This window comes from Stenotrophomonas maltophilia group sp. Smal13, from assembly GCF_030236855.1.
In the GTDB taxonomy this organism is placed as follows: Bacteria; Pseudomonadota; Gammaproteobacteria; order Xanthomonadales; family Xanthomonadaceae; genus Stenotrophomonas; species Stenotrophomonas maltophilia_A.
This window is the reverse complement of the sequence record NZ_JASJSQ010000004.1, coordinates 1-55,699: the sequence shown is the minus strand read 5'-3', so window position 1 is coordinate 55,699 and position 55,699 is coordinate 1. Positions and strand designations below refer to the sequence as shown.

Below are 55,699 nucleotides of genomic sequence, written 5' to 3'. Positions count from 1 at the left end.
GAACGCCCTGCGCGGGCATTCCAACATCCAGGGCCTGACCGACATCGGCCTGATGTCCGACCTGCTGCCCGGCTACCTGACGCTGCCGAAACAGGACGAGCAGGACTACGACGCCTACATCGCCAAGCGCACGCAGAAGCCGCTGCGCGCCAACCAGATGTCGTTCTGGCAGAACTACCCGAAGTTCCACGTCAGCCTGATGAAGTCGTGGTGGGGCGACGCCGCTACCGCCGACAACAACTGGTGCTTCGACCATCTGCCCAAGCTCGACAAGCCGTACGACATGCTGCAGGCGTACGAGCTGATGAACGAGGGCAAGATCCACGGCTACATCTGCCAGGGCTTCAACCCCCTGGCCTCGGCGCCGAACAAGGGCAAGCTGATCAGCGCGTTCTCCAAGCTGAAGTTCATGGTCAGCATGGACCCGCTGGAAACCGAGACCATCGCGTTCTGGCAGAACCACGGCGCACTGAACGATGTTGATCCCAGTGCGATCCAGACCGAAGTATTCCGCTTGCCGACCACCTCCTTCGCAGAGGAGAACGGTGCAGTGGTGAACTCCTCGCGCTGGCTGCAGTGGCACTGGAAGGGTGCCAATCCGCCGGGCGAAGCGCGCAGCGACATCGAGATCATGTCCGAGCTGTTCCATCGCATCAAAGCGATGTACGAGAAGGACGGCGGTGCGTGGTGGGAGCCGGTGCGCGACCTGGCCTGGAAGTACTCCAACCCGGAACTGCCGACGCCGGAAGAACTGGCGATGGAATACAACGGCAAGGCACTGGCCGACGTGTTCGATCCGAAGGACCCGACCAAGCTGGTGCGCAAGGCCGGCGAGCAGCTGGCGGCATTCGGCGACCTGCGCGACGACGGCAGCACCTCCTCCGGCTGCTGGATCTACATCGGCGCCTGGGGCCCGACCGGCAACATGATGGCGCGACGTGACAACAGCGACCCCACCGGCATCGGCAACACGCTGGGCTGGGCCTGGGCGTGGCCGGCCAATCGCCGGGTGATGTACAACCGCGCCTCGTGCGACGTGGCCGGCCAGCCGTTCGATCCGCGGCGCACGCTGCTGGCCTGGAACGGCAAGAACTGGGGCAGCGTGGACGTGCCGGACTTCAAGGCCGATGAAGATCCCGCCGGGGGCATGGGCCCGTTCATCATGAATCCGGAAGGCATCGCCCGCTTCTTCGCCAAGGCCGGCATGGCCGAGGGTCCGTTCCCGGAGCACTACGAACCGTTCGATACCCCGCTGCGCAGCAACCCGCTCAGCCCCGGTCAGGCACTGACGTTGAACAACCCGGCGGCGCGCGTGTTCGCCAGCGACCGCGCACAGATCGGTTCGCCGGACGAGTTCCCGCATGTAGCCACCACCTACCGCCTGACCGAGCATTTCCACTTCTGGACCAAGCACGGCAAGTTGAACGCCATCATCCAGCCCGAGCAGTTCGTCGAGATCGGCGCGGCGTTGGCCGATGAGCTGGGCATCAACAACGGCAGCCGCGTGCGGGTCAGTTCCAAGCGCGGGCACATCGAAGCGGTGGCGATGGTGACCAAGCGCATCAAGGCCCTGCAGATTGATGGCAGAACCGTGCACCAGGTGGGCGTGCCGATCCACTGGGGCTTCCTCGGTGCGGCCAAGCCCGGATACATCGCCAATACGCTGACCAACGCCATCGGTGACGGCAACTCGCAGACGCCCGAATCGAAGTGCATCCTGGTCAAGGTCGAGAAGGTGTAGGAGACACGCCATGTCACTGCAATCCCTGGACATCATCCGCCGCTCGGCCACCACCACGCCCTCGCCGGAGGCGCGTGGCGCGCACACCGGCCAGGTCGCCAAGCTGATCGATGTGAGCAAGTGCATCGGCTGCAAGGCCTGCCAGGTCGCCTGCATGGAGTGGAATGATCTGCGCGACGAGGTCGGCAGCTGCGTTGGCAGCTACGACAACCCGCCCGACCTGAGCGAACAGTCGTGGACGGTGATGAAGTTCCGCGAGTACGAGGACGAGAAGGGCAAGCTGGAGTGGCTGATCCGCAAGGAAGGCTGCATGCACTGCAGCGATCCGGGCTGCCTGAAGGCCTGCCCGTCGCCGGGCGCGATCATCCAGTACGCCAACGGCATCGTCGACTTCCAGGAAGAGAACTGCATCGGCTGCGGCTACTGCGTGACCGGTTGCCCGTTCGACGTGCCGCGCATCTCCAAGAAGGACCACAAGGCCTACAAGTGCACGCTGTGCTCGGACCGGGTGGCGGTGGGCCAGGAACCGGCCTGCGTGAAGACCTGCCCGACCGGCGCGATCACCTTCGGCAGCAAGCAGGCGATGACCGAGCACGCGGCGGGACGCGTGGAAGACCTGAAATCGCGCGGCTACGAGAACGCCGGCCTGTACGACCCGCAGGGTGTGGGCGGCACCCATGTGATGTACGTGCTGCAGCACGTGGACAAGCCGGAACTGTATGCCGACCTGCCGAAGGACCCGCGCATCAGCCCGATGGTGGAGGTGTGGAAGGGCGTGGCCAAGCCGCTGGGCGTGCTGGCGATTGCCGCTACCGCCTTCGCCGGCTTCCTGCATTACATCGGCATCGGCCGCAACACGGTCAATGACGAGGAAGAAGAGGAAGCCGAGCACGAGGCGAAGAAGATCGAAGAGGAGCAGCGGCCATGAAGTACGCCCCGCACCCGCGGCAGATCATCCGCTACCGCGCGCCGACCCGCATCAATCACTGGATTGTGGCGATCTGCTTCGTGTTGACCGCGCTGTCCGGGCTGGCGTTGTTCCACCCTGCCCTGTTCCCGCTGACCCAGTTGTTTGGCGGTGGGCCATGGACGCGCATCCTGCACCCGTTCATCGGCCTGGCCATGGTCGTCGGCTTTGCGCTGCTGGCGTTCCGCATGTGGCGCGACAATCTGCCGACCGCCGACGATGGCAAGTGGATGCGCGGCATGCGCGATGTACTGCGCAACGAGGATGAGAAGCTGCCACCGGTGGGTCGCTTCAATGCCGGCCAGAAGCTGCTGTTCTGGGCGATCATCGGTTGCCTGTCGGCGCTGCTGCTGACCGGCTTCGTGATCTGGCGGCAGTACTTCAGCCACTTCTTCCCGATCGGGGTGATCCGCTTCTCGGTGCTGGCCCACGCGCTGTTCGGCTGGGTGCTGGTGTGCGCGATCGTGGTGCACATCTATGCAGCGATCTGGATCAAGGGCTCGGTGCGGGCGATGACCCAGGGCAAGGTGACCTACGGGTGGGCGTACAAGCATCACCGGCAGTGGTTCCGGGACATCCTGCGCGGACGGCGGGAAGAGGGGTAGCGGCAGGGCCTGCGGCCCTGCACCCGCTGGATCAACGTCAACGTCAAAAGCGGGTTTCCTGAGGGATGGCGCGGTGGGTCCGGTCGCCCTCGACAGGTCCCCGGTGCTTTTGGTGGGTGTCGACCTTGGTCGACACGATGAACATGGCAATGATCGAAACCGGCTTTTGTAGAGTCGAGCGATGCTCGACTGCTTTGCCTCGACACGCTGGACGCCAGCGTCGACAACGGCGAGGATGGAGCCTGGTTCTTCTGGCTGGCCCTGCATGGCGCAACGCATCCTTGAACCCGGTGAGATCGAGACGCTGGCCTCGCGCGATGTTCCGCGCATCATCCTGCCCGATACCGCGTCGCTGTTTGCCGGACGTGCGGACCGCCTGCGCAGTCTGGCTGCACACAGTGCCATCGGTGGTTACCTGCAGCTGCTGGCGGCGTTGGCCGATGCGCAGCAGGCGTTGCTGGAGGATCTGACACCGCAGCAACGCGAGGAACTTCAGGCACAGGCGCGTGCACAGCAGTCGAGTGCGGCGGCCGGCGCCGGCATGCCGTTGCGGCCCGCCAACACACTTCAGCTGGATGGCCGTTGGCGCGACTGGCTGCGCACGCTGTGCCAGCACTGTGCCGACGAGGCCGGGCTGCCGATGGAAACCCGTCAGGAGCTGCAGCGCGTCGCCGCGGCCGACGACGCCTGGCTGGATGCGCAGGCGCATGCGGTGCTGGAGCGTGATGACGCGCCGTCGGTGGATGCGGTGGCTGCGCTGCTGGTGATGAACGCGCTGCAGGTCTACTGGGCGGTGCTGGCGGACAGCTTCCGCCCCACCGACCTGAAACCGCTGGCCGATGCACCGGGGCTGTGCCCGCTGTGCGGCACCCTGCCGGTGGTCAGCGTGGTGCAGGCGCGGCCGCCCTATGCCTCCTACCGCTACCTGTCGTGCTCGCTGTGTGCCTGCCAGTGGCACTACGTACGCGTGCAGTGCAGCCAGTGTGGTGCCGCCGGCAAGGACATCGCCTATCGCGCCCTGGCCGATGTGGACGGCGACAGCGGCGAGGCGGTGCGCGAGAGCGCGGTCCGTGCCGAGACCTGCGACCACTGCCACAGCTACCGCAAGATCCTGTATCTGGAAAAAGACCCGTCGCTGGAGCCGGTGGCCGACGACCTCGGCACGCTGGCGCTGGACCTGCTGCTGGGCGAGGAAGGGTATGCGCGCGCCAGCCAGAATCCGCTGCTGTGGCAATCCGACGGCGAGTGAGGCGATGACAGCCACGCCCCCCACCCCGGCATCGGTTTCCGCCCTGCCCTCGCTGGACCGGTTGCTGCGTCTGCCTGCCTTGGCAGCACTGATCGAGGGCCACGGCCGCAGCCGTATCACCCAGCTGCTGCGTTCGCACCTGCAGGCGCTGCGCGACCGTATCAGCGCCGGTCAGCTCTCGGCCACGCAGCTGCAGGAAGCGGTTGACGGCCCGGCGCTGGTGGCAGCAGTCGAGGCCGCACTGGCTGCTGACGCACGGCAGGATCTGCAGCCGATGTTCAATCTGACCGGCACCGTGCTGCACACCAATCTCGGCCGCGCCTTGCTGCCGGATGCCGCCGTGCACGCGGTCACCCGCGCGATGACCGCACCGGTGGATCTGGAGTTCGACATCAGCCGCGGCCGTCGCGGCGACCGCGATGCACGGGTGCAGGCATTGATCTGCGAACTGACCGGCGCAGAAGCCGCCACCGTGGTCAACAACAATGCGGCGGCGGTCCTGCTGCTGCTCAACAGCCTGGCCAACCGCCGCGACGTGGTGGTGTCACGCGGCGAGCTGGTGGAGATCGGTGGCGCCTTCCGCATTCCCGATGTGATGCGCAGTGCCGGCGCGCGGCTGCTGGAAGTCGGCACCACCAACCGCACTCACCCGGCCGACTTCGCCAATGTCATCGGCACGCGCACCGCGCTGCTGATGGAGGTACACGCCAGCAACTATGCGATCACCGGCTTCACCGCCAAGGTCGACACCGCGGCGATGGCAGCCATCGCGCACGAGCACGGCCTGCCGCTTGTGGTGGATCTGGGCAGTGGCAGCCTGTGCGATCTGGCGGCCTTCGGCCTGCCGCACGAGCCCACCGTGCAGGAAACGCTGGCGGCCGGCGCCGACCTGGTGTCGTTCAGTGGCGACAAGCTGCTGGGCGGGCCGCAGGCCGGCATCATCGCTGGCCGCGCCGACCTGATCGCGCGGATCAACCGCAACCCGCTGAAGCGGGCACTGCGCATGGACAAGATGGGCCTGGCTGCACTGGAAGCGGTGCTGGCCCTGTACCGCGAGCCGGAGCTGTTGGCGCAACGGTTGCCGACCCTGCGCACCCTGTCGCGCACGCAGGACGACATTGATGCGCAGGCCCATCGCCTGCTGCAGCCGATGCGTTCCGTGCTCGCGGCCGACTACGATCTTGAACGGTCACCAATGCAGAGCCAGATCGGCAGCGGCGCCCAGCCACAGGCGCAGCTGGCCAGCGCCGGACTGCGCATTACCAGCGCGCGCCGTGGCGGACTGGATCGCCTGGCCAAGCGTTTGCGTCAGCTGCCGCGACCCGTGCTGGGCCGCATTGCCGATGACGCGCTGTGGCTGGACCTGCGTTGCCTGGAACCGGCCGACGAAGCCGACTTCCTCGCCCAGTGGAGCACGCTGCAGGCATGATCGTCGGCACCGCCGGGCATATCGACCATGGCAAAACCAGCCTGGTACGCGCACTGACCGGCATCGAAACCGATCGCCTGCAGGAAGAGCGAACGCGCGGTATATCGATCGAACTGGGCTATGCCTATGTCCCGGTGGAACGCAGGGACGCCGAAGGCCCGGCTGCGACGCTGGGTTTCGTCGACGTGCCAGGCCATGAGCGCTTCGTGCACACGATGGTGGCCGGCGCCACGGGTATCGATGTCGCCCTGCTGGTGATCGCTGCCGACGACGGCGTGATGCCACAGACCCGCGAGCATCTGGCCATCCTGCAGCTGCTGGGCGTGGATCGCGGCGCGGTGGCGCTGACCAAGATCGACCGTGTGGATGCGGCACGCCTCGCCCGGGTCGAGATCGAGATTGCCGCGCTGCTGGCCGCGACACCGCTGCAGGATTCTCCTCTGTTCGCCTGCAACAGCACCGCACCCGACGATGCCGGCATCAGCGCACTGCGTACCCAGCTGCACGCATGGGCGGCGGACGATGCCAGCACACGCCAGGCCGAACTGCGCAGCGAACTGTTCCGCATGCCGGTGGATCGCGTGTTCTCGCTGGCCGGCCACGGCACACTGGTAACCGGCGCGGTGCATGGCGGCATCGCCGCGGTGGGTGAGCATCTGCAGCTGATGCCAGCCGCCACCGACGTGCGCGTACGCAGCATCCATGCGCAGAACCAGGCCAGCGAGCACGCGATGGCTGGGCAACGCTGCGCACTGAACCTGGCCGCCATCGCCCGCGACGACATCCGCCGTGGCGACTGGATTGCCGATCCACGCGCGCTGCTGGCCACTACCCGCGTCGACGTGCGCCTGCGACTTTCCGCACTGGCGCCGCCACTGCGCGACTGGTCACCGCTGCACATCCACTGGGGCACGATGCACCGGCAGGCCCATGTGGTGCTGCTGGAAGACCACGACCACGGCGATGGTCAGTTGGTGCAGCTGGTGTTCGATGCACCAGTCTGCGCGATGTGTGGCGATCGTTTCATCGCCCGTGATTCAGCAGCCACCCACACACTGGGCGGTGGCGTCGTGCTCGATCCGGATCCTCCGCAGCGGCGTCGGCGCAGTCCTGCGCGGCTGGCCTGGCTAGGGGCACTGGAGCAGCTGGCGGCCGGTGCCGGTGTTGTCCCGCTGCTGCAGCAGGCACCTGCCGGCATTCCCCTCACCGCGTTGCAACGCTATTGCCGACGCGCTGCCGACCGCATCGACCTGCCCGAGGACGCGCGACGCATCGCTACCCGCGATGACACGGTGATCATCCTCGCACCGCACTGGCAAGCACTGCGCGAGCAGGTGATCACCTCGCTGCGCGGCTGGCACGAGCGACGCCCCGACGAACCCGGCGTCGACAGCGGGCGCCTGCAGCGCAGTACCCTGCCCTCGCTTGCAGCGAGCCTCTGGAATGCGCTGCTGCAGGACCTGCTGGCCGATGGCACGCTGCAGCGTGTGGGCGCGTGGTGGCGCCTGCCCGGCCATGACCATGCGCCACCGGAACGCGAACGTCTCCTGCTGGAACGCGTGCTGCCGCAACTGCACGCCGGTGGCTTCGATCCACCGTGGGTGCGCACCCTGGCCGCCGACATCGGACTGGCCGAAGACGAGGTCCGCGCCGCCCTGCGTCGCGCCGCCGCGCGTGGCGATCTGTTCCAGGTGGTGCCCGACCTGTTCTATGCGCCGGCCCGCATCGCCGAGTTGGCCACGATCGTCGCGCAGCTGTCACAGGCCAGCGGCACGGTGGATGCGGCGGCGTTCCGCGATGCCATCGGCCTGGGCCGCAAACGCAGCATCCAGATCTTGGAGTTCTTCAATCGCGTTGGCTACACTCGACGCGTCGGTGACCAGCATCGGCCGCGCTGCGACCTGCAGTGGAACGCGGCCCGCGACTGAGCCCACCGGTACCGCCGTACTTTCGGAAGGCATGCGCATCCGGGCATGCGGCTGGGCTTCAAACCCAGTAGGGGGCGTCGATCGTTCCCTGGTAGGTTCGACTCCTGCTGCCTTCCGCCATTCGTGTTTCCGCAGGAGATGTCGGCATGGCCACGCACGCGCAGTCCCCCGCCCCCTCAACGGCCGATGCCCCGCAACGACTGACGTCTCTCGCGCATGGCGGTGGCTGCGGCTGCAAGATCGCGCCGGGTGTGCTGACCGAACTGCTGCGTGGGGTGCCGGCACTTCCCGCACCGGTCGAACTGCTGGTCGGCCGCGAGACCAGCGACGACGCCGCGGTGTACCGCCTCGATGACCACCAGGCGATCGTCGCCACCACCGATTTCTTCATGCCGATTGTCGACGACCCGTTCGACTTCGGCCGCATCGCCGCCACCAATGCGCTGTCGGACCTGTATGCGATGGGCGCGCGCCCGCTGTTCGCGCTGGCCATCGTCGGCATGCCGATCAACAGCCTGCCCCAGGACACCATCCGCGGCATCCTGCAGGGTGGCGAACGCGCCTGCGCCGATGCCGGCATCGTGGTGGCCGGTGGCCACAGCATCGATTCGGTGGAACCCATCTACGGCCTGGCCGCGATCGGCGTGCTCGATCCGCAACGGCTCAAGCGCAATGCCGATGCCCGCGCCGGCGATGTGCTGGTGCTGGGCAAGCCGTTGGGCGTGGGTGTGTATTCGTCGGCGCTGAAGAAAGAAGTGCTGGATGCCGAGGGCTACCGGCAGATGGTCGAGTCGACCACCCGCCTGAACAGCGTGGGCATGTCCCTTGCCGCGCTGGATGGCGTGCACGCGATGACCGACGTCACCGGTTTCGGCCTGCTCGGCCACCTGCTGGAAGTGTGCCGCGCCAGTGGCGTGGCCGCCGAGGTGGACAGTGCACAGGTGCCGCTGCTGCCGCAGACCTTGGACCTGCTGCAACGCGGCTGCGTAACCGGCGCCTCCAACCGCAACTGGGCCTCGTATGGCGCCGAGGTGCGCTTCGCCGAGGGCTTGGCCGCCCACTGGCAGCCACTGCTGACCGACCCGCAGACCAGCGGCGGCCTGCTGGTGTCGTGCGCCCCGGAAGCGGTGGATGCGGTGCTGGCCTGCTTCAACGATGCGGGGTTCGGCCAGGCGGCCGTGCTGGGGCGCTTGAGCGAGGGAGCGGCGGGCGTCAGGGTGGTTTGAGACGTGAAGGTTTGCCAACGTGCCGCTTCCGGGCACTTGAAGTATGTCCAAAATATTGGACACTCAGGCCATGAACCTGATCGACATCGGCAAGGCGGTTCGTGCCCGCCGTGAGGAACTTGGCCTGTCGCAAGGCCAATTGGCTCATCTCAGCGGTCTTTCCCGGCAGACCGTGGTCGGCCTGGAAGGGGGCACCCTGAGCGACCTGGGCGTCAATCGTGTCGGCCAGTTGTTGTCCGTGCTCGGCCTGGATGTTCCGGCACCCACCACCGAAAACCGGCAGCGCAAACAAGGCCTGAAAATGGCCGCACGAACCGCGAACGTGAGCTACGCGAGCGAACTGACGGCTGGCGAGTTGGCCCGCGTGCTGGTCAGCGGGGAAGTTCCTGCCACCTACGCAGCGCAGATGGCGCACCTGCTGGATGAAGCCCCTCCCTCCATGATGGTGATGGCAGTCGAGGAAGCTGCAATCGGCGCGCAGCTACCGCCACGGCGCATCTGGCGCAACGTGGCGAAGATGGCCAACACACTTTCTGCCCATCGCAAGGACCTGTGGTTGTGAACCGCAAACTGCCGGCCGGCGCCTGGCAGGCGCTGCTGCCTCGGGCGCTTGTCCTCATCGGGGAGATCCGGCGCCACGGTGGTATCACCGATCCGTTCTGGACGTTGGGCGGCGGAACGGTACTGATGTTTCGACATCGGCATCGGCTCAGCAAGGATATCGACATCTTCGTGCCGAATCCTCAGTACCTGGGGTTCGTTACTCCCCGCTTGAGCGATGTGGCCGCGAGCCTTACCGGCGACTACAGCGAAGATCCCAGCGCCTGGGTGAAGCTGCAGTTCGAGGAAGGCGAGGTGGATTTCGTCGCGGCCCCCAATCTTCTCGATGATGCCTGGGAGGAATGGACGATCGATGGGCAGCGCATACGGGTGGAAACGTCGGCGGAAATCATCGCCAAGAAAATGTTCCATCGCGGGCATCGAACAACCGCCCGAGACCTGTTCGATCTTGCGCTGGTCATCGAACGCGAGCCGGACGCGCTGGCGGCCGCCGCGCACGCGCTGGTGCGCCATCGATCAACGTTTCTTGATCAGATCCGCAATCCCCACCCGACATTGAAGATTGCGTTCAACGCCATCGACACGCTGGACTACACGCCAGGCTTCGATCACTGCGTCGCGATAGCCGGGGACTGCCTGGAAGGACTGTGATCCTCCCAGGCGATTGCGCAGAACATCACTCGATGTTCTGCACCTGCTCGCGGATCTGGTCGATCAGCACCTTCAGTTCCACTGCCGCATTGGACGTACGGCTGTCCACCGACTTCGAGCCCAGCGTGTTGGCTTCGCGGTTGAACTCCTGCAGCAGGAAGTCCAGGCGGCGGCCAACCGGCTCACGCTGCTTGAGCACGCGGCGGATCTCGACGATGTGGCTGCCGAGGCGGTCCAGCTCTTCATCCACGTCCAGCTTCTGCAGCCACAGCACCAGCTCCTGCTCGGCGCGGCCGGGGTCGACCGGGTGCGGCAGGTCAGCCAGGCGTGCGGCCAGCTTGGCGCGCTGGCCGTCGCGAATGGCCGGAATCAAGGTGCGCACTTCGGTAGCGATGCGTTCGATACCGTCCACGCGTTCGCTGATGGCGGCCGACAACTTGCCGCCTTCGCGCTCACGGGCCTCGACGAATCCGTCCAGCACCTGGTCCAGCAGGGCCAGTGCCTCGACCTGCAGGGCGGCGGCATCGGTGGCCTCGCCGCGGGTGACGCCCGGCAGCTGCAGCAGGTCGGTGAAGCTGACCTGCAGGTTGGGGAAATCGGAGGTCAGGCGGTGCGCCAGGCGGCCCAGCTGGCCCAGCAGGGCCTCGTCCACCTGCAGGTTGGCGGCCGCTTCCGGCGCGCGCAGGCGCATCACCAGATCCAGCTTGCCGCGGCTCAGGCGCGCGGCGATGCGCTCGCGCAGCTGCGGCTCGAGCGCCCGCAGTTCCTCGGGCAGGCGGGTGCCGACCTCCAGGAAGCGGTGGTTGACCGAGCGCAGCTCGCAGCCCAGCGTGCCCCACGGGGTGACCCGCTCGCCGCCGGCATAGGCGGTCATGCTTCGAATCATGGATTGTGTCCGGTGCGTGCAAAGGGGGAATGGTACCCTAGCGCCCTCACCAGAGCCCCCTTGCCCGCCCCGTGAAGGCCGCGGGCGTGGCGGCGTACTCCCTCGCCATTACGGAACCCGCACCATGTCCGATTCCCGCCCCAGCGGCCGCCAGCCCGACCAGCTCCGCCCGGTCGTCATCCAACGCGGCTTCACCCGCCACGCCGAAGGTTCGGTGCTGGTGTGCTTCGGTGAAACCCGTGTGCTGTGCACCGCCAGCGTCGAGAACCGCGTGCCGGGCTTCCTGCGCGGCAAGGGCGAAGGCTGGGTGACCGCCGAATACGGCATGCTGCCGCGCGCTACCCACACCCGCAGCGACCGCGAAGCGGCCCGTGGCAAGCAAGGCGGCCGCACGCTGGAGATCCAGCGCCTGATCGGCCGCAGCCTGCGTGCCTGCGTGGACCGCAACGCGCTGGGCGAACGCACCATCACCCTCGACTGCGACGTGCTGCAGGCCGACGGCGGCACCCGCACCGCCGCCATCACCGGCGCCTACGTGGCCCTGGTCGATGCGGTGAATGTGCTGATGAAGCGCGGCGACATCAAGCGCAACCCGATCCTGGGCGCGGTGGCAGCGGTGTCGGTCGGCGTCTACCGCGGCACCCCGGTGCTGGACCTGGACTACGCCGAAGACAGCGACTGCGACACCGACATGAACGTGGTGATGAACGACGGCGGTGGCTTCATCGAGCTGCAGGGCACCGCCGAAGGCCATGCCTTCCGCCGCGATGAACTGGACGCGCTGCTGGGCCTGGCCGAGAAGGGCGTGCGCGAGCTGCTGGACGCACAGCAGGCGGCGCTGTCGGCATGAACCGGCGCATCGCCCTGACCACCCTGGTGGTGGCCGACTACGACGAAGCCATTGCCTGGTACACCGGCAAGCTCGGCTTCGCACTGCTGGAGGACATCGACCAGGGCCACAAGCGCTGGGTGGTGGTGGGGCCGACCGACGGCAGCGCTGCCGCCCTGCTGCTGGCCCGTGCCAGCGACGAGGAACAGCGCAGCCGCATCGGCAACCAGACCGGTGGCCGCGTCGCCTTCTTCCTCAACACCGACGACTTCCACCGCGACCACACGGCGATGCTGGCCGCCGGGGTCGAATTCCTGGAAGCGCCGCGCGAAGAACCCTATGCAACGGTCGCGGTGTTCCGCGATCTGTATGGCAACACCTGGGACCTGCTGGAGCCCCGTCAATGAAGAAACTGGTACTGGCCAGCCACAACGCCGGCAAGCTGGTGGAGATGCAGGAGATCCTCGCCGACCTGCCGCTGCAGATCACCTCGGCCGCCGAGCTGGGCCTGGGCGACGTGGAAGAAACCGGCCTGACCTTCGTCGAGAACGCGCTGCTGAAGGCGCGCGCGGCCTGCGAAGCGACCGGCCTGCCCGCGCTGGCCGATGATTCCGGCCTGATCGTCGATGCCCTCGGCGGTGCGCCGGGCCTGTACAGCGCGCGCTATGCCGGCCACCCGACCAATGCCGCGGCCAACAACGCCAAGCTGCTGGAGGCGATGGCCGACGTTCCCGATGGCCAGCGCGGCGCCCGCTTCTATGCGGTGATCGTGCTGCTGCGCCACGCCACCGATCCGCAGCCGCTGATCTGCGAAGGTCGCTGGGAGGGCCAGATCATCCGTGAACTGCGCGGCACGAATGGTTTCGGCTACAACCCGGTGTTCCTGGACACCACCCACGGCCTGACCGCCGCGGAGATGGAGCCGGCCCTGAAGAACGCCATCAGCCACCGTGCCATTGCCCTGCAGCAGCTCAAGCAGCAGCTGGCGACGCTGTACTGACGCCACCCGATCGAACCAGGGAAGCCGGCCAGCGGCCGGCACTACCGAAGAAGCCCATGCCGCACGCCCACGACCACTGCAACCACCTGCCCGGCGAAGCCTGTTCGGCGGACCACGACACTTCGGTACGACTGGTGCCGCCGCCGCTGTCGCTGTACGTGCACCTGCCGTGGTGCGTGCGCAAATGCCCGTACTGCGATTTCAATTCGCACCAGGCCAAGGGCGAGCTGCCGTTCGATGCCTACATCGATGCGCTGCTGCGCGACCTCGACCAGGACCTGCCGCTGGTCTGGGGCCGGGTGGTGCACAGCGTGTTCTTCGGTGGCGGCACGCCCAGCCTGTTCCCGCCGGAAGCGATCGACCGCTTCCTGCAGCAGGCCAGCGCGCGCCTGCGTTTCGCGCCCAATGCCGAAATCACCCTGGAAACCAACCCGGGCACCGCCGAGCATGGCCGCTTCGACCGCTATCGCGCGGCCGGCGTCAATCGCCTCAGCTTCGGCATCCAGAGTTTCGACGATGCGATGCTCAAGCGCCTGGGCCGCATCCACGACAGTGGCGAAGCCGAGCGCGCGGTGAAGATGGCGCAGGACGCGGGTTACGACAACTTCAACATCGACCTGATGTACGCGCTGCCGGAACAGACCCTGGCCGGTGCCGAGGCTGATCTGGAACGCGCGTTCGCGCTGCAGCCGGCACACATCTCGCACTACCAGCTGACCCTGGAACCGAACACGGTGTTCTTCGCGCGGCCGCCGCAGGGCATTCCCGATGAAGACAACGCCTGGGACATGCAGGAACACTGCCAGGCGCTGCTGGCGCAGGCCGGTTTCGGCCAGTACGAGGTGAGCGCCTACGCACGCCCTGGCCGGCAGAGCGCGCACAACCTGAACTACTGGCGCTTCGGCGATTACCTGGGCATCGGTGCCGGCGCGCACGGCAAGATCAGCTCGGGCGCCGAGGAACACGTGCTGCGACGCTGGAAGCTGAAGCATCCGCAGGCTTATCTGGACAGCGCGGGCAGCCCGGCCTCGTTCGGGGGTGACGATGTGATCGCGCCTGAGCGCCTGCCCTTCGAGTACATGCTGAATCTGCTGCGCCTGCACGAAGGCTTCGGCCTGCGCGATTTCGAGTCGCGTACCGGGCTGTCGCGCAGCGTGCTGGATGCACCGCTGGCCGAGGCCGTGCAGCGCGGCTGGCTGGACGTGACCGATGGCCATGTGCAGCCGACCGAACTGGGCCGTCGTTTCACCAACGATGTGGTGAGCCTGTTCCTGGAGGAGTGATCCTCGCCTGACAGGGGTAGTGCCGGCCGCTGGCCGGCAGCTCGATCGGCGCGGATTGCCGGCCAGCGGCCGGCACTACCGTTCATCGGTCGGGCCATGCCTGGCGAATGGGATGCACATTCGCCCTAAAGTAGCGCCGACAGCGGCCGACACGGTAGATTCACCAGATCGATCCGCGGGAATCCGGATACCGCCTGCCGATGTCAGCTGTTTTTTCCATCACTCCTGCCGACAAGAACCGCCTGGCCGCCAGCGACCTGCCACCGCGGGTACGTGAGCTGCTGGGCGCGCTGATCGGCCTGTGCCGGCAGACGCTGGCCGCGCCCCTGATCCTGACTGTCGAAGCGCTGGAGCAGGCCCTGCTGCACGACGCCGATCGCGCACGCAATCCGCAGCAGCAGGCCGAGCTGATGGCCCAGCGTGGACAGCTGCACGCCTTCGCCGGCCACTTCGCCGACCGCATGCTCGATGCCGTTGCCGACGCCCTCGCACGGTTGCGCGAACCGGCCAACGGTGTCAGCACCAGTGCTACGCCGCCAGCGCTGCCGGGCATGCTCGGGCTGTCGCTGGTTGATGAGCACGAAGTGGATCGCGACCTGCTGCTGACCGAGATGGTGCGGCGCGAGACCCTGCGTTCAACCAACACACTGAACCTGCTGGGCCAACGCCTGGGGGTACTGGCGGCGGCGCCGGCCTTCGAGGCCGACACCCTGCCGCTGGCGCCGCAGGCACTGTGCGCGATGGTGCGCCGGATTGCCGAACAGGACGCGCTGAGCGTCGAGGTACAGCTGGCGCTGTATCGCAGTTTCGAACGACAGGTGCTGGAACGGCTGGGCGATATCCTTGACCGTGCCAATGCGCTGCTGGCCCAGTCCGGCGTACTGCCGGGGCTGGTCTACACCCCCTACCTGGCACGCTCGTCGAGCACGCGTCGGATCATCACCCAGTCGGTGGGTGGTGGCCGCACCACGCAGCCGGCCAAGCGCAGCGCGGCCCCCCTGACCGGCTGGAACGGTTCGGCACCGGCCGGCTCCTGGTCCAGCCTGGTACAGGACGCCTTCCACGAGGGTGGCGCAGCCGGCCCCGCCACGCCGGGCGTGACCACATCCACCGGCAGTGCTTTGCATGAGCTGCTGCAGCAGGCCCGGCACGCCAACCCTGCCCCGGCGGACCGCGGCGCAGTGCCCAGTGCGGCAGTCGACGCGGTACTCGCGCGTCTGCAGGCTCAGTCCAGCGCGGCAACCGGCGTGGCCGACCTGCAGGCCGCCGTGGTCGCGCAGCTGCGCAGCGAGCATGGTGCGCAGGCCCAGCTGGGCAGTCACGACCGGGACAACCTGGACCTGCTGCGCATGCTGATGCAGCAGGTGCAACAGCAGCAGCGTCCCGATCCGGTGCCGGCCGCCCTGCTGGCCCGCCTGCAGGTGCCCCTGGCACGCGCGGCCATGGCCGACCCGGGCTTCTTCGTGCGCGACGAACATCCCGCGCGTGAGCTGCTCAACCAGATCGCCGAAGTCGGTGCCAACTGGCTGGGCGACGATGATGTCGACCCGCAGCTGCTGCAGCGCATGGCGCAGAGCGTGCAGGGCCTGCTCGGCCAGGATGCACGCGCGCCGGAAGCCTTCGCCGCTGCCAACGAAGACGTGCAGCAGCACCAGCGCGCGGCGGCCCATCGTGCCGAACTGGCCGAGCGCCGCCACGTGGAAGCCGCGCGCGGCAAGGAACGATTGGAACTGGCCCGTCGCCAGGCCACCGCACAGATCGACCAGTGCTGCGACACGCAGTCGCCACCGCGCTTCGTGCAGACCCTGTTGCGCCAGGCCTGGGCCGATGCACTGACCCTCACCCGCCTGCGCCATGGCGATGATTCGCCACAGTGGCAGGAACGCCTGCAACAGACCGAGCGCATCGCTGCCATCACCGCACAGGCCATCGACGCCCCCGGCGGCACCGATACCGCGTTGGCAGCGGACGTGGAGGCCGCACTGCTGCAGGTCGGCTACCACGCCGAGGAAGCCGCCGCCGTCGCGCGCAGGCTGGCCACGCCCGGCGGCGAGGATGAAAGCACCTCGCGTACCGAACTCAGTGCTCGCCTGAAGGCACGTGCGCGCCTGGGCGAACACGCCGGCGCGCCCACCGGCACGGCGCCTGCAACGCCCCGCAGCAGTGCCGAAGAAGCCGCCTACCAGCAGCTGTCCACGCTGCCGTTCGGCAGCTGGTTCGACATCGATACCGGTGATGGCACGCTGCGCCGCCAGCGCCTGTCCTGGTACAGCCTGCTGACCGGCCACGCCCTGTTCGTCAATCCACGCGGGCAGAAGATCACCGATACCGACCTGGATACGCTGGCACGGCAGATCAGTGCCGGGCGCGCGCAACTGGTCACCGAAGACAAGGGCCGGCTGGTCGACCGTGCCTGGGAAGCCAGCCTCGGTGCGCTGCGCGCACTGGCCACGGGCCGCGCACAGGAGACCCCCGCATGAAAGCCGTACCGCCGCAGGACACCCGCCGCGCGCCGCGCCGCCAGGTCTCGGACCTGGTGCCGGTCACCGACCAGATGCGCGAGTGCGTGGTCGGACGCCTCGGCAATGTCTCCGAAACCGGCATGCTGATGCTGGCCAGCGTGCCGCTGCGCGAGGATGCGTTGTACCAGCTGCGCTTCCCGTTGCCACTGGGTGATGGCCGCCAGCAGGCCATCGACGTGGGCGTGCACCTGCTGTGGAGCGAGCCCGCACACGTTCCCGGCCAGAGCTGGACCGGCTTCCGCTTCCTGACCCTGTCACGCGAACATCGGCAGCTGCTGCGCCAGTGGGTGGGCGAGGACAGCGACGAGGGACCGGTTTCGACGGTCTGAGTGCCGGTTCCGGCACAGCGGTTTTTCGCGGTATGCGGCAGAATCTAGGGCCGTTTTCCGTGTCGAGCCACCGCAATGATCCAGCAAGACCCCGGCGCCCTGTATTCCGACCACCTGGCCGTGCTGTGCCGACGCGCCGAACAGGCGCTGGCCCGCGGCGGCTTCGATCACCTGGTGGTGCCCAGCGGCACCCTGCACTACCAGGTGTTCGACGACCGCGACTACCCGTATGCGGTGAATCCGCAGTTCAAGGCCTGGCTGCCGCTGACCCGCGTGCCCAACAGCTGGATCGTGTTCACCCCCGGCAAGCGCCCGGCGGTGATCTTCCACCAGCCGTTCGATTACTGGCACGTGGTACCGGACGCACCGAGTGGCTGGTGGGTGGAGCACTTCGACATCCACATCATCCGCAAGCCCGAAGAGGCGCTGGCGCTGCTGCCGGCCGACCCGTCGCGCTGCGCGATCCTCGGCGAGCCGCAGAGCACGCTGGGCAACTACGCGCCGAACAACCCGGCACCGGTGGTGAACTACCTGGAATGGCACCGCGGCAGCAAGACGCCGTATGAAATCGCGCTGATGCGCCAGGCGCAGGTGCTGGGCGTGCGCGGCCACCGTGCCGCCGAAGCCGCGTTCCGCAACGGCGCCGACGAGTTCAGCATCCACATGGCGTACTGCCAGGCCGTCGGCCAGGACGCCAACGAGCTGCCCTACGGCAACATCGTGGCGTTGAACGAACATGCCGCCGTGCTGCATTACACCGAGCTGGGCCGCAAGGCGCCGCAGCCGCTGCGCAGCTTCCTGATCGATGCCGGTGCCAGCGCGCACGGCTACGCCAGCGACATCACCCGCACCTACGCCGCGCAGGGCCACGACGAGTTCGCCGCGATGATCGCCGCCGTCGATGCGGCCCAGCAGCAGATGTGCGCAGCGGTGCGCCCGGGCTTTGACTACAAGCAGCTGCACGTGGATGCACATCTTTCGCTGATGGGCGTGCTGAAGGACTTCGGCGTGATCAAGGTCTCGCCGCAGACCGCAGTGGAAACCGGCGTCAGCGCCGCGTTCTTCCCGCATGGCATCGGTCACCTGATCGGCCTGCAGGTGCACGACGTGGCCGGTTTCGCGGCCAGCGACGAGGGTGGCCGCATCGAGCGCCCGGCGGGCCACCCGTACCTGCGCCTGACCCGCGTGCTGGAGCCCGGCATGGTGGTGACCATCGAACCGGGCCTGTACTTCATCGACATGCTGTTGAATGAAGTGAAGGATGCCGGCCATGGCGATGCGATCAACTGGGACCGCGTGAATTTCTTCCGTCCGTATGGCGGCATCCGCATTGAAGACGAAGTGCTGTGCACTGAGGGCGAGGCGGACAACCTGACGCGGCCGGAGTTTGCGGCGGCGAACGGCTGAGCCCCTCGTGGTTGGTCGCAGAAGTCAAAAGCCCTGCCTCTGACAGTTTCCTGCCGCGTTCAACCACGGAAAAGAAAAAGAAAAGCAGAAGCGGGTCGCTCGCTACGCTCGCCCTGTGTCGACCAAGGTCGACACCTACCAACAGCCGCGCGCTCCAACGGCCGCAGTGGCCAGTAGATCCACGCCATGCGTGGATGATTCATTCGATATCTGACAGATGTGCCGACCAACGGTCGGCACCCACCAACAGCCGCGTGAACCTGTCGAAGGCGGGGCACGGTGGGTTTGCGGGGTGTGAGCCGCATGGATGCGGCGACCAAGCCTCCAGGGATGGATTCACGGCGTCCCCGCAAACCCACCGTGCCCCGCCATCCCACGGATAGCCCGCTTTGGCCTTGGCTTTGGCTGTTGCCTCTGCGGGTGCAGGGCTGCAAGCCCTGCCGAAACCCCTTACCCCGCCATCACCGCTTCAATCTCGTCGGCGCTGCGCGCCAGGCCTTCGGTCAGCACGCGATGCCCGTCATCGGTGATCAGCACGTCATCCTCGGTACGGATGCCGATACCGCGCCAGCGCGGTTCCACCGTCGTATCGTCCACGCCGATATACAGCCCCGGCTCGATGGTGAACGCCATGCCCGGCTCCAGCAGCCGCGAATCGCCGGCCAGGCGATAGTCACCCACGTCGTGCACGTCCATGCCGATCCAGTGCCCGGTCTTGTGCCGGTAGAAACGCTGGTACAGGCCCTCGGACAGGTTCTTTTCCAGCGTGCCCTTCAGCAGGCCCAGCCGCAGCAGGCCTTCGGTCAGGGTCTGCACCGCCGCCAGGTGACCCATCTCGTAGGCCACGCCCGGCTTGGCCTGGGCCAGTGCCGCGGCCTGCGCGTCACCGACCAGGTCGTGCAGCGCGCGCTGCTCGGCGCTGAAGCGGCCGTTCACCGGGAACGTGCGGGTGATGTCGCTGGCATAGCCGCGGTATTCGGCACCGGCGTCGATCAGCACCAGCTCACCATCGCGCGAACGTGCGTTGTTGTCGCGGTAGTGCAGGATGCAGCCGTTGCGACCTGCACCGACGATGCTGCAATAGGCCGGCACCGCGTCGTTGGCGCGGAACACGCGTTCCAGTTCGGCCTGCAGTTCGTATTCGTGGATGCCGGCCTTCGCCGCTTTCATCGCCGCCAGATGTGCACGCACGCTGATCTGCGCGGCGTGGTGCATCAGCGCCACTTCAGCACCGGACTTGAACAGGCGCTGCTCATGCAGCAGGTGGCCCAGCTCCAGGAACTCATGCGGCGGCTGCGCGCCGTGGCGCACCTGCGAACGCACGCGGTTGACCCAGCCGATCAGCTTCAGGTCGAAATCGGCGTCGCGACCGAAGTGGTAATAGACGCGCGAACGCCCTTCCAGCAGGCCCGGCAGGATGTCGTCCAGATCGTCGATCGGGTACGCATCGTCCATGCCGTACTGCGCCACCGCACCTTCCTGGCCGGCGCGGCTGCCGTCCCAGGCCTCGCGCTCGGCGTCGCGCTCACGGCAGAACAGGATGGCCTCGCCGTGACGGCGGCCCGGGATCAACACCAGCACCGCTTCCGGCTCCGGGAAGCCGCTCAAGTACTGGAAGTCCGAATCCTGCCGGAACGGGTAATGGGTATCGAGGCTGCGCACCTTCTCGGCGGCGGCGGGAAGCACCAGGATCGCATCCTCGCCGGCCATGTCCATCAGCTGGCGGCGGCGACGCTTGTATTCGCCGGCCGCGATGCCGGTGCGCTGCTTGATGTCCATCAGTTCAGGCGCTGCCGATGGCGCGAGGCCAGCACCACGTCACCGTGCAGCAGCAGTACCGCCACGCGGATGAATTCCTCGATCTCGGACAGGGCTTCGTCATCGTCATCGCCACCGGCCTCGAAATCCTCGCTGGAGGCACGCGCCAGGCTGGCCATGTCGGTCAGCGCTTCTTCGCCCTCTTCGGACAGGATCGGGCGGCGGCCGCCGCTGCCCAGGCCAAAGCCGCCCAGGAAGGAACGGGTCCAGCTGAACATGGCATCAGCCTGCGCGGACACGTCGTCGCCATCGGTCAGCAGCAGTTCGAAGGCGAAATCGCGGTCTTCCAGTTGCTTGATGGTGACCTGCAGCAGCTGCCCCAGCACGCTGTCGGCGGCCACCGGCGGCAGGTTGTCGTCGGCCAGCACACGCGCCGGCCAATCATTGCCGGGGGCACCACCGGCGGCCAGCCAGCCGCACAGTGCGCCGTGTAGCTCGGCAGCGGTGGCGCCCAGGCCCAGTTCCTGGCTGGCGCGGGTAACGTCGTCGACGGAGGGAAGTTCGGTCATCGTGCGGCTCGTTCGGAAAGGAAACCCGGGGCGCGCACGCGCGCGCCCGTGAGACCCCGTAGTGTAGCAACCCGACGGCATCCTCTCTGCGACCGTCAGGCCTTGCTGCGACAACGCTTGACCGCCCTTACCCGGCTTGCCTATCGTGCCCGTATGGAACCCGCCGATCCCCTTGCCCAGCTGCAGGACTTCGCTGCCCGCGTGGAAGCGTTGCTTGAACGCAACCAGCGCCTGGCCGAGGAGAACCGCAGCCTGCGCCACCAGCAGGAACAGCTGGTGGCCGAGCGTTCCACGCTGCTGGCCAAGAACGAGCAGGCACGCTCGCGGGTGGAAGCAATGATCAGCCGGCTCAAATCCCTGGAGCAGCACACATGAGCGCCGAACCGGTCAGTGTCCGCATCCTCGATCGTGAATACACCGTGGGTGTCGGCGGCGATGAACGCGACAGCCTGATGGCCGCCGCCCGCCTGCTCGATGCGCGCATGCGCGAAATCCGCGGCAGCAACCGCATGGCCGCGGTCGACCGCGTCGCCGTGCTGGCGGCGTTGAACCTGGCCCATGAACTGCAACTGCTGCGCGACGAGAACGCCCGCCAGGCAGTCGCCCTGCAGCAGACGCTGGCCGACCTGAACCGGCGCCTGGACCGCGCGATCGACGGCACCCCATAGAAGAGGGGACGGAGGGGATCAAGGCGCATTCACCCCTTCTGCGCTGGAAACGTCTTAATCCCCTCCGTCCCCTTTTCTCATATCTGAATTGGCACGGACTGTTGCCGACGAACGGCCTATCCAGATCCTGCGTGCTGGCTATAATGGCCACGCGTTCTCTGCGGTACTCGACGGCATGTGCAAACATTCGCCTTGTCCCTTAAGAACGACACCGGGAGCGCGACAGCGCCGGGAGTGCAGGTCCGCCTTGTAGCGGGAAGCCCGATGGTTCTCCAGCGTTCCCACTTGAGCCCCCGGGTTCAAGGTCGTTTCGCATGCATCGACATTGCGGAGAATGCAATATTCCAGCAAGGGCGGCGTCTTCGGGCGTCGCCCTTGTTCTTTCCGGCACAATGACGGCTGATCCTTGCCGCACGCTGCCATGACCGACCCGCGCCAGGCCCTGCGCCACGACCTGCGGCAACGCCGCCGCGACCTTTCCGCCGCTGAGCGCATTGCCGCCGCCGAATCCCTCGCCGATGCCCTGCTGGCCCTGCCGTTCGCCCCGCGCGAAGGCGCCGTGGCCGGCTACTGGGCGCTGGATGGCGAAATCGCCCTGCACCGGTGGCAGGTGCAGTTACCCGACACACTGACCTACTGCCTGCCGATTCTGGCCGGCGACACGCTGCGCTTCGCGCCATGGCGGCCCGGGCAAGCATTGACCAGCAACCGTTACGGCATCCCCGAGCCGGATGTGGCCGTGGAAGACACCCTGGAACCGGCGCAGATGGCGCTGGTGGTGACCCCGCTGGTGGGCTTCGACACACAGTGCCGGCGGCTGGGCATGGGGGGCGGCTGGTATGATCGCAGCTTCGCCTTCCGCCACGATCGGCCGGCGCCGCCCTGGCTGGTCGGCGCTGCGTTCGCGGTGCAGCAGGTCGAGTCCTTGCCGGTGGCGTCGTGGGACGTACCGGTGGATGCGATCTGCACCGAAGACGGCCCCCTGTTCCCCTCCGCTGCCCCCGTGAACGCATGACCGCCCGCAAGCGCTACTGGCTGATGAAGTCCGAACCGGACGCCTTCTCCATCGATGACCTGGCCAAGGTCAAGGTCGAACCCTGGAACGGGGTGCGCAACTACCAGGCGCGCAATTTCATGCGCGATGGCATGCAGGTGGGCGACGGCATCCTGTTCTACCACTCCAATACCAAGGTGCCCGGCATCGTCGGCCTGGCCACGGTGGCCAGCCCGGCCTACCCGGACGACACCCAGTTCGACCCCAAATCCGACTACCACGACCCCAAGAGCACGCGCGAGAACCCGCGCTGGATGCTGGTGGACGTGGCCTTCGACCGCAAGCTCAAGCAGGTGATCGCGCTGGACGAGATCAAGCTGCACGCCGAAGAACTCGGCGAGGGCTTCCCGTTGGTTGCCAAGGGCAACCGCCTGTCGGTGTTCCCGGTGACCGCCGCGCAGTGGAAGCTGCTGCTGTCGCTGGAAAAGAAATCCTGATTCCCTGCCTGAGAGTTCTCCCATGTCCGAAGCCAAGCGCCTGGCCGCCGAGAAAGCCATCGAGTACGTTGAAGACGGCATGATCGTCGGTGTCGGCACCGGTTCCACCGTGGCCTATTTCATCGATGCCCTGGCCCGTATCCAGCACCGCATCAAGGGTGCCGTGTCCAGCTCCGAGCAGAGCACCGCGCGCCTGAAGCAGCACGGCATCGAGGTGATCGAGCTGAACCACAGCGGCAACCTGTCGCTGTACGTGGACGGCGCCGATGAGTGCGATGCCAACAAGTGCCTGATCAAGGGCGGCGGCGCCGCACTGACCCGCGAGAAGATCATCGCCGAGGCCAGCGAGCGCTTCATCTGCATCGTCGACCCGAGCAAGCAGGTGCCGGTGCTGGGCAAGTTCCCGCTGCCGGTGGAAGTGATCCCGATGGCGCGCAGCCTGGTCGCCCGCCAGATCCGCGACATGACCGGCGGCCAGCCGACCTGGCGCGAAGGCGTGGTCACCGACAACGGCAACCAGATCCTGGACATCCACAACCTGCAGATCACCGATCCGGAAAAGCTGGAGCGCGAGCTCAACCAGCTGCCCGGCGTGGTCTGCGTCGGCCTGTTCGCGCGCCGTCGCGCCGATGTGGTGATCGTCGGTGGTGAGCCGCCGGTCGTGCTCTGACCCTTTCGAAGGATCCTGACGATGTCGCTGTTGCGTTCGCTGCTGATGCTTCCGCTGCTGGCCCTGGCCGGCTGTGCTACCGACGCGGCCCGCCATTGGGTCGAGCTGGATGGCGCCCGCTACCAGGTGGAGCTGGCCACCAACGATGAAACCCGCGCGCGCGGGTTGATGTTCCGCGACCAGATGGCCGCCGATCACGGCATGCTGTTCATCCACGACCGCGAGGAAATGCAGGCGTACTGGATGAAGAACACCAAGCTTGCGCTGGACATCCTGTACTTCGACAGCCAGCGCAAGCTGGTCAGCCAGCAGCGCGACGTGCCGCCGTGCTCGGCAGGCGACATGTGCCCGCCCTACCCCAGCGGTGGACCGGCGCGCTATGTGCTGGAGCTCAACGCCGGTCAGGCCGAGAAGCTCAAGCTGAAGGACGGGACCCAGCTGACCTTCGGCCCGGGCATCGAAAAGTAAACGATGCGGCCGGCCAGCGGCCGGCACCCGCCGAATCAACATCAAAGGCAAAAGCTGGGTTACCGAGGGATGGCGGGGCGGTGTGGACTTGCAGGACAGCCGTAAACCCGTCCCTGGGGGCTCGTAGGCGCCATCCATGTCGCCTGCGGTCCTGCAAGCCCACACCGCCCCACCTCTGACAGTTGGCCGGCGGCTGTTGGTAGGTGTCGACCTTGGTCGACACGACATTTCCAAGACGATGTTCTTTTCACGCGACACCGCTTGAAACCGCCTGCAATTGCCGCCAGTCTGTGGTCATGCAGGACCGGATCTCACTCCCCGACTGGGATGCACTGGCCGACCTCGAAGACGAGGCGCTGCCACTGTTGCCGACCGCGCTGCTGATCGCGCGCGATGAATACCCCGATCTGCAGCCGTCCACCTACGACGCGCTGATTCAGAGCCATGTCGACCACCTCCGTTCGGAAGTGGACAGCATCGACAACAGCCCATTGAAGATGGCAGCGATCAATCGCCATCTGTTCGACGAGCTGGGCTACAGCGGCGACCACGACGAGTACTACGACCCGCGCAACAGCTACCTCAACCAGGTATTCGAGCGCCGCCTGGGCAACCCGATCTCGCTGGCGCTGGTGCAGATGGAAGTCGCGCGCCGGCTGGGAATCCCGCTCGACGGCGTGTCCTTCCCCGGCCACTTCCTGGTGCGCCTGCCGGTGGACGACGGCGTGCTGGTGATGGATCCGTTCAATGGCGGCCGCCCGCTGGACGTGGACGAACTGCGCGAGCGGGCCAAGTCACACCTGGGCGGGCAGATGCCCGACGACCAGGTGCTGGCGCAGATCCTCGACCCGGCGCCAGCGCGCGCGATCCTGATGCGCATGCTGCGCAACCTGCACGGTGTGTATGCCGAAGCCGGCGAATGGGACCGCGCCGCGCGCAGTGCCGACCGCCTGCTGAAGCTGGCCCCGGAGCAGGATGATGCGCTGCGTGACCGCGGCCTGGCCTACCTGCAGCTGGAGTACCTGGCCGGTGCCCGCCACGATCTGGGGCAGTACCTGAAGCGCAATCCCGAGGCCAGTGATGCGCAGTGGCTGCGCGAGAAGCTGATCGACCTCGGCGGGCCGATGCCGCGGCTGCATTGAGGTTGTCCGGTGTGCGGACCAACGGTCCGCACCCACAGAAGGGCCTGCAGGCCCCGCCATCAATCGACCTCGACCATCTCGAAATCGGCCTTGGTCACCCCGCAATCCGGGCAGGTCCAGGTCTCGGGAATGTCCTCCCAGCGCGTCCCTGGCGCGATGCCTTCCTCCGGCAAGCCTTCTGCTTCGCTGTACAGGTAGCCGCAGACCACGCACATCCAGGTGCGCAAGGTGGTGGGGGTGGCATCGCTCATCGGATAATCAAGGCTGGATTCACGGGCCGCCATTGTCCCATCGCGGTCCACTCACCGGTAGCCATCGATGACTTCTGCTTCCCCGGCGCCCCGCGGCGTCTACCTGATCACCCCGGACGAGCCCGATACCGCACGCCTGCTGGCCCGTACCGCGCCGCTGCTGGCCGCGGGCGCCACCTGGCTGCAGTACCGCAACAAGACCGCCAGCGACGCGCTGCGGCGGGAGCAGGCCACCGCCCTGCAGGCGCTGTGCGCGGAACACGGCGTGCCGCTGATCGTCAACGACGACCCGGCGCTGGCCAAGGCGGTCGGCGCCGCCGGCGTGCATCTGGGCGGCACCGATGGCGATATCCCCAGCGCGCGTGCCCTGCTCGGCGCGGACGCCATCATCGGCGCCTCCTGCTACGACCAGCTCGCCAACGCCGAGCAGGCCGTGGTGGCCGGCGCCAGCTACGTGGCCTTCGGCGCGTTCTTCCCGACCACCACCAAGATCACCAGCAGCCGCGCCCATACCGACCTGCTGCGGCAAAGCGCCGCACTGGGCGTGCCGCGGGTGGCGATCGGCGGCCTGACGCCGGACAATGTCGGTCCCATCATCGACGCCGGCGCCGATCTGGTCGCCGTGGTCAGCAGCGTGTTCGCCGCCGAAGACCCGGTCGCGACCCAGCGCGCCTACCTCGCCCAGTTCGCGTAATGCCCAGGAAAGCCCCATGAACCACGACCAGTCCCACGCCCTGTTCTCCCGCGCCCAGCAGCTGTTGCCGGGCGGCGTCAATTCGCCGGTGCGCGCGTTCAAGTCGGTCGGCGGCGAGCCGTTCTTCGTTGAACGCGCCGACGGTGCCTACCTGTACGACGTCGATGGCAACCGCTACATCGACTACGTCGGCTCCTGGGGCCCGATGATCGTCGGCCACAACCATCCGGCGGTACGCCAGGCGGTGAAGAAGGCGATCGACAACGGCCTGTCGTTCGGCGCGCCATGCGCGGCCGAAGTGACCATGGCCGAGACCATCACCCGCCTGGTGCCGTCGTGCGAGATGGTGCGCATGGTCAACTCCGGCACCGAGGCCACCCTGTCGGCGATCCGGCTGGCGCGTGGCGCCACCGGCCGCAACCGCATCGTCAAGTTCGAAGGCTGCTACCACGGCCACGGCGACTCGTTCCTGGTCAAGGCCGGCAGCGGCATGTTGACCCTGGGCGTGCCGACCTCGCCGGGCGTCCCGGCCGGGCTGAGCGAACTGACCCTGACCCTGCCCTACAACGACTTCGAAGCGGCCACTGCGCTGTTCGAGCAGCAGGGCGATGACATCGCCGGCCTGATCATCGAACCGGTGGTCGGCAACGCCAACTGCATCCCGCCGCGCGAGGGCTACCTGCAGCACCTGCGCGAACTGTGCACGAAACACGGCGCGCTGCTGATCTTCGACGAAGTGATGACCGGCTTCCGCGTTGCCCTTGGCGGTGCGCAGGGGCACTACGGCATCACCCCGGACCTGACCACCTTCGGCAAGATAATCGGCGGCGGCATGCCGGTGGGCGCCTACGGCGGTCGCCGCGAGCTCATGCAGCAGATCGCCCCGGCCGGCCCGATCTACCAGGCCGGCACGCTGAGCGGCAACCCGGTGGCGATGGCCGCTGGCCTGGCGATGCTGGAGCTGATCCAGCAGCCGGGCTTCCACGCCGACCTGGCCGAGCGCACCGCACGCCTGTGCGCCGGCCTGGAAGCGGCCGCCGCCGACGCCGGCGTGGCGGTGACCACCACCCGCGTGGGCGCGATGTTCGGGCTGTTCTTCACCAGTGAAAAAGTGGAGACCTATGCGCAGGCCACTGCCTGTGACATCCCGGCGTTCAACCGCTTCTTCCACGCGATGCTGGACCAGGGCGTGTTCCTGGCACCGTCGGCGTACGAGGCCGGCTTCCTGTCCAGCGCGCACGACGATGCGGTGATCGAGGCCACCCGCGCCGCTGCACGCGTGGCGTTCAAGGCCGCCAAGGGCTGAGCCCGCTCTGCACGAAAAAGGGGACGGAGGGGATTAAGTCGTTTGTGCACAAACGACTTAATCCCCTCCGTCCCCTTTTTTTCCTGGTAGAGCCACGCCATGCGTGGCTGCTCAACCGAAGACGAACTTGCCCTTCATCATCGCGAAGTGGCCGGGGAACGAGCAGAAGAAGGTGTAGTCACCGCCCTTCTGCAGGCCCTGGGTAGAGAAGCGCACGCGCGCGGTTTCACCACCGCCGATCACCTTGGTGTGCGCCAGCACGCGCTTGTCGGCCTTCGGCAGGTAGCTGTCGGCCAGGGTCATACGCATGCCAGCCATCGCCACCGGCTGGTAATCCGCGCTGCGGGTCAGCACCCAGTTGTGGCCCATCGCGGTAGCAGCCAGCTTGCCGGTGTGGCGCAGGGTCAGATCCACGGCGGTGCAATCAGCGGCCACCTTGATCTCGCGGCTGCTGAAGCTCATCTGGTCGGTGCTGTCGATGCTCACCGCACACACCCGCGCCATCGCTGACGGCGCCAGCATCAGCGCGCCCAGTCCCACTGCCACCATCCAAGCCTTCATCGTTGCATCTCCTGCGGATTCAAGCGCCATTCTAGGCAGGCCCCTGCGGCCGCGTCTGCGACCGTCTGTCGCATGGCTGCTCCAGGGTTTCCCGCGTGTTCACTGCAATGGCATGCTCGACCAATGCGGATCGACCTGTTGCTGCTGGATGTGGATGGCGTGCTGGTGCACTACCAGCGCGCGCAGCGCGTGCTGTACCTTGCGCAGGCGCTGGATGTCGTGCCGGAAACCGTGCAGGCCGCGCTGTACGACAGCGGGCTGGAAGCGGCACATGACAATGGCACGCTGGATGGCCCGGCCTATCTGGCGCAGCTGGGAGAGCTTCTAGGCACGACGGTCGATGTGACTGCTTGGACCGCGGCGCGGCGGGCCGCCAGCCATCCGCAGGCTGCCGTGTTGCAGCGGCTGCAGGCCCTGCAGTTGCCGATGGCAGTGCTGACCAACAACGGCGCGCTGATGCAACAGGCCTTGCCCACCCTGCTACCGGAACTGTTCCCTGCCCTGCAGGACCGCGTGTTCTGCAGCGCCGATTTCGGCCTGCGCAAACCGGCGCCTGCGGTATTCCTGCGCACGCTTGAGGTACTCGGCGTGGCACCTGCGCGCACGCTGTTCGTCGATGACCTGTTCGCCAATGTGCGCGGCGCACGCGCCGCCGGCCTGCACGCGGAAACCGTGCGTGATGGCCGTGGGCTGGGCAAGGTGTTGAAACGTTACGCGGTGAGCTGATCGGGGTCAGAGCCCTCTCCGCAGGAGAGGGATCCGACCCCAGCGCCGCGGCGTCAGCGCGCGGCGATGAACGCAGCAATCGCTGCGCGCAGGCGCTTCAGGCCTTCGGCCACTTCTTCGTCAGTGATGTTCAGCGACGGCACGAAGCGCAGCACGTCCAGGCCGGCCTGCAGGGTCAGCAGGCCCTGCTCGGCGGCGTGGTCGAGGATCGCACCGGCCTGGCCGGCGAAGTCCTTGCTCAGCACCGCGCCCAGCATCAGGCCACGGCCACGCACGTCGCTGAACACACCGAACTCGTCGTTGATGCGGGCGAAGCCATCGCGCAGCGCCTTCGACTGGCGGCTGACGTTGGCGGCGATCTCCGCCGAGGCCAACTTGCGCAGCGCCACGCGCGCGACTGCGGCCGCCAGCGGGTTGCCACCGAAGGTAGTGCCGTGCGCGCCGAACTGCATGGTTTCGGCCACCTTCGGGCCGGCCAGCATCGCGCCGATCGGGAAGCCACCGCCGAGCGCCTTGGCCAGGGTGACCATGTCCGGTACCACATCGTCCTGCCAGTGCGCGAACAGCGTGCCGGTGCGGCCCATGCCGGCCTGGATCTCGTCCAGCACCAGTAGCGCGTTGTGCTGGTCGCACAGTTCGCGCACGCGCTTGAGGAAACCGGACTTGGCCGGCATCACGCCGCCCTCGCCCTGGATCGGCTCCAGCATCACTGCGGCCACGTCGCCGGCGGCCATCGCGGTTTCCAGCTGCACCTCATCGTTGAAATCGATGTAGCGGAAGCCACCGGGCAGCGGCTCGTAGCCTTCCTGGTACTTCGGCTGGGCGGTGGCGGTCACCGCGCCCATGGTGCGGCCGTGGAAGCTGCCACGGAAGGTGATGATCACCCGCTTGTCGGCCGGGCGGCCCTGGCTGGAGGCCCACTTGCGGACCATCTTGATCGCCACTTCGTTGGCTTCGGCGCCGGAGTTGCACAGGAACACGCGCTCGGCGAAGCGGCTGGCCTTCACCAGCTCCTCGGCCAGGTGCAATGGCGGCGCGCTGTAGAACACGTTGCTGGTGTGCCAGAGCTTGCCGGCCTGCTCGACCAGCGCGGCGACCAGGTCCGGGTCGTTGTGGCCCAGGCCACACACGGCGATGCCGGCGGCCAGGTCGATGAACTCACGGCCCTGGCTGTCCCACACGCGGGCGCCCTGGCCTCGTTCCAGTACCACCTGGCGGGGCTTGTAGACCGGCAGGTAATAGTGCGAAAGGGAGATCAGCGGATCGGTAGCGGCGGTCATGGCAGTCGGCAGGGTTCAGGAATCCCCATTCTCGCGCCGGAACCCCTGCGGCACAATGCGCCCATGCGACCGTTTTCCGCCCCCCAGCTGAACCCCGCCACCGAGACCGGCTGGCGCCGTCGGTGGTTCGACATCATCTACCGCCACGACACCCGCCCCTCGCGCAATTTCGACCTGATCCTGGTGGTGGCGATCATCGCCAGCATCCTGGTGGTGATGATCGACAGCGTGCAGCACCTGCATGCCGAATGGTCCACCGGCCTGTACATCCTGGAATGGGGCTTCACGATCATCTTCACCGCCGAGTACCTGCTGCGGCTGGCGGTGGTCAAGCGCCCGCTGCGCTACGCGGTGAGCATCTGGGGCATCATCGACCTGCTGTCGATCCTGCCCGCCTACCTGTCGATGTTCATCCCCGGCGCGCAGAGCCTGCTGGTGGTGCGCGCGCTGCGCATCCTGCGCGTGTTCCGCATCCTCAAGCTGACCCGCTACATCGAGGAAAGCGGCGTATTGATGACGTCACTGTGGCGCAGCCGGCGCAAAGTGCTGGTGTTCCTGTTCACGGTGATCACCATCACCATCATCGCCGGTGCGCTGATGTACGTGATCGAGGGCCCCGAACACGGCTTCACCAACATCCCGGCCAGCATGTACTGGGCGGTGGTGACCATGGCCACGGTCGGTTTCGGCGACATCGTGCCGCAGACCGTGCTCGGCCGCTTCGTCACCTCGGTGCTGATCCTGATCGGCTACAGCATCATCGCCGTGCCCACCGGCATCTATACCGCCGAACTGGCCAGCACCATGCGTGAAGCCGAGCAGGCCGCGCGCCGCGATGCGCGCGGCTGCCCGGACTGTGGGCTGGAAGGCCATGAACCGGATGCACTGCACTGCCGCAAGTGCGGCGGCAAGCTGCCGGATGCGTTCAACCATTGAGGCACATGCCGGCCAGCGGCCGGCACTACCTCTCGGCGGTTACGCATGGATGCGTGTGCCGTTGCTCACCGCATGCGGTTGCTGGTGGTCACCAGATCATTGTATGCGGCGAGGATCGTTGACTGCGCTCCTTCCGGGTCGGTGGTGAGCCAACTGCCCGACGCCTTCCGCTCTGCCGCCAGCGCTTCGGCGGTGATCGGCTTGTGCTGCTCCAGGCGCTCGACGCCACGTCCCGCAGTACGCACCAGCTTGTCCGCCGAACGCTGCACGTGGCCCCACATCGGGTCGTCCTTGCCGACACCGCCGTTCTGGATTTCCGTCACCAGTGCCTGATAGTCAGCCAGCTGCACGCGCAGCGCCGCAACATCCGGTGCGTCGTCCTGGAACGCCGTGGCCAGTAGCTTGCCGTCGCCCAGCAGGCGAAGGTGATAGTAGGCCAGCGAGCGCCCTTCGCTCTCCTCGATCTGCTTCAGCTGCGCGGCACGGCGATCGTTCTCGTTCTTTTCCAGCGCCACATCCATCGCTTCGCTGGCCTTGAAGAAATCAGCATAGGCCTGCATCAGCGGGGCATGCTGGCTGCGCATCCCTTCACCGCCATCACGACGATAATCCTCGCGGGTGAAGTAACCATCGGCGCGCTCGACCAGGGTGTTCAATGCCTGGAAGGCCTGCTGATAGTCACGCGCGGGGCCATCCATCGGCAAGGCCGGGGTCTTCGCCAGCGCGTCGGTCAGTGGCTGGCCGCAGTACTCGACGCGGTGCGACAGCACCTTCCCGGGCGAACGCGGTTGCGCTTCATTGCCGGTCGGGCCGGCTTCAGGGTCCTTCATCCAGCTGGTGTAGGTCTGGAAACCCTCGTGAATGGGTTGTTCAACGCCGTTGTAGCACTCGATGTAGGCGTTCACCTTCTCCAGGCTGGGGTCGGCCAGCGACAACCCTGCCGGTCTGTTGCAGCCGCTCAGGCCAGCCACAGCGCCGATCAGCAGCAGCGGCGCGATACGCAGACAGGAAGTCGTCATGGTCCCTCGCATGGGTGCTGGCGCGCCGGTCACTGGCGGTTGCTCTGGAAAACGAGCGTGTTGTATTCCTGCATGAGCTTGCCGGCAGAGCCACGCGGCGCCATCGACGGCGAATCAAGCATGCGTCGTTCGAAATCGGTGTAAGGCTTTTTCTCGCTGACGCGCTGCAGCCGCTCCTTGCCTTCGCGCCGGAAATTCTCGGCCCCACGCTCGAAGCCTTCCCAGTCCGACTTGCCCGGCTCCTGGTCGGCAACCTTGGCGTGCGCTTCATCGGAAATGCGGTTGAAGGCATCCAGGCGTTCGCGGGCCTTGGCCTGATCGAAATCATCCTCGCTCATCAGATCCATGATGGCCTTGGCTTCCAGCATCATCGCCAGACGGTAGTACTCGCGCGTGCGCCCCTCGGCCTGTTCCAGCGCCTTGAGCTGCTCGCGCTGGGCGGCGTCGTTCTGGCGCTCCAGCTCGGCATTGAACGTTTCGCTGGCAGCCACGAAATCCTTGAAGGCAGCCATCAAGGGCGCGTGCAGCTGCTTGCCCTTGGCGAACTGGTCGTCTTCGTAGTCCTGGCGATCGTAGTAGTCATGCGCGTCCTTGCTGACCGGCACCAGCGCCTTCAGCGCCTGCTGGTAGTGACCTGCAGCCGCATCGAGTTCGGCCAGCGCAGGCTTGGCAGCGATCGCCTCGGTCACCGGGGCGTCGCACTGCTTCATGTCGTAGTCGCTGATCTCGAACGGGCCGTACACGTGCGTCTCGCGTCCGGTCGGGCCAGCGTCGACATCCTTGATCCAGCGCGTGTAGGACTGGATGCTGCCGTGGGTTTTCGAATCCAGCGCGTTGAAGCAGCCGATGTAGGCGTTGAGCTTGGCGGTCAGCTGCTGCTGTGTATCGGACGGGGCCGTGCTGGCGTCCGGCGTGCCGGAGGCAGCGGCGCCGCCCGCAGCTACGGGTGCCTTGCCACCGCAGGCGGTCAGGATCAACGACAGCGAAGCGGCCAGCGCCGCCACGGAAAGAGTGCGTGACATGTGCTCACATCCTTGTTGAAAACGATTACAGCCACGCATTCTAGCGCAGCAGGCCGAGGGTCGCAGCCCTCGGCCTCTTCCAGCGACGCGCGGTCAATCCAGGAACAGATCCGGCAGCAACGGCCGCGACGGATCCACCGCGTATCCGGAAAGATCGGTGATACCGGCCTGTGCCAGCACTTCATCGTCGATCAGGAACTGGCCGTGGAAGCCGGCCGCTTCACGCACCAGCACCGCGTGTGCGGCATCGGCCATGATCTGCGGCGTGCGGCAGCCAGCCGCATCCACGCCCGGAATCATGTTGATCGCATCGGTGGCGATCACCGTGCGCGGCCATAGCGCATTCACCGCCACGCCCTGCGGACCGAATTCGGCGGCCAGGCCCAGAGTGACGAAGCTCATGCCCATCTTCGCCAGCGTGTAGCCGGTGTGCGGTGCCCACCACTTCGGCTCCAGGCTCGGCGGCGGCGCCAGGGTGAGGATGTGCGGGTTCGGCGCCTGCTGCAGGTACGGCAGGCAGGCCTGCGCACACAGGAAGCTGCCACGCGAATTGACCTGCTGCATCAGGTCGAAGCGCTTCATCGGCGTATCCAGCGTGCCGCGCAACAAGATCGCGCTGGCGTTGTTGATCAGGATGTCGATGCCACCGAAGGTATCGACCGTGGCCGCCACCGCCGCCTGCACCTGCTCTTCCTCGCGGATGTCGCACTTCAGGGCCAGGCCCTGGCCGCCAGCCGCCGTTACCGCTTCGGCCGCGGTATGGATGGTGCCCGGCAGCTTCGGGTTCGGCACCGACGACTTGGCCGCAATGGCCACATTGGCGCCGTCGCGCGCAGCGCGCAGTGCGATGGCCAGGCCGATGCCGCGCGAGGCACCGGTGATGAAAAGCGTTTTGCCCTGCAGACTGCCCACGTTCCACACTCCAGCGTATGCAATGAGCCGCTAGTATGCCGCGCCGACGCGGAGTTCACCCGCCCTTGACGATACTTGGGCCTCCAGACAACGCACGAGGTCCACGCCATGCGCCGTTCCCGCCTGTTGCTGCCTGCCCTGGGGCTTGTCCTGCTGACCGCCTGCCAGGGCCGTTCGCCGGAACCCGGCAAGGAGCCGCCCGCCGGTGACGCGCCCAGTGCGGAGAAGGCTGCCGCCGACGGCAGGATGCGCTGGAGCGAGGCAGTGGTCTGGGATGGCGACCTCAACGCCTGCCGCCAGGGCGAGAATGCTGCGACCCGTGATTGCCTGCGTGATGCGATGCGCGCCGGTGGCGCCAGTGCCGATGCCGTTACCGCCGCCGAGCAGTTGTCCAGTGGCGGTGAGCTGGCCTATGTGACCGCCTGGCACGAGAACGAAGGACTGGGCATTGCCACGGTCGAGTACCCGTTCCGCGCCAACACCAATGAAGGCACCCGCCTGGTCGATGCCAGCGGCAAGCGCATCGATGTGGATGCCGTGCAGTTGGACGACACCCTGCGTGCCGACCCCACTGTGCAGGAGCTGCTGAAGGCCAACCCGCAGGCCACGCCGTTCGCGCCGGCACAGTCGGCCGGCGCTTCGCCATTGGACAACGGCGGCATCCGCCTGCTGTACCGCACGCCGCTGCGCGACTGCCACGCCTGCCCGGATGTGGGGCAGTTGCAGATCGCCTATGACTTCGATGCCAAGCGCAACTTCATCGGCCAGCAGGTGGTGCCGGCAACGCCGTAAGGTCACCTGCGCCTGTAGTGCTCTATTCAGACCGTTGCACATCGGCCACTTTCCCTTGTGATGGGCAGACCCATTTGACACCCATCAGCCACCGACGGGTTGATGACCATATGACCCTTCAGAGCTGAGCCGACTCTCGATCACCGATCTGACATAGGCAGCCCGCGCTTTGCCAGACCCGGAGTACTCTGCCAGGAGCTCCATCGCCTCAGACCTCATCTCAGCACCGCCAGTGGCCACGAATACAGAAAATGCCGGCTCCAGGTAGCCAGGCGGCTCCCATATGAACCGCTTGCGTTCATCAAGCGGGAAGTCGATGGCGTAGTCCGCCCACTCGATGTAGCGCTTCCAGAAAGCTGGTGCCCCGCGCTGCTGATCCTGCCGATCCACCATCCGCATCAGCAGGGATAGCTGATCAGCGCACGCATCCACAACGTCCCCAGGCAGGTTCAATCCGGCGACGCGCCCGGGATCAACGGCCTGCCAACAGAACACCATGAAGTCGGCGACGAACGCTGCATCGCTTCGTTCAAACATCAAGCGCTGGTACATCGCAAGCGCTTCCGCGACGTCCACTGGCTCTTCGAGGCAGGCATTCCGCACATTGCCCTTGTCGTCACCAGAATCATTCTTCGCCGCCTCATGCATAGCAGACCAAGCTCTCGATCTCCGGAGATATCAGCTCGGCACCATCCCAACGGATGATCTCCAGTTCCAGTAGGCGGTCGTTTGCGTCCGCATGAAGAATCGGCGTGAGTTCAGCACCATCTGCATCCTGCATCTGCAACTCGACGGGATACGCGTGCTGCCCTTGAAACGGCGGGCGCTCATATCCAGAAATGACGAATCCCACCCGAGCTCCACCAATACCCATTTCCACGGCCGTTGCGGAAGCCAAGTCGGCTTGAAGCTGCAAGGCAGGCGGGCCACCACAGCTTCGATCAGCGCCGTTTCGAAGCTGGAAACGCTAAGCGTTAGACTGCGCATCCCATCCTTGATCGGGTGATCGATTCCGTGCTGCATTGCTGCGTACCCTTTCCTGCTTTCACCAAGTCAATCTGATGCTGAGTTGTTGCCTGCAGAATCTACATCTCTGCGCCACTCCACAATGACCCAATGAGCAAGTGGCATCGCATACCACACCAAAGCAGTTACATCCACGCAGGCAGCTTGAATATACGGCAACCACCACGTGAGCGATCATTGACCTCGGCCGGACAAAGCACTTCGTCAACGGCCACGAAGGACACGATCACTCCGTGCCGGAATCCAGCTTTGGCATAGGCAAAACGCCGCGCGAATAGCTCATCCTGCAGCCCTTCATACCCCCGCACTCCTTAACAATTTCATCGAGCGATACCACTCGCTGAATCCGGGAGAACCCTTCAAAATGACCTCCAACAACTTCTGGCGCTGCGATATCGTCCCCGACGGCAATCGGCATGGAACGCTCGAAGCGACCGACAACCTTGTAGTAGCCGGGGCGATCAAACACGTCCAGCTGCCTGAAGGAACTACCATCCGGTGACAATGGGAAAGTAAATCCAGACGCCAGGTCACTACTCTGTGCGGCCTCCCAACTCGCGAAAAGCACCCCGGCGCCATATCCAGGGTAATAAAGCACAACCTCGACATCCTGACCAGCGAACGTTTCAGCCAGAACCAAGAGCTTCGTCGCAGACACACGGCAGACGCCGCCGACCATGCCATGGCTACAGGCATCAGCCGACGCTCCGTTCGTGGGGGCAGGCCGTGCGTGACATGCTGCAAGAACGATGGTCAAAGCTCCAACAGCAAACGAAATCTTCATTTCACCTCCTTCACCAGGCTCCCCAAGCGCAGCAGTCCATCACTCCGGGATGCCTTGGCGCGCTGATACTCTTCAAAACTGAACTCATATATTCGGGAATGATGCACCATTACGACGTCGATCTCCCGTGATACCGCCGTTGTCAGATCCCCCCAATCCCCGTACTTTCCGACTGAGTATGCGATTCCACTCACTCGCGAGATCGCCACGTCGGAAGCACTCATGACCGGCGTGTTTGGATGCGTATGAATCAAGCCAACCTCTGCTCCAGGAGCTTTCGGAAGTACTCCACTGACATTGGTTGGCAGACCATCACTATGAGCGGCGCCGAGGCGATACCGCCCGCCACCAGCTTTGTATACCAACGAAGCAATCTCATAACCCCAGCTTTCCGATACTGGCTCCACCTGCTCAGCCCATGCTCGATACATATCGGGCTTTGATTCAAATGATCTGAACGCGTTTGCGGCCCTGAGCGCGCTGTTTGCCTGCCTTGCAGCACCAGCACCGCGCGTACTGGTCTGGAGACCCGCGACACCCCCACCCTCACATACCGAGCGCACATGGCTCCCGGTACATTGCCTGCCATCGGGATCAATGTTTGTATAGGGATTGCCATTTGCATAGCGATATCGATTGAACTGTCCAAATGCCTGATTAAGCGGCGTAACAGGATCGGAACTCAGGAATGCCCCAATGTCTGGGTCATAGTACCGCTGCTGCATGTTTGTCAGACCCGTCATCGAGTCCGACACATGCCCGGTGAACCCCGGCCGATCTCCCTTCGCGCCACTTACGACCGCACCATAGGGCTCATACACCGTGCGCTCGATGATCGCGCCGCTCGCGTCGGAAATGGCAACCGGGGAGCCCAGTGCATCGGTATGCACGTACTGGATGATTTCCTGCGCAGCGACTTGTCCGCTCAGGATCAGGCCAAACCACATGGATATCGAGGTGAACATCTTCATTCCATTGCACCTCATCATCGCGGCACCCCGCCACCGTCTTCGTCCAGATCACCGAGGTCGTAGATCGGCTGTGCATATGGCGGATCCGACCACGCAGAACATCCACTCGCGTTGCAGGCCCGCACGACATGCGAAGGCGCGCAATAGGCCGATGAGGAGACGTTGGACGACACTTCGGTCGCAGGACCGTCGTACTGCTTCATACCGCCAGGCACCTGCAACTGATAGCTGGCTGCGCCCGCGCTGGCGGTCCATGCAACCTCACAACGCTGTTGTCGCAGACGCTTGAGTCGCCACGTGGTCTGCAGCGAGTGGGTAATCTTCGGGGTCGCTGGCGGCGGTGTGGAGTTGATGCTGGCAGCCGCAGAGTACCCGCTGCAACCCGAGACATTGCAGGCCTTGACCCTGTAGCCGTAGACCCCATAGCCAAGACCGCTGCGATTCGACTGTGTCGTTCCATCGTTCTGGACCAGTGACCAAGCGCCACTGTTGATACGCTCTTCAAGCATGTAGTTGACTGCCATGGAAACAGCACTCCAACTCACCACGGCAGTACCTGATGCCGTCGCTGCTGGCGCGCTGATCACGGGAGAGGCCGGCGGTCGGATTACAGAAACGACAGCAGAAGCCGAGTAGACGCCCCAGCCAGCATCGTTGCCCGCGCGAACCCGATATCCATAGTTTCCGGTCCCCTTGCCACTGAACCCCTGGCTTGTACTGCTGACCGAAGCCACGGCTTTCCATGCGCCGCCATTGACGTTCTCCTCAAGCGAATAGCGGGCTGCGCCTGCAACGCTGCCCCATGAAATCGTGTAGCTGCCATTGAGGCTTTGTGCCGGAACAGTGATTGATGTAGCCGCAGCGGGTGGATAGATCACCGTGGTCGAAGCGATGGCTGATTCAGGACCGCATCCAGCCGGATTGCAGCCATAGATGCGGTAACCATAACTGCCGGCCGCCTTACCTGAAACTGCACGGCTACGTACAGCGCTTTCCTGCACACTCTGCCAAGCCCCCGAACCGACACGCTCCTGCAAGCGATAGGTGGCGGCGCCAGCCACCTCCGTCCAACTCACCACATAGCTCCCGTTGAAGGCGGTTGCCGGCACCGAGGCCACGGCCTTTCCCGTGGGAGCACGCTGCACCACCACGCTGGCCGTAGCAGACCAACCACTGCAACTGTTCTGCTGACAGGCCCTAACGGCGTAGCCAAAGGTCCCCTCTGCCTTCGCCGATACATTCCAACTGCGGTCAGCACCTGTGTAGGCAGTAGCCCAAGCCCCCGAACCGCTCTGTTCACGCAGCTCATAGCGCGTAGCATAGGATACCGCCGTCCATTGCAATGCATAGGCACCATTGCTGCTGAAGACGGGTGCGGTCAGCACCGGTGTAGTCGGCGCCACAATCTGGATAGCCTGAGCAATCAAGCTGCCGTTGAGGTGAATGTACTCGGTGTTGCGGCCTTCCCTGGCATTCTCCTGGCGACGCAACACGCCATCATTGCCATACAACGAACGGATGTTCGAGTTTTCGCCAGCCCCCGTGGATAGAATGCGTCGACCGTGAGCGTCGTAGCGATATCGCTCGGCACTGGCCACGGTTCGCAGACGATTGCCGAAGTCGAAGCTGTAGGCTACGCCGCTACGATTGGACAGATTGCCTTGCACGTCGTAGCTCAGGCCAAGTGTGGTTGCACCACCACTATTCTGTACATTGGTCAATCGATTCTTGGCGTCATACCAGTAGACATGGTCCTTGACGCCAGCCAACTTGGCCGAGCGCAGATTATCCACAGCATCGTAGGTGTAGCGATAGACGCCGTCGCCCCCGAACGACGGCGACGTAGCCTGGATCAATCGGTCCAGGCCATCGTATGCCATGGTCCGGGTCCGCTTGGCGTCCAGATTGTCGACAATACGAGCGACATTGCCGTTCGCGTCGTACTCGTATGTGCTATCGAGGGCTCCCTTGCTGTCGGTGACGCGGGTGGGCAGCTGCCGCTGGTTCTGAGCCATCGTGTGGACGATGCCATTGCCATAGGTGAACTGCTTCATGCCGCCATTGGGATAGTAGGTGACGCTGGATGCAAAGCTACCCGCCTTGGTGGGCTGGCCAAATGCGTTGGGCGCATAGTCAACGAAGCGACCGCTCGGATAGGTAAGTGCGGACAAGGCACCATTGGTGTCGTAGGCATACCCGAGCGCCTGTATGCCAAGCGTGCTGTCACTGGATGTTTCCGCCGTCAACAGACCACGCTTGTTATACGTAAAGGTGTTGATCGACTGAGTGGCCCCACCATCGTTGACGGTGGTCACGGTCGCGGGCCTTCCGTCCTTGGTATAGATCCAGCTCTGGTTGCCATTCTTGTCAGGGAAACCCAACGTCGACAGCCGATTGCGAGCATCATACCCACGCACGACCTTACGCGCCGCCACGCTCGCCGCCCCGGAATCGCAAGCAGTGGCACTGGGTAGATCCAGGCCTGCCGCACTCCACGCGAGATTGCCTGCTGCGTCATAACCCATGACGGTCGCACCGGTTTCCGGCTCTATGCTCTTGCAAAGCTGCTGATTACCGTCATACACGTAGCTACGGACAATCTTGGTGCTGCTGTCCTGGCTGCGGCGCGCGATCGAGCGCGGCTTGCCGAAGATGTCGCGCCCGATCTCGGTAAAGGTGCCCGCAGGGTGGGTGATCGATACCGGCGCCTCTGTCGAGGGTGCACCGAAGGCCTGGAATGTGGTCACCGTGGCGTTGCCCTTCGGGTCAACCACCTTCAAACCACCACCGTTCAGATAGCTGGTCAGGGAGGTCAGAATCCCTGTCTCACCGTCGACCGAAACCGAGGTTTGCCGCCCCAGCGCATCGTAGCCCGTCCAGGTACCCGTGCTCAGTGACGCGGATCCACCAACGTGCGAAGCGAACACCTGCCTTCCCGCTTCGTCATAGGCGAACCGCTGATAGCGCTGGGTGGTGCTACGGGCGGAATCGTCATATTCCTCCGTCAGCAGCGGTCGCCAGAAGGCATCGAAGAAGACACTGCGGCGGGAATTCCCGGTCGCAACGACCTGTCTCCAGTGACCTGCCGCAATACCGTACTCATCACCATTGATGGGAGCAAACTGCTGCGTCGTACGCGCCCAGGCAACGCTATCACCTGCTGGCCAATCAATGGCTGCGACGCGCCCCATTGCATCGTAGCTGTACTGGGTAGCCGCACCATTTTCATCGGTGATGCTGGCGACCCAGCCGTTATCGTCCACCACCGCCGACTGCGTAGCGCCGTCGGCAAACTGGATCTGCTGTGGCGTGCCGCGCTTCCAGCCGGAAAGCGTGGTGCGGTTGCCGCGACCATCGGCAACCGTGGCAATAGTTCCGTCCGCGTTGTAGGTCAGTATCTGCTTCAGAGCCCCATAGGAGCGCACTTCGGCCGGCCGCATCAGACCATCAAACGCCGTTTGTTCAACCACCACGCCAGTGTTTTCGTTGGTGATCTTCGCCGTCGCCCCCAGTATCCACCTGTTGCGGTCGTCCGCGTACTGGGTCGCGTCGGTCCTGTTTCCCAAAGGACTGGAACTGTTGACACGCAACGGGCGAGCCAGGTCGTCGAAGGACAATATGCTGGTCTGATAGTTGACGCCGTCCTGCTGAATGGCTTCGGCCACCACTGGACGCACCTGGGCTGTACTGGGCTCGTCACCGCTGTAGATGATTCCATACAGCGGAACAAACGGTTGACTCTTGGCTTCATCGCTCGACATGTAAACCGATGTCGATGTTCTGAGCGTTTTTCCGGTCGCATCAACTACGCTGCTGCCCAGCAGGCGGCCCTCATTGAGGGCGTACTGCGAGCCATAGCGATAGAGCGTGCGGGTTCCGTCAGGATTAACTACAGAAACCTGCTTTTCCTGCTTGCAGTTCGTGCACGGATAGATTGCCGGCCCTCCAGCCCCGCCCCAGAGCGCCTCGAATCCATCCCCATAGCCATATTGCCACTGGAGGGTTTTCGACAGCCCTGGCCCCCAGATCTTCTTCGAATAAAGCGAGACAACATCGAAGAAGTAGGGCATAGCGACTTCGTAGTAGTACTGCGAGTTGGAGATTCGCCGGACACACTCGCTTGCGTGCAGACCGCTTCGGTACTGGCGCCCATTGGAGAAGCTGAACTCCCCTGTCGCACCAGATGGATGCTGGATGGTCATGATCAGCCGGCCATCGCGCGGCGGCGGCTGTTCGAGGCAATCGGGTCGGCTGTTGCCATCCCATGCGATATCATCGAACGCCTTCAACGCACTCGAATACGAGTAGCGCCATGCACTTCCATCCGGCAGCGCGACATGATTGAGGCGGTTCTGCCCTTCAACCTGTCCATAGGCATAAGTCCACGTGCGCCCCGCTGCCGTCACAGAGGCCAACAGCGAGCCATTATAGGAAAGTGATATCTCGCGCCCATCGCTGGACCAGATACGTACAGGATGCCCATTGCCGTTGTACTGGTACTGCACCCAGTTACCGGAACGATCCTCCACGCGGCTTGCCATCAGATACATCCGCATGCGTGCGATCTGGCTGCGGTCACCCAGACCGCCGGATTTCACCAGCGTCCCGCCGTAACGACTGAACGCAGTATCGAAGAAATAGCTCACCCCTGCAGTGGTCTTGACCCGGTATCCTTCACCAGCCAGACCTGACTTCATCGGTATGCAATCGATCGCGTCCCGTTGCGACGTGGTCCATTTCCTGGCAATGCCATCACTCGGCACTGGCTGGTTCTGCCAGATTCCCAGCATCGTCCGATCGCCGCCCTCAGGCACGTGCACGACGTTTCCTTGCCAGACTTCGTTGAGACGGAAGGTAATGGGACCGCGCGGAACCATATTTACACTGCAGCGATCATTGGCCCATGAGTTGGCTCCCGGCAGCATCGCCACAATGTAGGGAACGTCCACCTCCCAACCGCCGACTCCCTCGATGTTGGCGTTGAAGCTTCCAGCCCCCACCAGATCCATCTCGACGCTGAAGCGACGCCGCATCTGCACAGGCAGTGCGTTGTTGCCGGGCAGGCTGACATCGGTCACGGCAAATTCGGTCTTGCCGTTGTAGAGGCTGACACTCTCACCAAAGAGATCGTCCTTCAGCGCGGTCAGATTCTGTGCGGACTCGATGAGCTTGCGATACTCCTGATACGGCTGGACCGCCGAGACCGTTCCCGCACCCACACACAGCACCAGTACCGCAACTGCGCGGTACTGCCAAGTAGAAAATCGACTCACAGCATTCCCCTCGCGTCCGCATGCGAACCCGCGCCAGGGCGGCGCGACGACGCTTCCATGCGACTCTCTCGCTCTCGATTCTAGGTGAGTACCACGAGCAGATGAAAGATGTTTTCAGCGCCAATTATCTGGCGTCTGTGCGCAATCATTGAATTGCGAACAGCACCCACGCATGGCGTGGATCTACCGGTACAACTGCACCTGCTTTTTCAACAGATGCGGCACGATCAGCCGATGCACGGGCGCAACCGGCAGCATGTACACGCGCCCGAACGCGTTGTGCGTATGCACCACGGTCGCCACTTCCAGCACGTCGCCCTGCCACTGCAGCGCCAGCTGCACGCGCAGGTGGCGGTCGTCGTCTTCCAGCACGATGGCATCGTCGTCCAGCGACCGCAGGGTGAAGATGCCCAGCCGCTGGCCGGGTTGAGGATCCTCAACATCCTGCACCGCACGCAACGAGCCCAGGTGCTTCATGCCGAGCAGGCGCATGCCGCGATTGCGCAGCGCCATCAGCCCATCGAACCAGCCGGGAATGGTCGCCGCCATATCGCGGTAGGCCTGCAGGGCCGAGCGCCCATCGCGACGAGTCGTCGCCTGGCAGGCGTGCACGAAGTCGGCACCGGGCAATTGCGCACGCAGCACACTGCAGGCAGTTGGCGGCCTGCTCACGACGGACGCACTGCTCACGGCTTCGGCCCCTGCCCTTCGTTGTCTTCCCAATGCAGGATGCGGCGGGTCACGAAGCGATAGACCGGCTTGCCGGTGGCGAACCACAGTTCGCGCACCCACGAGGTGCGCTTGAGCACCCGCTTCTCCACCGGGGTGAGCGATTCACGGCAGTACATGCGCTTGTGCTTGAGCAGGTGGCGCAGGTCCTCGCGGGCCAGCAGCCGCATCCAGCGCGAGCGCGGGTTGCCGATCACCGCCAGCTGGAAGTCGATCAGCGCCGGGCGGCCGTCTTCGGTGACCAGCCAGTTGGCTTCCTTGGCCAGATCGTTGTGGGCCACGCCATTCCGATGCAGCTGCTGCAGCAGCCGACGCGCCGAGCGGAACCAGGCCAGATCGCCACGCGGCGGGCGCTGGTACATGGCATCGCCGGCCATGAAGCTGCGGTCGAGGTGACGGCCATCCCACGCCAGCAGCTGCGGCACATCGGCCATGCCGTGGATGTGCTGCAACGCGCGTGCTTCGCGGCGGGCCAGCCACCAGGCCGGCAGCCGCAGCCACAGCGGCGTGGCGCCCAGATCACGGCGCACGAAGGGGCCATCGGGCCCTTTCACAAGAAGGATCTGGCCGAAGCTGTCGGCCTTCAAAGCATGCGATGGAGCGTCTGGCGTATGCGGCATGGGGCCATTCTAGGCGAAGGCGCCGGTTGCAAACGGTCACGAAGCGGCTGGGAACCAGTCACCTTCACGCCCCTATAATCGGGCAATGGACTCTTCATGGATCGACGCCACGCTCGCGTGGATTGCCGCTCACCCCGTGCTGGCGGGTGCCGTTATCTTCCTCATCGCCTTCTGCGATGCGGTGATCATTCTTGGCGCCATCGTGCCGGCGCTGCCGCTGCTGTTCGCGGTGGGCGTGTTCATCGGCCTGGGCCAGATCTCCGGGCCGTACGCGGTGGCGGCTGCAGCCCTGGGCGCATTTGCCGGCGACGGTATCAGTTACTGGATCGGCCGACGCTGGGGCGACCGCCTGCGCGGCATCTGGCCGTTCAGCCGCTACCCGCAGCTGCTCGACCGCGGCGAGAACCTGTTCCGCCGCAACGCCTTCAAAAGCATCCTGATTGCACGCTACGTGGGCGCGATCCGCCCGTTCGTGCCGGCCATCGCCGGCATGATGAAGATGCCGGCCAGCCGCTACGTGCAGGCCAGCGGCATCGCCAGCATCTCCTGGGCCGTACTGTTCCTGGCGCCGGGCTGGATTCTTGGCGAAGCTTACGACGCAGTCGCGGCGGTGGCCGGGCGTCTGGTGGTGGTGGTCGGGCTGCTCGCGGTGATCCTCGGCCTGGTCTGGGCCATCGTGCTGTACGGCTACCGCTGGTCGGCCGCGCGCATGGACAACTGGCTGGCACGCCTGCTGGACTGGTCCAACCGCCACCCGACGCTGGGCCGCTACACCGTCGGCGTGCTTGATCCCAAGCGCCGCGAATCGGTGCCGCTGGCGATGCTGGCGTTGATGCTGCTGGTACTGGGCTGGGGCTGGTTCGCGTTACTGACCGTGTTGGTCGCACACGGCGAGCCACTGGCGATCGACCTCCTGGTGCACCAGGCCATGCTGGCGCTGCGCAATCCGCTGGCCGACTACCCGATGGCCGCGCTGGCATCGCTGGGCGCCTGGCAGGTACTGCTGCCGGCCACCGCGGCGGCGATGGGCTATCTGATCTGGCGCCGGCGCTGGATGGCAGCCGCGCACTGGCTGGCCGCGCTTGCCTTCGGCCTGGCCCTGACCATGCTGCTCGGCGCCACCGTGGATGTGGTGCGCCCGGTCGATGCCAGCAGCGGCTTTGGCTTCCCGTCGGTGTCGGTGACCATGGCCACCATCACCTTCGGCTTCTTCGCGGTGCTGATCGCCCGCGAGATGCCCGGCCGCACCCGCGTCTGGCCGTACCTGGTGTCGGGCATCGTGGTCAGCCTGATCGGCTTCTCGCGCCTGTACCTGGGCGCGCACTGGCTGAGCGATGTGATCGGCGGCATGCTGTTCGGCACGTTCTGGCTGCTGGTGCTGGGCATCGCCTACCGCCGCCGCTTCAACCGCTCATTCTGGGTGAAGCCGGTGGCCTGGCTGTTCTACGGCGTCTTCGCCGTGGCGGCGATGTGGTACGCGCCGCGCCACATTCCGGTGAAGCTGGAGCGGTTCGAGCCGACCCTGCCGGCACCGCAGGCGATGGATGCGCAAGCCTGGTGGCAGCACGACTGGGCCACGCTGCCGGCGCGCCGCAACGAGTTCGACGACGACCAGCGCTGGCCGCTGGACGTGCAGGTGGCGGGCCCGCTGGCGCCGCTGCAGGCGCAGCTGGAAGCCCGCGGCTGGAAGCGGCAGGAGCAGGCCGGCTGGCAGCAGGCGCTGCTGATGCTGGACAAGAACACCGGCGCCGACGAGCTGCCGGTATTGCCGGCCACGCTGGACACCCGCGTGGAAGCACTGCTGATGGTGCGCCAGGGTGCGAAGCCGGATGAGCGCTATGTGCTGCGCCTGTGGCCGGCACCCGCGCAGCTGCAGCCGGGCAACACGCCGCTGTGGCTGGGCAGTGCACAGACCCTGCGTTACGAGCGCCACTTCGAATGGATCGGCATGTGGCACCCGCTGCGGGGTGTCGACCCGGCGTTGAACGCGGTGAAGGACGCCGTGCAGGACCTGCCGCAGCACGAGGATGTGCACAGCGAAACCGGGCTGCCGGTGTTGCGGTTGAAGACCATGCCGTGATCGAGCCGGTGCTTCTCTGGTAGTCGCCAACCTTGGTTGGCGCTTCGGGAAAAGGCCGCCAACCAAGGTTGGCAGCTACCGGTTCCGGTGCGCTCTGGCTGTCGCCAACCCTGGTTGGCGTTTCCCGGTTCCGGCGCGCTCTGGCTGTCGCCAACCCTGGTTGGCGTTTCCCGGTTCCGCTGCGCTCTGGTAGTGGCCAACCTTGGTTGGCGTTTTCCGGTTACGGCATCCAGCCCAGCAACTGCTGCAATCGCTGGTGCGGGTCATCCATCTGCAGCAGCTGCAGGCGCTGCTGCTCGCTCAGTGGCAGCAGTTCGGCCAGCCGCCAGCCGACCCAGCTGGCCTGGTCCAGCAATGCCGGGTTGGCCGGCGCATAGGCCTCGCCGGCCTGTTCGATGATGTGCCCCAGCACCGTGGCCAGCAGCGCATGCTGCGGCCGCAATTCGTCATCGGGGTCTTCATCGCACCAACGCACGTCGGCCACCACCAGGCCGTTGTCGCGTACGCGGGTGCGCTCGACATGGAAGCGGCGGGTGCCACGCAGGCGCAACTGCAGCACGCCGTCGGCGCCGACATCGAAGTCTTCGATGCGTACCTGCACGCCATACGCTGCCGGTGTCGCCGGGGCTCCCACGTCCTGGCCGTCGAGGATCAGGCAGACACCAAAGCCTTCGCCACTGCGGCCGCTGTCGCGGACCAGGTCCAGGTAGCGCCGCTCGAATACACGCAGGCCCACCGCTGCACCCGGCACCAGCGTGGTGTGCAGCGGAAACAGCGGCAGCGAACCGTCGACGCTCATCGGGCCTGCAGCGCGGCCAGGAAACGGCGCGGTGCACCGTCGAAGCCACCGTTGGACATGAACACCACGTGGTCACCACTGCACACGCTGGCCTGCAATTGCGCCAGCAACGCGTCGGTATCGGGCACCGCGTGCGCTTCGCCACGCACCGCGGCGATCACCGCAGCGGCATCCCAGGCCAGTTCCGGGCGATGCAGGAACACCACTTCATCGGCCAGCGCCAGCGACGGTGCCAGCGCCTGCGCATGTGCGCCCAGCCGCATCGAATTGCTGCGCGGCTCCATCGCGACCACGATGCGCGCATCACCCACCTTGGCACGCAGGCCTTCCAATGTGGTGGCGATCGCGGTCGGGTGATGGGCGAAATCGTCGTAGACGGTGATGCCGTCATGGTGGCCGATCACTTCCATGCGGCGCTTGACGCTGCGGAAGCGTGACAACGCAGGAATCACGTCGGCCGGTGCCACGCCCACCGCATGCGCGGCGGCCAGCGCAGCCAGGCCGTTGAGCACGTTGTGGCGGCCCAGCAACGACCACTGCACGTCGCCCATTGCCTGCCCGCGGTGATGCACGCGAAACGCGCTGCCATCGGCGGCCAGCAGCTCGGCATGCCATTCCAGCGACGGATCGAATCCGAAGCGTTCGACCGGCGTCCAGCAGCCCATCGCCAGCACTTCGGCCAGATGCTGATCCTCGCCGTTGACGATCAGTCGGCCACGCGCCGGCACCGTGCGCACCAGATGGTGGAACTGGCGCTGGATCGCGGCCACGTCGGGGAAGATATCGGCGTGGTCGTATTCAAGGTTGTTGAGGATGGCCACCAGCGGCCGGTAGTGCACGAACTTGCTGCGCTTGTCGAAGAAGGCGGTGTCGTACTCGTCGGCCTCGACCACGAACTCGCGGCCCTGGCCCAGGCGGGCGGAGACGCCGAAATCCTCGGCGACGCCGCCGATCAGGAAACCGGGCGAACGACCGGCGCTTTCCAGCAGCCAGGTGAGGATGGTGGTGGTGGTGGTCTTGCCGTGGGTACCGGCCACGGCCAGGGTGTCGCGGCCCGGCAGCACCTGTTCGGACAGCCACTGGGCGCCGGAGATGTAGCGCTGGCCGGCGTCGAGCACGGCCTCCACGGCCGGGTTGCCGCGCGAGAGCGCGTTGCCGATCACCACCTCGTCGGTGCCGGCCGGCACGCTGTCGGCGCGGTAACCCTGGTCCAGGGTGATGCCCAGCTGTTCGAGCTGGGTCGACATCGGCGGATAGATGGCCTGGTCGCTGCCGCTGACCGTATGGCCCAGTTCCCGCGCCAGGGCGGCCACGCCGCCCATGAAGGTGCCGGCGATTGCAAGGATATGTACGCTGCTCATGACCGAGGATTGTGACCGATGACGGCTGTATAGGGCCAATGTCCGATCCGGGGTAAGACAAGTCCTACACAGGATGTGAGAAAACTCCAATCATCTGTCAGGGAAATCCCGATAGCGATGTTCTGTGAACCCGGACACAATTCGAACTGCCAGCCGCAGTACCCGAACCGGTCCTACTCCCCAAGAGGCCATCCCCAAGGGAGCTCATGCTGCGGGGCCCTGAGCAAGCCCTCTGCTGGCGCCTATCAAACGACACAGGCCTGGTCCTCGCGGACCAGGCCTGTGCTTTTTGCGCCCGAAGGACCGGCAGTGCACCGGCCCTGCAGGATCAACCCTTGATCGCCGCCAGGATGCGGGCTTCGATCTCGTCCAGCTCACCGACGCCGTCGACGCGGGCCAGGGTGCCACGGCCGGCGTAGAAGTCGACCACCGGGGCAGTCTGGTCGTTGTAGACCTGCAGGCGCTGGCGCACCGCTTCCGGCGTGTCATCGGCGCGGCCCTGTTCCTTGGCACGACCGGCGATGCGCTCGACCAGCAGCTCGGTGGCCACGTCCAGCTGCACCACGGCATCCAGCGGCTGGCCGATCTTGGCCAGCAGGCCGTCCATCGCATTGGCCTGGGCCACATTGCGCGGGTAGCCATCGAGGATGAAGCCCTTGGCGACATCGGCCTGGGTCAGGCGCGACTCCAGCATGCCCAGCAGGATGTCGTCCGACACCAGGTTGCCGGCATCCATCACCGTCTTGGCCTGCTTGCCCAGCTCCGTGCCCGCGGCGATTTCCGCGCGCAGCATGTCACCGGTCGAAATGTGGGCGATCCCCAGCTTTTCCTTCAGGCGCGTCGCCTGTGTCCCCTTGCCCGAACCGGGCGGTCCCAACAGAACCAATCGCATTGACCTGACTCCAACGTGTTGAAAACAAAGAAGGTTCGCGTCCCGGACGGACCGGTATCGCTGCACCGCAATAGCGCCACTTTACCGCATCCGGGTAATGTCCCTGCAATGTCCCCTCCCCCGAGCAGGTAGAAGCATGCGCAACGGTACTCTCCTCTACGCCCAGTCCGGCGGTGTCACCGCGGTCATCAACGCCACGGCAGCGGCGGTGATCGAGCAGGCCCGGGCCAAGGGGATCAAGGTCCTGGCTGCCCGCAACGGCATCCTCGGCGCCCTGCGCGAGGAGCTGATCGACACCAGCAAAGAGAGTGCCGCCGCGATCCGCGCGCTGGCCCATACCCCGGGCGGCGCCTTCGGCTCGTGCCGGGTCAAGCTGAAATCGCTGGACGCCGACCGCGCCCGCTACGACCGGCTGCTGCAGGTGCTGCAGGCCCACGACGTGCGCTGGTTCCTCTACAACGGCGGCAATGACTCGGCCGATACCGCGCTGAAGGTCTCGCAGCTGGCCAAGGCCTCCGGCTATGACCTGACCTGCATCGGTGTACCCAAGACCATCGACAACGACCTGGCGGTGACCGATACCTGTCCGGGCTTCGGCTCGGCGGCCAAGTACACCGCGGTCTCGGTGCGCGAAGCGGCGCTGGACGTGGCGGCAATGGCCGAGACCTCCACCCGTGTCTTCATCTACGAGGCCATGGGCCGCCACGCCGGCTGGCTGGCGGCGGCCGCCGGTCTGGCCGGCAACGGCGATGACGAAGCGCCGCACATCATCCTGCTGCCCGAACGCGCCTATGACGAAGCGGCGTTCCTGGCCAAGGTCAAGGCGGTGGTCGAGCGCGTCGGCTACTGCGTGGTGGTGGCGTCGGAAGGCATCGCCACCGCCGATGGCCGCTTCGTCGCCGACGCGGGCGGCGGCAAGGACTCGTTCGGTCACTCGCAGCTGGGCGGCGTGGCCGCGCACCTGGCCGGCCGGGTCAAGGACCAGCTGGGCCTGAAGGTGCACTGGGCGCTGCCCGACTACCTGCAGCGCTCGGCCCGCCACCTGGCCAGCAAGACCGACTGGGAGCAGGCGCAGGCGGTCGGCAAGGCCGCCGTGCAGCTGGCGCTGAAGGGACAGAACGGCGTGATGCCGGTGATCGTGCGCAGCAGCGATGCGCCCTATCGCTGGAAGATCGAAGCGGCGCTGCTGTCGAAGATCGCCAATCATGAAAAGAAGATGCCCGCCGGCTTCATCCGCCGCGACGGCTTCGGCATCACCGCCAAGGCACGCGCCTACCTGTCGCCGCTGATCAAGGGCGAAGCACCGCTGCCGTACGGCACCGACGGCCTGCCGAAGTACGTGACGCTGAAGAACGTGGCCGTGAAGCAGAAGCTGCCGGCCTTCGAGGGCTGAGCCGAAAAAGGGGACGGAGGGGATTAAGTCGTATACGCCCCTCTGTGCTGAGCCCTGTGCGGAGCGCAGGGCACATTGCGGCGGCCGTCGAAGCACCCCACAATCGGGCTCCGGCCCGGGGCAAAGGGGCCGCCGCAAGCCAGATTCGACGCTGCCCGGCCTTCAAGGCCCGGGCCTGTGCTGCCATTTCACAAGGACTGTAACCATGAAGCACCCGATCCTGATCGCCGCGCTGCTGTGCGGTGCCGCCGCGCCGGCCTTCGCTGCGACCTGCGAAAGCAACTTCCAGAAGAAGGGCAATCCCTTCGTCGGCACGACCTTCACCTCATCGGTCACCCATCCAGACCTGACCGTGGCCAGTGCCATCGGCCAGATGCGGGTGATCGCCAAGAACGCCAACATGGACGTCCTCAGCGAGGACGTGGAAGGCGGCTCGATGCTGATCGAAGAGCCGGAATCCATGGCCCACAAGCCGATTCCGATGATCATCAGTGCCACCTCCGAAGGCGGCCAGGGCACCGTCGGCATGGTGGTGAAGGTCAACAAGGGCGCCATTGCCTCGGCCGATGGCGTGCGCGAAGAAATGTGCAAGCTTCTCAACCAGATCAAGCCGGGCAAGGCTGGCGAACAGGCAGCCAAGGCCACTCCGCAGGCGTCGGTGGTAACGATTGCCGCCGACCGCTTCGGCTTCCAGCTGCGCAACCAGAACAAGGACAACCCGGCCGCGGTCGAGCCGCGCTACAAGGGCAAGACCTACGCCATCACCGGTCGCATCACCTCCGTGCTGCGCAGTGGCGGCACCTACAACACCAGCTTTGACCTGCCCAGCGATGGCAGCATCGACTTTGAGCGCGTGGCCATTTCCTGCTCGTTTGCAGCCAACCAGGCCGCGTATGCGCTGGCCCTGCGCCCGCGCGAGAAGGTGACGCTGACCGGCGTGGTCGACAGCTACGACCAGATTGGTCGTGTGTTGTGGTTGAAGGACTGCCGCGGCAACTGATCGCTGCCAGCATGGGAAAAGGCCCGGGTGCGCAGGCGCCCGGGCCTTTTCGTTTCCACAGCGGTTCACACCTGGCGCACGTGCATCGCAGGATGATGGATACCCCGTCCGGAGGTCATCATGGCACTGCGTGTTGTTCGACTGGGTACGCCGCGCCACCCCGGCGAAGGGCTGCGCATCGGTACCGTGCGGCGGCCGCCACGCGGCGTGCCGCGCAGTGAGTTCGCGGAACAGGACTGGTACGACGTCTGGTTCCCGACCCTGTCACCCAGCGCGGAACTGGTAAAGCGGGCGCACGAAGCGAAAACCGCGGCCGACTGGAATGCGTTCTTCCGCCACTACAAGGCCGAGATGAAGGCGCCCGATGCCGCCCACGCGCTGGACCTTCTTGCCGCGATGTCACAGCACAGCGACATCAGCGTGGGGTGCTACTGCGAGGATGAAGCGCATTGCCATCGCAGGGCCCTGCGAGAGCTGCTGGTGGCGCGCGGGGCGACGCTGGCGGAGTGATGATTGCAGGGTTGCCGGCCAGCGGCCGGCACTACCAGGTTGCCCGCCGGGCATGGCCCGGCACTACCGATGCGCAGCGAAGTAGATCCACGCCATGCGTTGATGCGCGCTGCTGGACGGCCTCAATTGCAGGCCTTGCCTTCCATCTGCAGCTGCGCGGCGAACATCGTCACCTGCGGAATCTGGCCGGCAGCGGCCTGCTTCTTGGCCTCTTCCAGATAGATGCGCGACTGGCCCTGCCCGTCCAGCTCGACCTTGTTGCTCGACGGCAGGCGCCACACCCGCACTACCGCCTGCTGCGCCGGGCACGCGGCATTGGGTACGCGGATCACATCATTGAGCTTCCAGCCCTTGTCGGCGCTTGGCTGCGCCTTGGCATAGTCGACGAAACGCGCGCGCGGCTGGCACTGCTCGCTGGTCCGCACCGGCGCGAAGCGATACGGCTCGGCCGCCTGACCGGTGAAGGCACCTTCCAGGCGCGCGCAGGCCTCGGGAATCTGCCGCAGGGTGTGCACCGCGCCCACGGCCTGGGGGGCACCCACGGCGCGCTGCAGCTCCGGGGTTTCCGCGGCGAGTGCCGGTACGGCCGGGACCAGGGCGGCAAGCATCAACAGGGACAGGCGCATGGGGAATCTCCTACGGGACTGAGCGCAGGCTTGCAGAGGCTGGCTTAACGGGGTGCAAAGGCCTGTGGCTTTCGAATCATGCCCATGGACTGGCGGCATGCGGCGGGGCTCGTAAAAACCAGTCGAGCACGGCTCGACTCTACAGTGCGCGGCACGCATACTGCGGGCACCAGGGAATGCTGAACACCGCCATACGTCGGACGACCACCAAGGTCGGTACGGGTTGGTTCCAGGCTGCAGCCCGTCGTCCCCCTCGTGGTGCCGTTCATCGCCACTGGATGCCTACATCCATTCTGCGGAGGGGTCTAATGCTGGAACGTCACGGGCTGTCATTGGCGCTGGGCTGCGCCATTCTCGCGATCCTGTTCGGAATCGTCTCGGCGCGCTGGATCCTGCGCCAACCCACCGGCAATGAACGCATGATCGCGATCGCCACCGCGATCCAGGAAGGTGCGCGTGCCTACCTCAACCGCCAGTACCTGACCATCGGCGTGGCCGGTGTGGTGCTGTTCGTGCTGGTCGGCATCTTCCTCAGCTGGTACACCGCGATCGGCTTCGCCATCGGTGCGGTGCTGTCCGGCGCGGCCGGCTACATCGGCATGAACGTGTCGGTACGCGCCAACGTGCGCACCGCCGAAGCTGCCCGCCACGGCATCAGCGCGGCGATGGACGTCGCCTTCCGCGGCGGTGCGATCACCGGCATGCTGGTGGTCGGTCTGGGCCTGCTGGGCGTGGCCGGTTACTACGCGCTGCTGCTGCGCATGGGCCTGCAGATGGACCAGGCGCTGCATGCACTGGTCGGGCTGGCGTTCGGCTCGTCGCTGATCTCGATCTTCGCGCGCCTGGGCGGCGGCATCTTCACCAAGGGCGCGGACGTCGGTGCCGACCTGGTCGGCAAGGTCGAAGCCGGCATTCCCGAAGACGATCCGCGCAACCCGGCGGTGATCGCCGACAACGTCGGTGACAACGTGGGTGACTGCGCCGGCATGGCCGCCGACCTGTTCGAGACCTACGCGGTGACCGTGATCGCCACCATGCTGCTGGGCAGCCTGATGCTGGCCGAGGCAGGCGCCAATGCGGTGCTGTATCCGCTGGTGCTGGGCGGCGTGTCGATCATCGCCTCGATCATCGGCGCGCTGTTCGTCAAGGTGAAGCCGGGCGGTTCGATCATGGGCGCACTGTACAAGGGCGTGATCGTCTCCGGCGTACTGGCCGCCATCGCCTTCTACCCGATCACCACCGGGTTGATGAGTGACAACGTGCATGGGCCGATGGCGCTGTATGGCTGCGCATTGATCGGGCTGGTGCTGACCGGCCTGATCGTGTGGATCACCGAGTACTACACCGGCACCCAGTACAAGCCGGTGCAGCACGTGGCACAGGCCTCGACCACTGGGCATGGCACCAACATCATCGCCGGCCTTGGCATTTCGATGAAGTCCACCGCGCTACCGGTGGTCGCGGTGTGTGCGGCAATCTGGGGCGCGTTCGCGCTTGGAGGCCTGTACGGCATCGCCATCGCCGCCACCGCGATGCTGTCGATGGCCGGCATGATCGTCGCCCTCGATGCCTATGGACCGATCACCGACAACGCCGGTGGCATCGCCGAGATGGCCGAGCTGCCCTCGGAGATCCGCGACATCACCGATCCGCTGGATGCGGTGGGCAACACCACCAAGGCAGTGACCAAGGGTTATGCGATCGGCTCTGCGGCACTGGCGGCACTGGTGCTGTTCGCCGACTACACCCATAACCTGCAGGCAGCACATCCGGGGCAGGAATTCCGCTTCGACCTCAGCGACCACACGGTGATCATCGGCCTGCTGATCGGCGGCCTGATTCCCTACCTGTTCGGTGCGATGGCGATGGAAGCGGTCGGCCGCGCCGCCGGTGCGGTGGTGGAAGAAGTGCGCCGCCAGTTCCGCGAGATCCCCGGCATCATGCAGGGCACCGGCAAGCCGCAGTACGACAAGGCGGTGGACATGCTGACCCGCTCGGCGATCCGCGAAATGATCGTGCCCTCGCTGCTGCCGGTGGCGGTGCCGGTGGTGGTCGGCCTGCTGCTGGGGCCGCGCGCACTGGGCGGCCTGCTGATCGGCACGATCGTGACCGGCCTGTTCGTGGCCATTTCGATGACCACCGGCGGCGGCGCCTGGGACAACGCCAAGAAGTACATCGAGGACGGCCACTTCGGCGGCAAGGGCAGCGAGGCGCACAAGGCGGCGGTGACCGGCGATACCGTCGGTGACCCCTACAAGGACACCGCCGGCCCGGCGATCAATCCGCTGATCAAGATCATCAACATCGTGGCACTGCTGCTGGTGCCCCTGCTGTAGATCCACGCCATGCGCAAACCCGTAGAGTCGAGCTTGCTCGACTGCTTCTGGCCCACACCGCAAGAGCAGTCGAGATCCTATGTTCGTGGTCAAGCCTGCTGGAAGCAGGCTTGACCCACCTTCAGCATGGCCGGATCGAAGTCCCGGCCGCTCTTGAACACACCCCAGGCGATCCTGGCCAGCTTTCTGGCCAGGATGTTGAAGACGGCGGTGCTGGGGTGACCGCGTTTTGACAGCTCGTCGTAGAGCGGTTGCCCCCGGCGACACCGCTTGAGCCCCATGGCGGCCATGTAGAGCATCTGGCGCAGCACTGGCGCGCCCTGTTTGGACAGCCGACGCCGTCCCGTTCTGCCGCCAGACTCGTTGGGCCGGGGATCCAGGCCGGTGCAGGCGATCCACGCGTTGGCGTTGGCCAACGGCC

54 protein-coding genes, 1 tRNA gene and 1 other RNA gene (1 of these 56 cut by a window edge) are annotated in these 55,699 nt (G+C 65.8%); 35 read left to right on the top strand and 21 right to left on the bottom strand.

Going from position 1 to position 55,699, the window contains the following annotated elements; translation table 11 throughout:
* From fdnG to QRO95_RS02685, 10 genes are all read left to right on the top strand, one after another.
* A protein-coding gene (fdnG, locus tag QRO95_RS02730) for a formate dehydrogenase-N subunit alpha (RefSeq protein WP_152593489.1) crosses the window boundary here: on the top strand, positions 1 to 1,741 show its 3' portion. 1,328 nt of this gene lie to the left of the window's left edge; 1,741 of the gene's 3,069 nt are visible here — the last part of the coding sequence; the start codon falls outside the window, past its left edge; its stop codon occupies positions 1,739 to 1,741.
* A gap of 10 nt (positions 1,742 to 1,751) precedes the next feature.
* Positions 1,752 to 2,669, top strand: a complete 918-nt coding sequence (gene fdxH, locus QRO95_RS02725) for a formate dehydrogenase subunit beta (RefSeq protein ID WP_012481154.1) — start codon at positions 1,752 to 1,754, stop codon at positions 2,667 to 2,669.
* The gene (locus QRO95_RS02720) at positions 2,666 to 3,313 is read left to right on the top strand and encodes a formate dehydrogenase subunit gamma (RefSeq protein ID WP_032127833.1); all 648 of its coding nucleotides are present in this window, start codon (positions 2,666 to 2,668) and stop codon (positions 3,311 to 3,313) included. Before fdxH ends, QRO95_RS02720 begins: the two co-directional genes overlap by 4 nt.
* 265 nt (positions 3,314 to 3,578) lie before the next feature.
* Positions 3,579 to 4,562: a formate dehydrogenase accessory protein FdhE gene (gene fdhE, locus QRO95_RS02715; protein WP_285301606.1), complete on the top strand. Its 984-nt coding sequence runs from the start codon at positions 3,579 to 3,581 to the stop codon at positions 4,560 to 4,562.
* A 4-nt stretch (positions 4,563 to 4,566) separates the two neighbouring features.
* Positions 4,567 to 5,991: an L-seryl-tRNA(Sec) selenium transferase gene (gene selA / locus QRO95_RS02710; RefSeq protein WP_285301605.1), complete on the top strand. Its 1,425-nt coding sequence runs from the start codon at positions 4,567 to 4,569 to the stop codon at positions 5,989 to 5,991.
* Positions 5,988 to 7,919, top strand: coding sequence for a selenocysteine-specific translation elongation factor (selB, locus tag QRO95_RS02705; protein ID WP_285301604.1), 1,932 nt, complete (start codon positions 5,988 to 5,990; stop codon positions 7,917 to 7,919). Before selA ends, selB begins: the two co-directional genes overlap by 4 nt.
* 24 nt (positions 7,920 to 7,943) lie before the next feature.
* A tRNA-Sec gene (locus QRO95_RS02700) sits at positions 7,944 to 8,039 on the top strand.
* 26 nt (positions 8,040 to 8,065) lie between these two features.
* Entirely contained in the window at positions 8,066 to 9,145 is a 1,080-nt protein-coding gene (selD, locus tag QRO95_RS02695; RefSeq protein ID WP_285301603.1) for a selenide, water dikinase SelD, read from the top strand.
* Between the two features lie 70 nt (positions 9,146 to 9,215).
* Entirely contained in the window at positions 9,216 to 9,707 is a 492-nt protein-coding gene (locus tag QRO95_RS02690) for a helix-turn-helix domain-containing protein (RefSeq protein ID WP_049400724.1), read from the top strand.
* On the top strand, positions 9,704 to 10,357 hold the full coding sequence (locus tag QRO95_RS02685) for a nucleotidyl transferase AbiEii/AbiGii toxin family protein (RefSeq protein ID WP_285301602.1): 654 nt from the start codon (positions 9,704 to 9,706) through the stop codon (positions 10,355 to 10,357). Before QRO95_RS02690 ends, QRO95_RS02685 begins: the two co-directional genes overlap by 4 nt.
* Positions 10,358 to 10,382: 25 nt before the next feature.
* On the opposite strand, the gene QRO95_RS02680 is transcribed toward QRO95_RS02685, so the two are convergent.
* Positions 10,383 to 11,243 carry a YicC/YloC family endoribonuclease gene (locus QRO95_RS02680; protein ID WP_019661992.1) on the bottom strand — a complete coding sequence of 287 codons (861 nt, stop codon included), beginning with the start codon at positions 11,241 to 11,243 and terminating at the stop codon, positions 10,383 to 10,385.
* A gap of 124 nt (positions 11,244 to 11,367) precedes the next feature.
* Between QRO95_RS02680 and rph the strand changes: the two genes are divergently transcribed.
* The 7 genes from rph (at position 11,368) to pepQ (ending at position 18,613) form a co-directional block, all read left to right on the top strand.
* The gene (gene rph, locus QRO95_RS02675; RefSeq protein ID WP_012512000.1) at positions 11,368 to 12,093 is read left to right on the top strand and encodes a ribonuclease PH; all 726 of its coding nucleotides are present in this window, start codon (positions 11,368 to 11,370) and stop codon (positions 12,091 to 12,093) included.
* Complete coding sequence (locus QRO95_RS02670; RefSeq protein WP_049400723.1) at positions 12,090 to 12,479, top strand: VOC family protein; 390 nt, start codon at positions 12,090 to 12,092, stop codon at positions 12,477 to 12,479. The genes rph and QRO95_RS02670 overlap by 4 nt, the downstream gene beginning before the upstream one ends.
* Positions 12,476 to 13,072 carry an RdgB/HAM1 family non-canonical purine NTP pyrophosphatase gene (rdgB, locus tag QRO95_RS02665; protein WP_014038346.1) on the top strand — a complete coding sequence of 199 codons (597 nt, stop codon included), beginning with the start codon at positions 12,476 to 12,478 and terminating at the stop codon, positions 13,070 to 13,072. Before QRO95_RS02670 ends, rdgB begins: the two co-directional genes overlap by 4 nt.
* Positions 13,073 to 13,128: 56 nt before the next feature.
* Positions 13,129 to 14,355 carry a radical SAM family heme chaperone HemW gene (hemW, locus tag QRO95_RS02660; RefSeq protein WP_285301601.1) on the top strand — a complete coding sequence of 409 codons (1,227 nt, stop codon included), beginning with the start codon at positions 13,129 to 13,131 and terminating at the stop codon, positions 14,353 to 14,355.
* A gap of 200 nt (positions 14,356 to 14,555) precedes the next feature.
* Positions 14,556 to 16,835, top strand: a complete 2,280-nt coding sequence (locus tag QRO95_RS02655; protein ID WP_285301600.1) for a DUF1631 family protein — start codon at positions 14,556 to 14,558, stop codon at positions 16,833 to 16,835.
* Positions 16,832 to 17,206, top strand: a complete 375-nt coding sequence (locus tag QRO95_RS02650) for a PilZ domain-containing protein (protein ID WP_180838787.1) — start codon at positions 16,832 to 16,834, stop codon at positions 17,204 to 17,206. The genes QRO95_RS02655 and QRO95_RS02650 overlap by 4 nt, the downstream gene beginning before the upstream one ends.
* A gap of 75 nt (positions 17,207 to 17,281) precedes the next feature.
* Positions 17,282 to 18,613, top strand: a complete 1,332-nt coding sequence (gene pepQ, locus QRO95_RS02645) for a Xaa-Pro dipeptidase (protein ID WP_285301599.1) — start codon at positions 17,282 to 17,284, stop codon at positions 18,611 to 18,613.
* A gap of 450 nt (positions 18,614 to 19,063) precedes the next feature.
* On the opposite strand, the gene QRO95_RS02640 is transcribed toward pepQ, so the two are convergent.
* Complete coding sequence (locus tag QRO95_RS02640; RefSeq protein ID WP_100437673.1) at positions 19,064 to 20,386, bottom strand: aminopeptidase P N-terminal domain-containing protein; 1,323 nt, start codon at positions 20,384 to 20,386, stop codon at positions 19,064 to 19,066.
* Positions 20,387 to 20,391: 5 nt separating this feature from the next.
* Complete coding sequence (locus QRO95_RS02635) at positions 20,392 to 20,940, bottom strand: YecA family protein (protein ID WP_189719986.1); 549 nt, start codon at positions 20,938 to 20,940, stop codon at positions 20,392 to 20,394.
* Positions 20,941 to 21,093: 153 nt separating this feature from the next.
* On the opposite strand from QRO95_RS02635, the gene QRO95_RS02630 reads away from it, so the two are divergent.
* From QRO95_RS02630 to QRO95_RS02595, 8 genes are all read left to right on the top strand, one after another.
* On the top strand, positions 21,094 to 21,315 hold the full coding sequence (locus QRO95_RS02630; RefSeq protein WP_005410898.1) for a TIGR02449 family protein: 222 nt from the start codon (positions 21,094 to 21,096) through the stop codon (positions 21,313 to 21,315).
* Entirely contained in the window at positions 21,312 to 21,608 is a 297-nt protein-coding gene (locus QRO95_RS02625) for a cell division protein ZapA (protein ID WP_005410899.1), read from the top strand. Before QRO95_RS02630 ends, QRO95_RS02625 begins: the two co-directional genes overlap by 4 nt.
* Positions 21,609 to 21,760: 152 nt before the next feature.
* Positions 21,761 to 21,946, top strand: a non-coding RNA gene (ssrS, locus tag QRO95_RS02620) — 6S RNA.
* 83 nt (positions 21,947 to 22,029) lie between these two features.
* A complete protein-coding gene (locus tag QRO95_RS02615; protein WP_164081166.1) occupies positions 22,030 to 22,623 on the top strand; it encodes a 5-formyltetrahydrofolate cyclo-ligase in 594 nt (197 codons plus the stop codon).
* On the top strand, positions 22,620 to 23,099 hold the full coding sequence (locus QRO95_RS02610; RefSeq protein ID WP_032128370.1) for an EVE domain-containing protein: 480 nt from the start codon (positions 22,620 to 22,622) through the stop codon (positions 23,097 to 23,099). The genes QRO95_RS02615 and QRO95_RS02610 overlap by 4 nt, the downstream gene beginning before the upstream one ends.
* A 22-nt stretch (positions 23,100 to 23,121) precedes the next feature.
* The gene (gene rpiA / locus QRO95_RS02605; RefSeq protein WP_006389802.1) at positions 23,122 to 23,769 is read left to right on the top strand and encodes a ribose-5-phosphate isomerase RpiA; all 648 of its coding nucleotides are present in this window, start codon (positions 23,122 to 23,124) and stop codon (positions 23,767 to 23,769) included.
* 21 nt (positions 23,770 to 23,790) lie between these two features.
* The gene (locus QRO95_RS02600; protein ID WP_032128371.1) at positions 23,791 to 24,237 is read left to right on the top strand and encodes a DUF192 domain-containing protein; all 447 of its coding nucleotides are present in this window, start codon (positions 23,791 to 23,793) and stop codon (positions 24,235 to 24,237) included.
* A gap of 296 nt (positions 24,238 to 24,533) precedes the next feature.
* Positions 24,534 to 25,379 carry a SirB1 family protein gene (locus QRO95_RS02595; protein WP_197618893.1) on the top strand — a complete coding sequence of 282 codons (846 nt, stop codon included), beginning with the start codon at positions 24,534 to 24,536 and terminating at the stop codon, positions 25,377 to 25,379.
* A 59-nt stretch (positions 25,380 to 25,438) separates the two neighbouring features.
* Here the strand turns inward: QRO95_RS02595 and QRO95_RS02590 are convergent, their stop codons facing one another.
* Positions 25,439 to 25,663, bottom strand: a complete 225-nt coding sequence (locus QRO95_RS02590) for a rubredoxin (protein WP_285301598.1) — start codon at positions 25,661 to 25,663, stop codon at positions 25,439 to 25,441.
* Between the two features lie 34 nt (positions 25,664 to 25,697).
* Between QRO95_RS02590 and thiE the strand changes: the two genes are divergently transcribed.
* The gene (thiE, locus tag QRO95_RS02585; protein ID WP_285301597.1) at positions 25,698 to 26,324 is read left to right on the top strand and encodes a thiamine phosphate synthase; all 627 of its coding nucleotides are present in this window, start codon (positions 25,698 to 25,700) and stop codon (positions 26,322 to 26,324) included.
* Positions 26,325 to 26,340: 16 nt separating this feature from the next.
* Positions 26,341 to 27,630 (top strand): glutamate-1-semialdehyde 2,1-aminomutase, encoded by a 1,290-nt coding sequence (gene hemL / locus QRO95_RS02580; protein WP_285301596.1) that lies wholly within the window; start codon positions 26,341 to 26,343, stop codon positions 27,628 to 27,630.
* Positions 27,631 to 27,741: 111 nt separating this feature from the next.
* Here the strand turns inward: hemL and azu are convergent, their stop codons facing one another.
* The gene (gene azu / locus QRO95_RS02575; RefSeq protein WP_049460658.1) at positions 27,742 to 28,191 is read right to left on the bottom strand and encodes an azurin; all 450 of its coding nucleotides are present in this window, start codon (positions 28,189 to 28,191) and stop codon (positions 27,742 to 27,744) included.
* 123 nt (positions 28,192 to 28,314) lie between these two features.
* Here azu and QRO95_RS02570 point away from each other — a divergent pair, with 123 nt between their 5' ends.
* Positions 28,315 to 28,917: an HAD-IA family hydrolase gene (locus tag QRO95_RS02570; protein WP_049400713.1), complete on the top strand. Its 603-nt coding sequence runs from the start codon at positions 28,315 to 28,317 to the stop codon at positions 28,915 to 28,917.
* A 53-nt stretch (positions 28,918 to 28,970) separates the two neighbouring features.
* Here the strand turns inward: QRO95_RS02570 and QRO95_RS02565 are convergent, their stop codons facing one another.
* Positions 28,971 to 30,197, bottom strand: coding sequence for an acetylornithine transaminase (locus tag QRO95_RS02565; RefSeq protein WP_285301595.1), 1,227 nt, complete (start codon positions 30,195 to 30,197; stop codon positions 28,971 to 28,973).
* A gap of 63 nt (positions 30,198 to 30,260) precedes the next feature.
* On the opposite strand from QRO95_RS02565, the gene QRO95_RS02560 reads away from it, so the two are divergent.
* Positions 30,261 to 31,133, top strand: coding sequence for an ion transporter (locus QRO95_RS02560; RefSeq protein ID WP_032128376.1), 873 nt, complete (start codon positions 30,261 to 30,263; stop codon positions 31,131 to 31,133).
* 65 nt (positions 31,134 to 31,198) lie between these two features.
* Here the strand turns inward: QRO95_RS02560 and QRO95_RS02555 are convergent, their stop codons facing one another.
* From QRO95_RS02555 to QRO95_RS02545, 3 genes are all read right to left on the bottom strand, one after another.
* Positions 31,199 to 32,164 carry a YiiG family protein gene (locus tag QRO95_RS02555; protein ID WP_285301594.1) on the bottom strand — a complete coding sequence of 322 codons (966 nt, stop codon included), beginning with the start codon at positions 32,162 to 32,164 and terminating at the stop codon, positions 31,199 to 31,201.
* 17 nt (positions 32,165 to 32,181) lie between these two features.
* Positions 32,182 to 33,174, bottom strand: a complete 993-nt coding sequence (locus QRO95_RS02550; protein ID WP_285301593.1) for a YiiG family protein — start codon at positions 33,172 to 33,174, stop codon at positions 32,182 to 32,184.
* A gap of 93 nt (positions 33,175 to 33,267) precedes the next feature.
* On the bottom strand, positions 33,268 to 34,086 hold the full coding sequence (locus QRO95_RS02545; RefSeq protein WP_285301592.1) for an NAD(P)-dependent oxidoreductase: 819 nt from the start codon (positions 34,084 to 34,086) through the stop codon (positions 33,268 to 33,270).
* A 108-nt stretch (positions 34,087 to 34,194) separates the two neighbouring features.
* On the opposite strand from QRO95_RS02545, the gene QRO95_RS02540 reads away from it, so the two are divergent.
* On the top strand, positions 34,195 to 34,878 hold the full coding sequence (locus QRO95_RS02540; protein WP_285301591.1) for a hypothetical protein: 684 nt from the start codon (positions 34,195 to 34,197) through the stop codon (positions 34,876 to 34,878).
* An 84-nt stretch (positions 34,879 to 34,962) separates the two neighbouring features.
* On the opposite strand, the gene QRO95_RS02535 is transcribed toward QRO95_RS02540, so the two are convergent.
* The 7 genes from QRO95_RS02535 to QRO95_RS02505 form a co-directional block, all read right to left on the bottom strand.
* Entirely contained in the window at positions 34,963 to 35,526 is a 564-nt protein-coding gene (locus QRO95_RS02535) for a hypothetical protein (RefSeq protein ID WP_197616296.1), read from the bottom strand.
* On the bottom strand, positions 35,519 to 35,794 hold the full coding sequence (locus QRO95_RS02530) for a DUF6984 family protein (RefSeq protein WP_285301590.1): 276 nt from the start codon (positions 35,792 to 35,794) through the stop codon (positions 35,519 to 35,521). The genes QRO95_RS02535 and QRO95_RS02530 overlap by 8 nt, the downstream gene beginning before the upstream one ends.
* 336 nt (positions 35,795 to 36,130) lie before the next feature.
* Complete coding sequence (locus tag QRO95_RS02525) at positions 36,131 to 36,688, bottom strand: hypothetical protein (protein ID WP_197616292.1); 558 nt, start codon at positions 36,686 to 36,688, stop codon at positions 36,131 to 36,133.
* On the bottom strand, positions 36,685 to 37,659 hold the full coding sequence (locus QRO95_RS02520) for an RHS repeat domain-containing protein (protein WP_285301589.1): 975 nt from the start codon (positions 37,657 to 37,659) through the stop codon (positions 36,685 to 36,687). The genes QRO95_RS02525 and QRO95_RS02520 overlap by 4 nt, the downstream gene beginning before the upstream one ends.
* A gap of 14 nt (positions 37,660 to 37,673) precedes the next feature.
* Entirely contained in the window at positions 37,674 to 42,932 is a 5,259-nt protein-coding gene (locus tag QRO95_RS02515) for an RHS repeat protein (RefSeq protein WP_285301588.1), read from the bottom strand.
* A gap of 183 nt (positions 42,933 to 43,115) precedes the next feature.
* A complete protein-coding gene (locus tag QRO95_RS02510) occupies positions 43,116 to 43,604 on the bottom strand; it encodes a DUF2867 domain-containing protein (protein ID WP_404830327.1) in 489 nt (162 codons plus the stop codon).
* 14 nt (positions 43,605 to 43,618) lie between these two features.
* On the bottom strand, positions 43,619 to 44,281 hold the full coding sequence (locus QRO95_RS02505; RefSeq protein WP_071228174.1) for a serine/threonine-protein kinase: 663 nt from the start codon (positions 44,279 to 44,281) through the stop codon (positions 43,619 to 43,621).
* An 85-nt stretch (positions 44,282 to 44,366) separates the two neighbouring features.
* Here QRO95_RS02505 and QRO95_RS02500 point away from each other — a divergent pair, with 85 nt between their 5' ends.
* On the top strand, positions 44,367 to 46,361 hold the full coding sequence (locus tag QRO95_RS02500) for a bifunctional DedA family/phosphatase PAP2 family protein (protein WP_285301587.1): 1,995 nt from the start codon (positions 44,367 to 44,369) through the stop codon (positions 46,359 to 46,361).
* A gap of 220 nt (positions 46,362 to 46,581) precedes the next feature.
* Here QRO95_RS02500 and QRO95_RS02495 read toward each other — a convergent pair whose 3' ends face one another.
* The 3 genes from QRO95_RS02495 to QRO95_RS02485 all read right to left on the bottom strand — a co-directional run bounded on the left by QRO95_RS02495 (position 46,582) and on the right by QRO95_RS02485 (position 49,413).
* Positions 46,582 to 47,160, bottom strand: coding sequence for an LON peptidase substrate-binding domain-containing protein (locus QRO95_RS02495; protein ID WP_285301586.1), 579 nt, complete (start codon positions 47,158 to 47,160; stop codon positions 46,582 to 46,584).
* The gene (mpl, locus tag QRO95_RS02490; RefSeq protein ID WP_285301585.1) at positions 47,157 to 48,521 is read right to left on the bottom strand and encodes a UDP-N-acetylmuramate:L-alanyl-gamma-D-glutamyl-meso-diaminopimelate ligase; all 1,365 of its coding nucleotides are present in this window, start codon (positions 48,519 to 48,521) and stop codon (positions 47,157 to 47,159) included. The genes QRO95_RS02495 and mpl overlap by 4 nt, the downstream gene beginning before the upstream one ends.
* Before the next feature lie 328 nt (positions 48,522 to 48,849).
* Positions 48,850 to 49,413: an adenylate kinase gene (locus QRO95_RS02485; RefSeq protein ID WP_032128385.1), complete on the bottom strand. Its 564-nt coding sequence runs from the start codon at positions 49,411 to 49,413 to the stop codon at positions 48,850 to 48,852.
* Positions 49,414 to 49,549: 136 nt separating this feature from the next.
* On the opposite strand from QRO95_RS02485, the gene QRO95_RS02480 reads away from it, so the two are divergent.
* The 3 genes from QRO95_RS02480 (at position 49,550) to QRO95_RS02470 (ending at position 52,316) form a co-directional block, all read left to right on the top strand.
* On the top strand, positions 49,550 to 50,806 hold the full coding sequence (locus QRO95_RS02480) for a 6-phosphofructokinase (RefSeq protein ID WP_285301584.1): 1,257 nt from the start codon (positions 49,550 to 49,552) through the stop codon (positions 50,804 to 50,806).
* Positions 50,807 to 51,011: 205 nt separating this feature from the next.
* The gene (locus QRO95_RS02475) at positions 51,012 to 51,806 is read left to right on the top strand and encodes a hypothetical protein (protein ID WP_049400701.1); all 795 of its coding nucleotides are present in this window, start codon (positions 51,012 to 51,014) and stop codon (positions 51,804 to 51,806) included.
* A 120-nt stretch (positions 51,807 to 51,926) separates the two neighbouring features.
* Positions 51,927 to 52,316 carry a DUF488 domain-containing protein gene (locus QRO95_RS02470; protein ID WP_032128407.1) on the top strand — a complete coding sequence of 130 codons (390 nt, stop codon included), beginning with the start codon at positions 51,927 to 51,929 and terminating at the stop codon, positions 52,314 to 52,316.
* 122 nt (positions 52,317 to 52,438) lie between these two features.
* On the opposite strand, the gene QRO95_RS02465 is transcribed toward QRO95_RS02470, so the two are convergent.
* The gene (locus tag QRO95_RS02465) at positions 52,439 to 52,942 is read right to left on the bottom strand and encodes a hypothetical protein (RefSeq protein WP_032128388.1); all 504 of its coding nucleotides are present in this window, start codon (positions 52,940 to 52,942) and stop codon (positions 52,439 to 52,441) included.
* Between the two features lie 308 nt (positions 52,943 to 53,250).
* Here QRO95_RS02465 and QRO95_RS02460 point away from each other — a divergent pair, with 308 nt between their 5' ends.
* Positions 53,251 to 55,278: a sodium-translocating pyrophosphatase gene (locus QRO95_RS02460; RefSeq protein WP_032128389.1), complete on the top strand. Its 2,028-nt coding sequence runs from the start codon at positions 53,251 to 53,253 to the stop codon at positions 55,276 to 55,278.
* A gap of 89 nt (positions 55,279 to 55,367) precedes the next feature.
* Here QRO95_RS02460 and QRO95_RS02455 read toward each other — a convergent pair.
* Positions 55,368 to 55,699: transposase (locus tag QRO95_RS02455; RefSeq protein ID WP_285301583.1), on the bottom strand; the 332-nt coding region annotated here is incomplete at its 5' end.

What these genes read in the sequence shown, in the direction of transcription:
- hemW (WP_285301601.1), top strand. Translation starts at nt 13,129, where the DNA reads ATGCCGCACGCCCACGACCACTGCAACCACCTGCCCGGCGAAGCCTGT.
- pepQ (WP_285301599.1), top strand. Translation starts at nt 17,282, where the DNA reads ATGATCCAGCAAGACCCCGGCGCCCTGTATTCCGACCACCTGGCCGTG.
- QRO95_RS02635 (WP_189719986.1), bottom strand. Translation starts at nt 20,940, where the DNA reads ATGACCGAACTTCCCTCCGTCGACGACGTTACCCGCGCCAGCCAGGAA.
- QRO95_RS02570 (WP_049400713.1), top strand. Translation starts at nt 28,315, where the DNA reads ATGCGGATCGACCTGTTGCTGCTGGATGTGGATGGCGTGCTGGTGCAC.
- thiE (WP_285301597.1), top strand. Translation starts at nt 25,698, where the DNA reads ATGACTTCTGCTTCCCCGGCGCCCCGCGGCGTCTACCTGATCACCCCG.
- QRO95_RS02670 (WP_049400723.1), top strand. Translation starts at nt 12,090, where the DNA reads ATGAACCGGCGCATCGCCCTGACCACCCTGGTGGTGGCCGACTACGAC.
- QRO95_RS02475 (WP_049400701.1), top strand. Translation starts at nt 51,012, where the DNA reads ATGAAGCACCCGATCCTGATCGCCGCGCTGCTGTGCGGTGCCGCCGCG.
- rdgB (WP_014038346.1), top strand. Translation starts at nt 12,476, where the DNA reads ATGAAGAAACTGGTACTGGCCAGCCACAACGCCGGCAAGCTGGTGGAG.
- QRO95_RS02610 (WP_032128370.1), top strand. Translation starts at nt 22,620, where the DNA reads ATGACCGCCCGCAAGCGCTACTGGCTGATGAAGTCCGAACCGGACGCC.
- QRO95_RS02550 (WP_285301593.1), bottom strand. Translation starts at nt 33,174, where the DNA reads ATGTCACGCACTCTTTCCGTGGCGGCGCTGGCCGCTTCGCTGTCGTTG.
- QRO95_RS02535 (WP_197616296.1), bottom strand. Translation starts at nt 35,526, where the DNA reads ATGCATGAGGCGGCGAAGAATGATTCTGGTGACGACAAGGGCAATGTG.
- selB (WP_285301604.1), top strand. Translation starts at nt 5,988, where the DNA reads ATGATCGTCGGCACCGCCGGGCATATCGACCATGGCAAAACCAGCCTG.
- fdhE (WP_285301606.1), top strand. Translation starts at nt 3,579, where the DNA reads ATGGCGCAACGCATCCTTGAACCCGGTGAGATCGAGACGCTGGCCTCG.
- QRO95_RS02560 (WP_032128376.1), top strand. Translation starts at nt 30,261, where the DNA reads ATGCGACCGTTTTCCGCCCCCCAGCTGAACCCCGCCACCGAGACCGGC.
- QRO95_RS02655 (WP_285301600.1), top strand. Translation starts at nt 14,556, where the DNA reads ATGTCAGCTGTTTTTTCCATCACTCCTGCCGACAAGAACCGCCTGGCC.
- QRO95_RS02485 (WP_032128385.1), bottom strand. Translation starts at nt 49,413, where the DNA reads ATGCGATTGGTTCTGTTGGGACCGCCCGGTTCGGGCAAGGGGACACAG.
- QRO95_RS02460 (WP_032128389.1), top strand. Translation starts at nt 53,251, where the DNA reads ATGCTGGAACGTCACGGGCTGTCATTGGCGCTGGGCTGCGCCATTCTC.
- QRO95_RS02595 (WP_197618893.1), top strand. Translation starts at nt 24,534, where the DNA reads ATGCAGGACCGGATCTCACTCCCCGACTGGGATGCACTGGCCGACCTC.
- hemL (WP_285301596.1), top strand. Translation starts at nt 26,341, where the DNA reads ATGAACCACGACCAGTCCCACGCCCTGTTCTCCCGCGCCCAGCAGCTG.
- rph (WP_012512000.1), top strand. Translation starts at nt 11,368, where the DNA reads ATGTCCGATTCCCGCCCCAGCGGCCGCCAGCCCGACCAGCTCCGCCCG.
- QRO95_RS02525 (WP_197616292.1), bottom strand. Translation starts at nt 36,688, where the DNA reads ATGAAGATTTCGTTTGCTGTTGGAGCTTTGACCATCGTTCTTGCAGCA.
- QRO95_RS02690 (WP_049400724.1), top strand. Translation starts at nt 9,216, where the DNA reads ATGAACCTGATCGACATCGGCAAGGCGGTTCGTGCCCGCCGTGAGGAA.
- QRO95_RS02720 (WP_032127833.1), top strand. Translation starts at nt 2,666, where the DNA reads ATGAAGTACGCCCCGCACCCGCGGCAGATCATCCGCTACCGCGCGCCG.
- QRO95_RS02505 (WP_071228174.1), bottom strand. Translation starts at nt 44,281, where the DNA reads ATGCCGCATACGCCAGACGCTCCATCGCATGCTTTGAAGGCCGACAGC.
- QRO95_RS02625 (WP_005410899.1), top strand. Translation starts at nt 21,312, where the DNA reads ATGAGCGCCGAACCGGTCAGTGTCCGCATCCTCGATCGTGAATACACC.
- azu (WP_049460658.1), bottom strand. Translation starts at nt 28,191, where the DNA reads ATGAAGGCTTGGATGGTGGCAGTGGGACTGGGCGCGCTGATGCTGGCG.
- fdxH (WP_012481154.1), top strand. Translation starts at nt 1,752, where the DNA reads ATGTCACTGCAATCCCTGGACATCATCCGCCGCTCGGCCACCACCACG.
- QRO95_RS02650 (WP_180838787.1), top strand. Translation starts at nt 16,832, where the DNA reads ATGAAAGCCGTACCGCCGCAGGACACCCGCCGCGCGCCGCGCCGCCAG.
- QRO95_RS02565 (WP_285301595.1), bottom strand. Translation starts at nt 30,197, where the DNA reads ATGACCGCCGCTACCGATCCGCTGATCTCCCTTTCGCACTATTACCTG.
- QRO95_RS02500 (WP_285301587.1), top strand. Translation starts at nt 44,367, where the DNA reads ATGGACTCTTCATGGATCGACGCCACGCTCGCGTGGATTGCCGCTCAC.
- rpiA (WP_006389802.1), top strand. Translation starts at nt 23,122, where the DNA reads ATGTCCGAAGCCAAGCGCCTGGCCGCCGAGAAAGCCATCGAGTACGTT.
- selD (WP_285301603.1), top strand. Translation starts at nt 8,066, where the DNA reads ATGGCCACGCACGCGCAGTCCCCCGCCCCCTCAACGGCCGATGCCCCG.
- QRO95_RS02555 (WP_285301594.1), bottom strand. Translation starts at nt 32,164, where the DNA reads ATGCGAGGGACCATGACGACTTCCTGTCTGCGTATCGCGCCGCTGCTG.
- QRO95_RS02630 (WP_005410898.1), top strand. Translation starts at nt 21,094, where the DNA reads ATGGAACCCGCCGATCCCCTTGCCCAGCTGCAGGACTTCGCTGCCCGC.
- QRO95_RS02480 (WP_285301584.1), top strand. Translation starts at nt 49,550, where the DNA reads ATGCGCAACGGTACTCTCCTCTACGCCCAGTCCGGCGGTGTCACCGCG.
- QRO95_RS02540 (WP_285301591.1), top strand. Translation starts at nt 34,195, where the DNA reads ATGCGCCGTTCCCGCCTGTTGCTGCCTGCCCTGGGGCTTGTCCTGCTG.
- QRO95_RS02590 (WP_285301598.1), bottom strand. Translation starts at nt 25,663, where the DNA reads ATGGCGGCCCGTGAATCCAGCCTTGATTATCCGATGAGCGATGCCACC.
- QRO95_RS02495 (WP_285301586.1), bottom strand. Translation starts at nt 47,160, where the DNA reads ATGAGCGTCGACGGTTCGCTGCCGCTGTTTCCGCTGCACACCACGCTG.
- QRO95_RS02465 (WP_032128388.1), bottom strand. Translation starts at nt 52,942, where the DNA reads ATGCGCCTGTCCCTGTTGATGCTTGCCGCCCTGGTCCCGGCCGTACCG.
- QRO95_RS02600 (WP_032128371.1), top strand. Translation starts at nt 23,791, where the DNA reads ATGTCGCTGTTGCGTTCGCTGCTGATGCTTCCGCTGCTGGCCCTGGCC.
- mpl (WP_285301585.1), bottom strand. Translation starts at nt 48,521, where the DNA reads ATGAGCAGCGTACATATCCTTGCAATCGCCGGCACCTTCATGGGCGGC.
- QRO95_RS02680 (WP_019661992.1), bottom strand. Translation starts at nt 11,243, where the DNA reads ATGATTCGAAGCATGACCGCCTATGCCGGCGGCGAGCGGGTCACCCCG.
- QRO95_RS02615 (WP_164081166.1), top strand. Translation starts at nt 22,030, where the DNA reads ATGACCGACCCGCGCCAGGCCCTGCGCCACGACCTGCGGCAACGCCGC.
- QRO95_RS02470 (WP_032128407.1), top strand. Translation starts at nt 51,927, where the DNA reads ATGGCACTGCGTGTTGTTCGACTGGGTACGCCGCGCCACCCCGGCGAA.
- selA (WP_285301605.1), top strand. Translation starts at nt 4,567, where the DNA reads ATGACAGCCACGCCCCCCACCCCGGCATCGGTTTCCGCCCTGCCCTCG.
- QRO95_RS02520 (WP_285301589.1), bottom strand. Translation starts at nt 37,659, where the DNA reads ATGAAGATGTTCACCTCGATATCCATGTGGTTTGGCCTGATCCTGAGC.